The sequence below is a fragment of the Pseudomonas sp. Irchel s3b5 genome, assembly GCF_900187435.1.
Classification (GTDB): Bacteria; Pseudomonadota; Gammaproteobacteria; order Pseudomonadales; family Pseudomonadaceae; genus Aquipseudomonas.
Genome location: NZ_FYDY01000003.1, coordinates 57,672 through 114,011 on the forward strand (window position 1 = coordinate 57,672; position 56,340 = coordinate 114,011).

At 59.3% G+C, this 56,340-nt stretch carries 56 protein-coding genes, 1 tRNA gene and 1 pseudogene (2 of these 58 running past the window's edge); 34 read left to right on the forward strand and 24 right to left on the reverse strand.

The annotated features are described in order from the left end of the window. The 5 genes from CKW15_RS04140 to CKW15_RS04160 form a co-directional block, all read left to right on the forward strand. On the forward strand, window positions 1-411 hold the 3' end of the coding sequence (locus CKW15_RS04140) for an HlyD family type I secretion periplasmic adaptor subunit (protein ID WP_095057842.1). 957 nt of this gene lie to the left of the window's left edge; 411 of the gene's 1,368 nt are visible here — the last part of the coding sequence; its start codon lies beyond the left edge, outside the window; it ends in the stop codon at window positions 409-411. A gap of 325 nt (window positions 412-736) precedes the next feature. Continuing rightward, complete coding sequence (locus CKW15_RS04145) at window positions 737-1,624, forward strand: TauD/TfdA family dioxygenase (protein WP_095057841.1); 888 nt, start codon at window positions 737-739, stop codon at window positions 1,622-1,624. A gap of 18 nt (window positions 1,625-1,642) precedes the next feature. After that, window positions 1,643-2,668 (forward strand): ABC transporter substrate-binding protein, encoded by a 1,026-nt coding sequence (locus CKW15_RS04150; protein WP_095057840.1) that lies wholly within the window; start codon window positions 1,643-1,645, stop codon window positions 2,666-2,668. A 5-nt stretch (window positions 2,669-2,673) separates the two neighbouring features. Next, the gene (locus CKW15_RS04155) at window positions 2,674-3,534 is read left to right on the forward strand and encodes an ABC transporter ATP-binding protein (RefSeq protein ID WP_095151684.1); all 861 of its coding nucleotides are present in this window, start codon (window positions 2,674-2,676) and stop codon (window positions 3,532-3,534) included. A gap of 21 nt (window positions 3,535-3,555) precedes the next feature. Then, entirely contained in the window at window positions 3,556-4,422 is an 867-nt protein-coding gene (locus tag CKW15_RS04160; protein ID WP_095057838.1) for an ABC transporter permease, read from the forward strand. Window positions 4,423-4,496: 74 nt separating this feature from the next. Here the strand turns inward: CKW15_RS04160 and CKW15_RS04165 are convergent, their stop codons facing one another. Then, window positions 4,497-5,441 (reverse strand): RHS repeat-associated core domain-containing protein, encoded by a 945-nt coding sequence (locus tag CKW15_RS04165; RefSeq protein ID WP_095151685.1) that lies wholly within the window; start codon window positions 5,439-5,441, stop codon window positions 4,497-4,499. Window positions 5,442-5,649: 208 nt separating this feature from the next. Here CKW15_RS04165 and CKW15_RS04170 point away from each other — a divergent pair, with 208 nt between their 5' ends. From CKW15_RS04170 to CKW15_RS04185, 4 genes are all read left to right on the forward strand, one after another. Continuing rightward, window positions 5,650-6,570 carry a LysR family transcriptional regulator gene (locus CKW15_RS04170; RefSeq protein ID WP_053160658.1) on the forward strand — a complete coding sequence of 307 codons (921 nt, stop codon included), beginning with the start codon at window positions 5,650-5,652 and terminating at the stop codon, window positions 6,568-6,570. A 218-nt stretch (window positions 6,571-6,788) separates the two neighbouring features. Continuing rightward, on the forward strand, window positions 6,789-8,288 hold the full coding sequence (locus tag CKW15_RS04175; protein WP_095151686.1) for an MFS transporter: 1,500 nt from the start codon (window positions 6,789-6,791) through the stop codon (window positions 8,286-8,288). 27 nt (window positions 8,289-8,315) lie between these two features. Beyond that, a complete protein-coding gene (locus CKW15_RS04180; protein WP_095151687.1) occupies window positions 8,316-9,386 on the forward strand; it encodes an HlyD family secretion protein in 1,071 nt (356 codons plus the stop codon). Next, window positions 9,383-10,903 carry an efflux transporter outer membrane subunit gene (locus tag CKW15_RS04185; protein WP_095151688.1) on the forward strand — a complete coding sequence of 507 codons (1,521 nt, stop codon included), beginning with the start codon at window positions 9,383-9,385 and terminating at the stop codon, window positions 10,901-10,903. Before CKW15_RS04180 ends, CKW15_RS04185 begins: the two co-directional genes overlap by 4 nt. Window positions 10,904-10,910: 7 nt before the next feature. Here the strand turns inward: CKW15_RS04185 and CKW15_RS04190 are convergent, their stop codons facing one another. Both CKW15_RS04190 and CKW15_RS04195 read right to left on the reverse strand, forming a co-directional pair. Continuing rightward, window positions 10,911-11,669: a slipin family protein gene (locus tag CKW15_RS04190; protein ID WP_095060512.1), complete on the reverse strand. Its 759-nt coding sequence runs from the start codon at window positions 11,667-11,669 to the stop codon at window positions 10,911-10,913. A gap of 2 nt (window positions 11,670-11,671) precedes the next feature. After that, entirely contained in the window at window positions 11,672-12,202 is a 531-nt protein-coding gene (locus CKW15_RS04195; protein ID WP_095151689.1) for an NfeD family protein, read from the reverse strand. Window positions 12,203-12,400: 198 nt separating this feature from the next. Between CKW15_RS04195 and CKW15_RS04200 the strand changes: the two genes are divergently transcribed. From CKW15_RS04200 to pgaD, 15 genes are all read left to right on the forward strand, one after another. After that, window positions 12,401-12,862, forward strand: coding sequence for an aminoacyl-tRNA deacylase (locus tag CKW15_RS04200; RefSeq protein ID WP_095060516.1), 462 nt, complete (start codon window positions 12,401-12,403; stop codon window positions 12,860-12,862). A gap of 66 nt (window positions 12,863-12,928) precedes the next feature. After that, on the forward strand, window positions 12,929-13,174 hold the full coding sequence (locus CKW15_RS04205) for a DUF2789 domain-containing protein (protein WP_095060518.1): 246 nt from the start codon (window positions 12,929-12,931) through the stop codon (window positions 13,172-13,174). Window positions 13,175-13,255: 81 nt separating this feature from the next. After that, window positions 13,256-13,501, forward strand: a complete 246-nt coding sequence (locus CKW15_RS04210) for a type II toxin-antitoxin system Phd/YefM family antitoxin (protein ID WP_095060521.1) — start codon at window positions 13,256-13,258, stop codon at window positions 13,499-13,501. Further along, window positions 13,491-13,772 carry a type II toxin-antitoxin system RelE/ParE family toxin gene (locus CKW15_RS04215; RefSeq protein ID WP_095060523.1) on the forward strand — a complete coding sequence of 94 codons (282 nt, stop codon included), beginning with the start codon at window positions 13,491-13,493 and terminating at the stop codon, window positions 13,770-13,772. Before CKW15_RS04210 ends, CKW15_RS04215 begins: the two co-directional genes overlap by 11 nt. A gap of 128 nt (window positions 13,773-13,900) precedes the next feature. Continuing rightward, complete coding sequence (locus tag CKW15_RS04220) at window positions 13,901-14,329, forward strand: MarR family winged helix-turn-helix transcriptional regulator (RefSeq protein WP_095060525.1); 429 nt, start codon at window positions 13,901-13,903, stop codon at window positions 14,327-14,329. Continuing rightward, entirely contained in the window at window positions 14,326-16,398 is a 2,073-nt protein-coding gene (locus CKW15_RS04225) for an FUSC family protein (protein WP_095060527.1), read from the forward strand. The genes CKW15_RS04220 and CKW15_RS04225 overlap by 4 nt, the downstream gene beginning before the upstream one ends. Beyond that, window positions 16,395-16,604: a DUF1656 domain-containing protein gene (locus CKW15_RS04230; protein ID WP_053160669.1), complete on the forward strand. Its 210-nt coding sequence runs from the start codon at window positions 16,395-16,397 to the stop codon at window positions 16,602-16,604. The genes CKW15_RS04225 and CKW15_RS04230 overlap by 4 nt, the downstream gene beginning before the upstream one ends. Then, window positions 16,601-17,488, forward strand: coding sequence for an HlyD family secretion protein (locus tag CKW15_RS04235; protein WP_095060529.1), 888 nt, complete (start codon window positions 16,601-16,603; stop codon window positions 17,486-17,488). The genes CKW15_RS04230 and CKW15_RS04235 overlap by 4 nt, the downstream gene beginning before the upstream one ends. Beyond that, the gene (locus tag CKW15_RS04240) at window positions 17,485-18,933 is read left to right on the forward strand and encodes an efflux transporter outer membrane subunit (RefSeq protein WP_095060531.1); all 1,449 of its coding nucleotides are present in this window, start codon (window positions 17,485-17,487) and stop codon (window positions 18,931-18,933) included. Before CKW15_RS04235 ends, CKW15_RS04240 begins: the two co-directional genes overlap by 4 nt. Window positions 18,934-19,026: 93 nt before the next feature. Next, the gene (locus tag CKW15_RS04245; protein ID WP_095151690.1) at window positions 19,027-19,662 is read left to right on the forward strand and encodes an NADH:ubiquinone oxidoreductase subunit N; all 636 of its coding nucleotides are present in this window, start codon (window positions 19,027-19,029) and stop codon (window positions 19,660-19,662) included. Between the two features lie 250 nt (window positions 19,663-19,912). Next, window positions 19,913-21,418 carry a YdgA family protein gene (locus CKW15_RS04250; protein WP_095151691.1) on the forward strand — a complete coding sequence of 502 codons (1,506 nt, stop codon included), beginning with the start codon at window positions 19,913-19,915 and terminating at the stop codon, window positions 21,416-21,418. Window positions 21,419-21,677: 259 nt separating this feature from the next. Further along, the gene (gene pgaA / locus CKW15_RS04255) at window positions 21,678-24,161 is read left to right on the forward strand and encodes a poly-beta-1,6 N-acetyl-D-glucosamine export porin PgaA (protein WP_095151692.1); all 2,484 of its coding nucleotides are present in this window, start codon (window positions 21,678-21,680) and stop codon (window positions 24,159-24,161) included. A gap of 12 nt (window positions 24,162-24,173) precedes the next feature. Beyond that, window positions 24,174-26,171, forward strand: coding sequence for a poly-beta-1,6-N-acetyl-D-glucosamine N-deacetylase PgaB (gene pgaB / locus CKW15_RS04260; protein WP_095151693.1), 1,998 nt, complete (start codon window positions 24,174-24,176; stop codon window positions 26,169-26,171). Between the two features lies 1 nt (window position 26,172). Continuing rightward, complete coding sequence (pgaC, locus tag CKW15_RS04265; protein ID WP_095151694.1) at window positions 26,173-27,525, forward strand: poly-beta-1,6-N-acetyl-D-glucosamine synthase; 1,353 nt, start codon at window positions 26,173-26,175, stop codon at window positions 27,523-27,525. Beyond that, window positions 27,522-28,049, forward strand: coding sequence for a poly-beta-1,6-N-acetyl-D-glucosamine biosynthesis protein PgaD (gene pgaD / locus CKW15_RS04270; RefSeq protein WP_095151695.1), 528 nt, complete (start codon window positions 27,522-27,524; stop codon window positions 28,047-28,049). The genes pgaC and pgaD overlap by 4 nt, the downstream gene beginning before the upstream one ends. Before the next feature lie 96 nt (window positions 28,050-28,145). On the opposite strand, the pseudogene CKW15_RS28655 reads toward pgaD, so the two are convergent. Continuing rightward, window positions 28,146-28,271, reverse strand: a pseudogene (locus CKW15_RS28655) (Rieske (2Fe-2S) protein); the annotation flags it as partial. 139 nt (window positions 28,272-28,410) lie between these two features. Between CKW15_RS28655 and CKW15_RS04275 the strand changes: the two are divergent. The 5 genes from CKW15_RS04275 to CKW15_RS04295 all read left to right on the forward strand — a co-directional run bounded on the left by CKW15_RS04275 (window position 28,411) and on the right by CKW15_RS04295 (window position 31,303). Further along, the gene (locus CKW15_RS04275; protein WP_095151696.1) at window positions 28,411-28,974 is read left to right on the forward strand and encodes a YbhB/YbcL family Raf kinase inhibitor-like protein; all 564 of its coding nucleotides are present in this window, start codon (window positions 28,411-28,413) and stop codon (window positions 28,972-28,974) included. Window positions 28,975-29,010: 36 nt separating this feature from the next. Further along, a complete protein-coding gene (locus CKW15_RS04280; RefSeq protein ID WP_256583082.1) occupies window positions 29,011-29,286 on the forward strand; it encodes a hypothetical protein in 276 nt (91 codons plus the stop codon). Between the two features lie 117 nt (window positions 29,287-29,403). After that, the gene (locus CKW15_RS04285) at window positions 29,404-29,697 is read left to right on the forward strand and encodes a type II toxin-antitoxin system Phd/YefM family antitoxin (RefSeq protein WP_095060549.1); all 294 of its coding nucleotides are present in this window, start codon (window positions 29,404-29,406) and stop codon (window positions 29,695-29,697) included. Then, complete coding sequence (locus tag CKW15_RS04290) at window positions 29,694-29,876, forward strand: type II toxin-antitoxin system RelE/ParE family toxin (protein WP_256580377.1); 183 nt, start codon at window positions 29,694-29,696, stop codon at window positions 29,874-29,876. Before CKW15_RS04285 ends, CKW15_RS04290 begins: the two co-directional genes overlap by 4 nt. Before the next feature lie 1,001 nt (window positions 29,877-30,877). Next, a complete protein-coding gene (locus tag CKW15_RS04295; protein WP_060543898.1) occupies window positions 30,878-31,303 on the forward strand; it encodes a potassium channel family protein in 426 nt (141 codons plus the stop codon). Between the two features lie 138 nt (window positions 31,304-31,441). Here the strand turns inward: CKW15_RS04295 and CKW15_RS04300 are convergent, their stop codons facing one another. From CKW15_RS04300 to CKW15_RS04330, 7 genes are read right to left on the reverse strand one after another with little or no spacing between them, the layout of a single operon-like run. Then, window positions 31,442-32,815, reverse strand: coding sequence for an ATP-binding protein (locus CKW15_RS04300; RefSeq protein ID WP_095151698.1), 1,374 nt, complete (start codon window positions 32,813-32,815; stop codon window positions 31,442-31,444). Continuing rightward, window positions 32,812-33,474: a response regulator gene (locus tag CKW15_RS04305; protein ID WP_060543900.1), complete on the reverse strand. Its 663-nt coding sequence runs from the start codon at window positions 33,472-33,474 to the stop codon at window positions 32,812-32,814. Before CKW15_RS04305 ends, CKW15_RS04300 begins: the two co-directional genes overlap by 4 nt. An 11-nt stretch (window positions 33,475-33,485) precedes the next feature. Next, the gene (locus tag CKW15_RS04310) at window positions 33,486-34,130 is read right to left on the reverse strand and encodes a tetratricopeptide repeat protein (RefSeq protein WP_095151699.1); all 645 of its coding nucleotides are present in this window, start codon (window positions 34,128-34,130) and stop codon (window positions 33,486-33,488) included. Then, entirely contained in the window at window positions 34,127-34,936 is an 810-nt protein-coding gene (locus CKW15_RS04315; protein WP_095151700.1) for an SDR family oxidoreductase, read from the reverse strand. The genes CKW15_RS04310 and CKW15_RS04315 overlap by 4 nt, the downstream gene beginning before the upstream one ends. Further along, window positions 34,923-35,597, reverse strand: coding sequence for a TenA family transcriptional regulator (locus CKW15_RS04320; protein WP_095151701.1), 675 nt, complete (start codon window positions 35,595-35,597; stop codon window positions 34,923-34,925). Before CKW15_RS04320 ends, CKW15_RS04315 begins: the two co-directional genes overlap by 14 nt. Beyond that, complete coding sequence (locus CKW15_RS04325; protein WP_060543904.1) at window positions 35,594-37,075, reverse strand: AMP-binding protein; 1,482 nt, start codon at window positions 37,073-37,075, stop codon at window positions 35,594-35,596. Before CKW15_RS04325 ends, CKW15_RS04320 begins: the two co-directional genes overlap by 4 nt. Next, entirely contained in the window at window positions 37,065-37,742 is a 678-nt protein-coding gene (locus CKW15_RS04330; RefSeq protein ID WP_060543905.1) for a thermostable hemolysin, read from the reverse strand. The genes CKW15_RS04325 and CKW15_RS04330 overlap by 11 nt, the downstream gene beginning before the upstream one ends. A 199-nt stretch (window positions 37,743-37,941) precedes the next feature. On the opposite strand from CKW15_RS04330, the gene CKW15_RS04335 reads away from it, so the two are divergent. Then, window positions 37,942-38,484 carry a cytochrome b gene (locus CKW15_RS04335; protein ID WP_095151702.1) on the forward strand — a complete coding sequence of 181 codons (543 nt, stop codon included), beginning with the start codon at window positions 37,942-37,944 and terminating at the stop codon, window positions 38,482-38,484. 241 nt (window positions 38,485-38,725) lie between these two features. Here CKW15_RS04335 and CKW15_RS04340 read toward each other — a convergent pair whose 3' ends face one another. Then, window positions 38,726-39,535: an NYN domain-containing protein gene (locus tag CKW15_RS04340; RefSeq protein WP_095151703.1), complete on the reverse strand. Its 810-nt coding sequence runs from the start codon at window positions 39,533-39,535 to the stop codon at window positions 38,726-38,728. Window positions 39,536-39,780: 245 nt separating this feature from the next. Beyond that, window positions 39,781-41,862 (reverse strand): autotransporter domain-containing protein, encoded by a 2,082-nt coding sequence (locus tag CKW15_RS04345; protein WP_159953392.1) that lies wholly within the window; start codon window positions 41,860-41,862, stop codon window positions 39,781-39,783. Between the two features lie 1,907 nt (window positions 41,863-43,769). Here CKW15_RS04345 and CKW15_RS28335 point away from each other — a divergent pair. Then, window positions 43,770-43,934 (forward strand): hypothetical protein, encoded by a 165-nt coding sequence (locus CKW15_RS28335; protein ID WP_156465553.1) that lies wholly within the window; start codon window positions 43,770-43,772, stop codon window positions 43,932-43,934. A 26-nt stretch (window positions 43,935-43,960) separates the two neighbouring features. On the opposite strand, the gene CKW15_RS04355 is transcribed toward CKW15_RS28335, so the two are convergent. The 11 genes from CKW15_RS04355 to CKW15_RS04405 form a co-directional block, all read right to left on the reverse strand. Further along, a complete protein-coding gene (locus CKW15_RS04355; RefSeq protein WP_060543925.1) occupies window positions 43,961-44,605 on the reverse strand; it encodes a helix-turn-helix domain-containing protein in 645 nt (214 codons plus the stop codon). Then, window positions 44,602-44,916 (reverse strand): hypothetical protein, encoded by a 315-nt coding sequence (locus CKW15_RS04360; RefSeq protein WP_060543926.1) that lies wholly within the window; start codon window positions 44,914-44,916, stop codon window positions 44,602-44,604. Before CKW15_RS04360 ends, CKW15_RS04355 begins: the two co-directional genes overlap by 4 nt. A 330-nt stretch (window positions 44,917-45,246) precedes the next feature. Then, a complete protein-coding gene (locus CKW15_RS04365) occupies window positions 45,247-47,046 on the reverse strand; it encodes a DUF927 domain-containing protein (RefSeq protein ID WP_060543927.1) in 1,800 nt (599 codons plus the stop codon). Beyond that, a complete protein-coding gene (locus CKW15_RS04370; protein WP_095151705.1) occupies window positions 47,033-47,914 on the reverse strand; it encodes a toprim domain-containing protein in 882 nt (293 codons plus the stop codon). The genes CKW15_RS04365 and CKW15_RS04370 overlap by 14 nt, the downstream gene beginning before the upstream one ends. Further along, window positions 47,911-48,189: a hypothetical protein gene (locus CKW15_RS04375; protein ID WP_060543929.1), complete on the reverse strand. Its 279-nt coding sequence runs from the start codon at window positions 48,187-48,189 to the stop codon at window positions 47,911-47,913. Before CKW15_RS04375 ends, CKW15_RS04370 begins: the two co-directional genes overlap by 4 nt. 6 nt (window positions 48,190-48,195) lie before the next feature. Then, window positions 48,196-48,396 carry a DUF3102 domain-containing protein gene (locus CKW15_RS04380; RefSeq protein ID WP_060543930.1) on the reverse strand — a complete coding sequence of 67 codons (201 nt, stop codon included), beginning with the start codon at window positions 48,394-48,396 and terminating at the stop codon, window positions 48,196-48,198. Continuing rightward, a complete protein-coding gene (locus CKW15_RS28340) occupies window positions 48,393-48,560 on the reverse strand; it encodes a hypothetical protein (RefSeq protein ID WP_156465554.1) in 168 nt (55 codons plus the stop codon). The genes CKW15_RS04380 and CKW15_RS28340 overlap by 4 nt, the downstream gene beginning before the upstream one ends. Before the next feature lie 326 nt (window positions 48,561-48,886). Beyond that, window positions 48,887-49,417 carry a KilA-N domain-containing protein gene (locus CKW15_RS04385; protein WP_060543931.1) on the reverse strand — a complete coding sequence of 177 codons (531 nt, stop codon included), beginning with the start codon at window positions 49,415-49,417 and terminating at the stop codon, window positions 48,887-48,889. Beyond that, window positions 49,414-49,632, reverse strand: a complete 219-nt coding sequence (locus CKW15_RS04390; protein WP_060544070.1) for an AlpA family transcriptional regulator — start codon at window positions 49,630-49,632, stop codon at window positions 49,414-49,416. Before CKW15_RS04390 ends, CKW15_RS04385 begins: the two co-directional genes overlap by 4 nt. A 1,073-nt stretch (window positions 49,633-50,705) precedes the next feature. Further along, window positions 50,706-51,944: a tyrosine-type recombinase/integrase gene (locus tag CKW15_RS04400; protein WP_060544071.1), complete on the reverse strand. Its 1,239-nt coding sequence runs from the start codon at window positions 51,942-51,944 to the stop codon at window positions 50,706-50,708. A 165-nt stretch (window positions 51,945-52,109) separates the two neighbouring features. Continuing rightward, window positions 52,110-52,186 (reverse strand) — tRNA-Arg (locus CKW15_RS04405). Between the two features lie 349 nt (window positions 52,187-52,535). Here CKW15_RS04405 and gabD point away from each other — a divergent pair. From gabD to CKW15_RS04420, 3 genes are all read left to right on the forward strand, one after another. Then, window positions 52,536-53,978: an NADP-dependent succinate-semialdehyde dehydrogenase gene (gabD, locus tag CKW15_RS04410; protein ID WP_095060565.1), complete on the forward strand. Its 1,443-nt coding sequence runs from the start codon at window positions 52,536-52,538 to the stop codon at window positions 53,976-53,978. A gap of 184 nt (window positions 53,979-54,162) precedes the next feature. Continuing rightward, complete coding sequence (gabT, locus tag CKW15_RS04415; protein WP_095060567.1) at window positions 54,163-55,440, forward strand: 4-aminobutyrate--2-oxoglutarate transaminase; 1,278 nt, start codon at window positions 54,163-54,165, stop codon at window positions 55,438-55,440. 135 nt (window positions 55,441-55,575) lie between these two features. Beyond that, window positions 55,576-56,340, forward strand: partial view of a response regulator gene (locus tag CKW15_RS04420; RefSeq protein ID WP_095060569.1) — the 5' portion only. Its footprint extends 450 nt past the window's final position; 765 of the gene's 1,215 nt are visible here — the first part of the coding sequence; its start codon is at window positions 55,576-55,578; its stop codon lies beyond the right edge, outside the window.

Consider the following 56,340-nt stretch of genomic DNA (forward strand, 5'->3'; position numbering starts at 1 on the left):
AATACCATCGGCGGGGTTATCCAGCCAGGCAGCGACCTGGTGGAAATCGTGCCGCTGGACGACACCTTGCTGGTGGAGGCGAAGATCCGTCCGCAGGACATCGCGTTCCTGCACCCGGGGCAGGAAGCAACGGTGAAATTCACCGCCTATGACTACACCATTTACGGTGGTTTGAAGGCCAAGCTCGAACAGATCGGCGCCGACACCATCACCGACGAAGACAAGAAAACCACGTACTACATCATCAAAGTGCGCACCGAGCGCAGCCACCTCGGCAGCGATGACAAACCCTTGCTGATCATTCCGGGGATGGTCGCTTCGGTGGACATCATCACCGGCAAGAAAAGCGTGCTGAGTTATCTGCTCAAGCCGATCATCCGGGCGCGCGCCGAGGCGTTGCACGAGCGCTAGATCTCCATTGAGGCGACTGGCCTCATCGCGAGCAAGCCCGCTCCTACTGTAGGAGCGGGCTTGCCCGCGATGGCGTCCGCCAAAACACCACAACCCTGCCAAAAAGTGACAAATAGCGTCACACCTCAAGCGAACCAGTCCGTTAATAATCGCCATATCGTTATTCGCTAACGGTATTTAAATTTCAGTTCTTATATCTATAAAGTCAATCTCCTGCGTACCTGCCGACCAATCGGCGCGCCGCACGACACGAACCAACACGGGACCTCCGTGAGTTTCTGATCGACGCGCGCGCCTTTGAGCGTGCCGTGCGTGGGAGTGATTTATGTCTGCAGCTTCAGCATCGCCAAGCATCGCGCCACAATTTTTCGACATCCGCCCGTTCGACGGCGCGGTAGGCGCCGAGATCATCGGTCTCGATTTGTCCCGTCCGATCAATGATCAGGACTTCGCCCGCATCCACCGCGCGCATCTGGATCATCACGTGGTGGTGTTCCGCGACCAGCGCATTACCCCTGAGCAGCACATCGACTTCAGCCGCCGTTTCGGTGTGTTGCAGATCCACGTGCTCAAGCAGTTCCTGCTGGCGGGGCATCCGGAAATCCTCATCGTTTCCAATATCGTCGAGAACGGCCAGAACATCGGCCTGGGTGACGCCGGCAAGTTCTGGCATTCCGATCTCTCCTATAAGGAATTGCCGAGCCTGGGCTCGATGCTGCATGCCCAGGAGTTGCCCTCCGAGGGCGGCGACACGCTGTTCGCCGACATGCACAAAGCCTGGGACAACCTGCCGCTTGCGTTGCGCAAAGCGGTGGAAGGTCGCTCGGCGGCGCACTCCTACACGGCGCGTTACAGCGAGACCAAATTCGAAGGCAATTGGCGCCCGACCCTGACGCCTGAGCAACTCGCCCAGGTCGCTGAAGTGGTGCATCCGGTGGTGCGTACTCACCCGGAAAACGGACGCCAGGCGTTGTTCGTCAGCGAAGGGTTCACCACCCGCATCGTTGGCCTGCCGGAAGACGAGAGCCAGCAACTGCTGACCGAGCTCTACGCCCACAGCGTGTTGCCGCAAAACATCTACCGCCATCAATGGCAGCCCCATGACCTGGTGTTCTGGGACAACCGTTCGCTGATCCACCTCGCCGCCGGATGCCCCAGCCATCTGCGCCGCAAGCTGTTTCGCACCACCATCCAGGGCGACGCGCCTTTCTGATTTGTCGGAGATTTGATCATGACCAAACGTCTTCCATTTGCACCGCTGGCCGCCGCTATCGGCCTGGGTTTCAGCCTGATCGCCGGCAGCCTGGTGGCGCCGACCGTGGCCCACGCCGAAGGTGAAATCCGCATTGCCGAACAGTTCGGCATCGTTTATCTGCTGCTCAACGTGGTGCGCGATCAGAACCTGATCGAGAAGTACGGCAAGCAGGAAGGCATCGACATCAAGGTCGACTGGACCCAGCTCTCCGGCGGTGCAGCGGTCAACGATGCGTTGCTCGCAGGCTCGATCGACATTGCCGGTGCCGGCGTCGGCCCGCTGCTGACCATCTGGGACCGCACCCACGGCAAGCAGAACGTCAAAGCCGTCGCCTCCCTGGGCAACTTTCCGTACTACCTGGTGAGCAATAATCCCAAGGTCAAAACCATCGCCGACTTCACCGAGACCGACCGCATCGCGGTTCCGGCGGTGGGCGTGTCGGTGCAGTCGCGCTTCCTGCAATACGCGGCCGCCAAGCAGTGGGGCGACAAGGAGTTCAACCGCCTCGACAAGTACACCATTGCCGTTCCGCACCCCGACGCAACAGCCGCGCTGTTGGCCGGTGGCACCGAGCTGAACGGGCACTTCTCCAACCCGCCGTTCCAGGATCAGGAACTGGCCAATCCCAATGTGCACGTGGTGCTGAACACCTATGACCTGCTCGGTCCGAACTCGCCGACGGTGCTGTTCGCCACCGAGAAATTCCGCAATGAGAACCCGAAAACCTACAAGGCGTTTATCGACGCGCTGACCGAAGCCGCGCAATTTGCGCAGAACGACAAAGGCGCGGCAGCCGACACCTACATCCGCGTGACCAAGGCCAAAATCGACCGTGCGGCATTGCTGAAAATCATCGACAACCCGCAGTTCGAATTCAGCGTCACACCGAAAAACACTTACCCGCTGGCCGAGTTCCTGCACCGCGTCGGCGCGATCAAAAACAAACCGGATTCTTGGAAGGATTACTTCTTCCAGGACGCCAAACCGCTGCAAGGGAGCTGACCGCCATGAACGCCCCTTTGCAAGGCCACACGGTCAGCAAACCGACCACGGCAGCCCAAGCGCTGCTGTCGGTCGATAATGTCAGCCTGGAATACCGCACGCCGCAGCGTGTGGTGCGGGCGACCCATCAAGTCAGTTTCGAGATCGACCCGGCGGACCGTTTTGTCCTGCTCGGCCCGTCCGGTTGCGGCAAGTCAACGTTGCTCAAAGCCGTCGGCGGATTCATCCAGCCCGTGGAAGGCGAGATTCGCCTACAGGGGCAAACCGTCCACGCACCGGGACCGGACCGGATCGTGGTGTTCCAGGAGTTCGATCAACTGCCGCCGTGGAAAACCGTAAAGCAGAACGTGATGTTTCCGCTGCTGGCGTCAAAAACCCTCAAGCGCAAGGAAGCCGAAGAACGGGCGCTGCACTATCTGGAGAAGGTCGGCCTCGCCGCGTTTGCCGATGCCTACCCGCACACCTTGTCCGGCGGCATGAAAGCGCGGGTCGCCATTGCCCGGGCGCTGGCGATGCAGCCGAAAATCCTGCTGATGGATGAACCCTTCGCCGCCCTCGATGCCTTGACCCGACGCAAGATGCAGGAAGAACTGCTACTGCTCTGGGAAGAGGTGCGCTTCACGCTGTTGTTCGTCACGCACTCCATCGAAGAAGCATTGGTGGTGGGCAACCGCATCCTGTTGCTGTCGCCGCATCCGGGGCGGGTGAGGGCGGAAGTCCACAGCCATCAATACGATTTGCACAGCCTTGGCGGCGTGGCGTTTCAGGAATCGGCGCGGCGCATCCATCGGTTGTTGTTCGATGAAAATCAGTCACCGCAAGCCGAGCACGAGCTGGATTTCGCCGACATCCGCATCGCTTATTGAGCCAGTTGAGAGGAGGGTCCGATGAGCCATTTATCATCCCCGCGTGAAGAGTTCGAAACGCTGTTGCAGCCACTGACCAGCGTACCGCTGGAGCGTGAACTGCCGCTGGGCCAGCGCCTGTGGCAACAGGGTTGGCTGCGCAAAAGCCTGATCCTGATTCTGCTGGCCGTGTTGTGGGAGGCGGTGGCCCGCTATCAGAACAACGACTTGCTGCTGCCAAGTTTTGTGCAAACCGCCTATGCGCTGTATGACGGGCTGCTCAGCGGCGAGTTGCTGGGCAAGGTGTGGATCTCGCTGGTCGTGCTGCTCAAGGGTTACCTGATCGGCATTGTCCTGGCGTTTGCCCTGACCACGCTGGCGGTGTCGACCCAGTTCGGACGCGACCTGCTCAGTACCCTGACCTCGATGTTCAACCCGTTGCCGGCCATCGCGCTGCTGCCGTTGGCGCTGCTGTGGTTTGGACTGGGGCAGAACAGCCTGATTTTCGTGCTGGTGCATTCGGTGCTCTGGGCCTTGGCGCTGAACACCTACGCCGGATTCCTCGGCGTCTCGGAAACCCTGCGCATGGCTGGGCGCAACTACGGCCTCAAGGGCATGCGTTTCGTGCTGTTCATCCTGATCCCGGCGGCACTGCCGTCCATCCTCGCCGGCCTGAAAATCGGCTGGGCCTTCGCCTGGCGCACGTTGATCGCGGCTGAACTAGTGTTCGGCGCCACCAGCGGCAAGGGCGGGTTGGGGTGGTACATCTTTCAGAACCGTAATGAGCTGTACACCGACAAGGTGTTTGCCGGGTTGGCGGTGGTGATTCTGATCGGGTTGCTGGTGGAGAATCTGGTGTTTGATTCGTTGGAGCGGGTGACAGTGAAGCGGTGGGGGATGGTGCGGTGATGTTGGAAGGCCTTCTGTTCGTTTCCGGCTATCACTGCTGCGTTATCCGCATGTATCTGAATGGGCATCCTGTTTCAGGTTCGGCGTATACGCGAAGAGGGACCCGGTTTTGGGCTGCCGGATGAATCAGAGTCCCCCCAGTCACTGTAGCCGTCATCCCATCTTCTCTGCATCGTGTAACTGTCTTCTGACGATGTGGAGGAACGAGGGGTCAGGACTGGCGGGCGACTAGGTGGGTTGCCCCCCAGGAGAACTAATTCTTCTTTACGCGGTATGGATGGCGGTGGACCGCTGTACTGTGTTCTCGGTTGGTCAAAAGACCCGGAGCGCTGATTAGTTGGCGGTTTAGGGGGGGTTCGATTGGGATGGCTAGAAATGACCGATGCTTTTCGCTTCGATGATGATCCTAGTACTAGCACCCCACCAACACCTCCATACATATTCACCCTTTTTGGGGTTGTAGATTGCGGATCACCCTGTGGAGGACTGGGTACACGGGGAGGCCCGGAGTTCATGTTGTTTGCGAAGTTCTCACCAAAACCCATAGGCCTTTGTTTGATAACCGGCATTGATGAGGCCGTTCTACTGCCAACCCAATTACCTTCAAAAAAGTTGCCCATGCCCGCTATAAGTTTGGAAAGAATCGTATTAATAGACCAATGCCCCGTCGGATCTACCCGATTCACCGGATCGCCCACGCAGTACATATACACATTCAATCCACCGCCGCCAAACGGGCTCCAATTGTCCGGGCTATGAAAGCGCATCAATCGCGGGTTGTAGGCGCGGTAGCCGTTACCCAGCAAGTACCAGCCAATCGTTGTTTCACGCAACTGCCCATTGAAGCCCAACCGCGTCGCGACTGCTTGCTGAGCGGATTGTTCGCCATAGGCGGAGTAGCTGATGGTGTTGATGGCGCCGTCTGTGATTTCGGCAATGACCGAGTTGCTGCTATCCGGCGCCAACAGCACGGTTCGTTTGAGAGGAACGTTGGTTTGATCAGCGATCTTGTCAGGCATGTCGTGACCTTCATGAAAGGGCCGAAATAACTACTGACCTTTAGCTTTATGTATTTGAGGCGAATGGGGAACTAGCAGAACTGATAGGTTCGGTGGTTTTTCTTTAATCGGGCCGCGTTCTCGTTCATCGCGAGCACGCTTCGCTCCTACGGGAATGCACTGTTAGGATTGCGTTGAAATCAATCCATTCGATTATCGAGTGCTCAGAATGCAACTCCCAGACATGAACCTCCTAATCGCCCTCGACGCCTTGCTCGATGAGGGCAGTGTGGTGGGCGCGGCGCGGCGGATGAACCTCAGCCCGGCGGCGATGAGCCGGACGTTGACGCGTATTCGCGAGGCCATTGGCGATCCGATTCTGGTGCGTGCAGGGCGTGGGCTGGTGCCGACGCCCAAGGCGCTGGAGTTGCGCGAGCAGGTGCGCAGTGTGGTGGAGCAGGCGGCGTTGCTGTTTCGTTCGGCCGATGCGGTGGAATTGGGCTCGCTGCGGCGGCGGTTCAGCATTCGGGCCAATGACTTTTTTGTCGGCGTTTATGGCGGCAAGTTGTTCGACACCCTGGACCGGCAGGCGCCGCACTGTGAGCTGCGTTTCGTGCCGGAAGGCGATGGCGACGATGAGGCGCTGCGCGAAGGGCGCATTGATTTGAGCATCAGCAACACCCGCCCGCTGACGCCTGAAGTGAAAGTTCAGAACCTGTTTTCCACGCACTTTGTCGGCCTGGTACGTGAGGATCATCCGCTGTTTGATGAAGAGATCACTGCAGAGCGTTATGCCGGGTTTTCCCATATCAGCATGTCCCGTCGTGGCATTGCACGAGGGCCGATCGATACCGCCCTTAATGCGCTCGGGCTGGAGCGTCGGGTGGCGGTGATTGCGCCGAGTTTCCATGCGGCGATGTTCGCGTTGCCCGATTCCGACCTGATTCTGCCGGTGCCCAAGGAAGCGCTGTTGAGCGTGCGGCGGCTGGGGTTGAAGCTGCGTTCCTTTGACCTGCCGATCCCGTTACCGACCCTGATGTTGACCCAGGCCTGGCACCCGCGTTTCGACAAGGACCCGGCTCACCGCTGGATGCGCGAAACGGTCAAGGCGTGTTGCGATGAGACGTGGTTGGCCGCGCAACCCGTTTGAAGTCCTGCCCAAATCCCTGTAGGAGCGAGCCTGCTCGCGATGAGGGCTGCGCAGGCACATCTTCATCGACGGGCTTGGCGCCATCGCGAGCAAGCTTGCTCCTACAGGGTTTTGTATTGTTGCGTCTGGTGCATTTATAAGCTGCCGAGAAGTTGATTTTCGTCAGGCATCGCCCTTCCTAGAATGCTCCCAGTACTTTCCTTCCGGAGCTCGCAGTAATGACGTCCCTCACGGTCCCGGCGCAAGTCTTCGGCCCGCGCATCATCGTTGGCCTGGTGGGCGTGTTGCTGGCGGTGCTGGTGTCGGGTCTGAACGAGATGGTGACCAAAGTCGCCCTGGCCGATATTCGCGGCGCGCTATCCATCGGTTACGACGAAGGCACTTGGCTGGTTGCCAGTTACACCGCGACATCCGTGGCCGCCATGGCCTTTGCGCCGTGGTGCGCGGTGACGTTCTCGCTGCGTCGGTTCACCTTGTGCGCCATCAGCCTGTTCACCCTCTTGGGCGTGCTGTGTCCGTTCGCCCCGAATTACGAAAGTCTGCTGCTGATGCGCACCTTGCAAGGCCTGGCCGGCGGCGCTTTGCCGCCGATGTTGATGACCGTCGCCCTGCGCTTTCTACCGGCCAACGTGAAGTTGTATGGCTTGGCCGGTTATGCCCTGACCGCCACGTTCGGCCCGGGCCTTGGAACGCCATTGGCCGGGTTGTGGACCGAGCATGTCGGGTGGCAATGGACCTTCTGGCAAATCATCGCGCCGTGCCTGATTGCGATGGTCGCCGTGGCGTATGGGTTGCCGCAGGACCCGTTGCGGCTGGAGCGTTTCAAGCAGTTCAACTGGCGCGGATTGCTGCTGGGTTTTCCGGCGATTTGCATGTTGGTGATCGGCATCTTGCAGGGCAATCGACTGGACTGGTTCGAGTCCGATTTGATCTGCGGTTTGCTCAGCGGCGGCCTATTGCTGCTGGTGCTGTTTTTGATCAACGAGTGGTCGCAGCCGATTCCGTTTTTCAAGATGCAGATGCTCGGTATCCGTAACCTGTCGTTTGCCTTGCTGACCTTGGCCGGGGTGCTGGTGGTGCTGCTCGCGGTGATCATTATTCCGTCGAGCTACCTGGCGCAGGTCCAGGGTTATCGGCCGGTGCAGACCGCGCCGATCATGTTGCTGGCGGCGCTGCCGCAATTGATTGCGCTGCCGTTGGTGGCCGCGTTGTGCAATTTTCGCTGGGTCGATTGCCGCTGGGTTCTGGGCATCGGCCTGAGCATGCTGGCGCTGTCCTGCATCGGCGGCTCGCAACTGACATCGGAATGGATTCGCGACGATTTCTACGTACTGCAATGGCTGCAAATCTTCGGACAACCGATGGCGGTGCTGCCGCTGTTGATGCTGTCCACCGGCAGCATCAACCCGATGGAAGGGCCGTTCGCCTCGGCCTGGTTCAACACGGTCAAAGGCCTGTCGGCGGTGATCGCCACGGGCGTGATTGAGGCGCTGACCACGTCGAGGCTGCACTTTCATTCGACCATGCTCGTGGACCGCCTCGGCAATTCACCCCTGATCGACGACAACACCCCAGGCCTCGCCCATCGATTGCACGAACAGGCCGTGGTGCTGACGGCATCGGATCTCTATCTGTGCATGGCCGGCATTGCGGTGACGCTGATCCTGCTGATTTTCTGGCTGCCGACGCGGACTTATCCACCGCGCGCGCCGACCTGATTGCTCTACGCAAACTGAAGGTTTTTTATGACGACTCAAGCAAATCAAAAAATCGCCGTAGCAGTGGCCGCTGCGCTGGCCGTCGGCGTGCTGTTGTACCTGGCGGTGCCCGGTCTGTTCGGCAAACGCACGCAACAGAGCACCAATGACGCCTATGTCTCGGCCGATTACACGCTGGTGGTGCCGCGGGTGGCCGGGTTCATCAAGCAAGTGCTGGTCGAAGACAACGAGCAGGTCAAGGCTGGACAGTTGCTGGCGTTGATCGATGACCGGGATTTGCGTGCCGCTGCCCAGGCTGCCGACGCTGAAACTTTGGTTGCGCGGGCGCAACTGCAAAATGCCAAGGCGACCCTCGAGCGGCAGTCTTCGGTGATTGCTCAAGCGCAATCTTCGGTGGTTTCGGCCAAGGCCGAGATGGCGTTCGCCGACCATGAACTGAACCGCTACAACCACCTGGCCGGTGTGGGTGCCGGCACAGTGCAAAACGCTCAGCAGGCGCGTACACGCATCGACCAGGCCAGCGCCCGGTTGGCGAATGCCACGGCGGTGCTGGCGGCGGAACGCAAACAGGTCGAGATCCTGACCGCCCAACGGGATGCGGCCGAAGGCGGTTTGAAGCGGGCGCAAGCGGCACTGGAAATGGCCAGCTACGAGTTGTCTTACACGCGGATCGTCGCGCCTCAGGACGGCATGGTCGGCGAGCGTGCAGTGCGGGTCGGCGCTTATGTTGCGCCGGGCAGCAAGATCCTCGCGGTGGTGCCCTTGGCTCAGGCTTATGTGATGGCCAACTTTCAGGAGACTCAGCTGACCGACGTGCAACCGGGCCAGCAGGTGCAAGTGCGCGTCGACAGCCTGGGAGGCGCGGCGTTGAGCGGTCGGGTCGAGAGCATTGCACCGGCCACAGGTGTGACCTTCGCTGCGGTCAAACCGGACAACGCCACCGGCAATTTCACTAAAGTGGTGCAGCGCATTCCGGTGAAGATTGTGCTGGAGCCGGGACAGCCATTGGCTGAACGCTTGCGGGTGGGGATGTCGGTGGAGGCGAGTATCGATACCGTCAGTTCGGTGATGTCTGTGCGTGAGGTGACTCAGCGATGAGCTACGTTGATTGTGCTGACGCCATCGCGAGCAAGCTCGCTCCTACAGTTGACCGCATTCACCTGTGGGCGCGGGCTTGCTCGCGACTTATCCAGAGTGCCTTGCTCGCCATCAGTCTCAGCGCCTGCAGCGTCGGCCCGGATTTCCAAAAGCCCGAACCGCAACAAATGTCCGAATGGTCCAAACCCGCCAACACCGCCCCCAGCCAAGCCACCACCGAATCAATGGACGAACGCTGGTGGGAGGTGTTCAACGATCCAAAGCTCTCGGCCCTGAGCCGGCGCGCATTGACCGACAACCTCGACCTGAAACTGGCCAGCAGCCGCTTGCAGCAAAGCCGCGCGGTGCGCCAGGTGATCACCGCCGACCGTTATCCCAATACCGCCGCCACCGGCAGTTACGCACGCAAACGCAACAGTGGCGAAGGCTTGAACGATCCGTCCGGCCATGACGGCGATTCAGCGTTCAACCTGTGGGATGGCGGTTTTTCCGCCTCCTGGGAGCTGGATTTCTGGGGCCGTGTACGCCGCGAAACCGAAGCCGCCGATGCCACTCTGGAAGTCGCGGAAAACGACCAACGCGGCGTGTTGCTGTCGGTGCTGGCCGAGACCGCCCAGGACTATATTCAGCTGCGCGGTGTGCAAAACACCCGAGCCGTGACCGAGCAGAACCTCGACGTCGCCCGCCATAGCTTGAAACTTTCGCAGCTGCGCCTGGCGGATGGGGTCGCCACTGATCTGGACGTCGCCGAAGCCGCCGCGCAAGTGGCGGCCATCGAATCGCGCCTGCCAGCGTTGGAGCAGCGTCAATCGCAATTGATCAACGCCTTGAGCCTGTTGATGGGCGAGCCGCCCCAAGCGCTGGCAGCGGAGTTATCCACAGACGCCCCGGTGCCGCAAACGCCGCGTCAGGTTGCCATTGGCCTGCCGTCGCAACTGGCCGAGCGTCGCCCGGACATCCGTCAGGCCGAAGCGCGCCTGCATGCCGCCACCGCGAGCATCGGCGTGGCCAAGGGGGATTTTTATCCGCGCATCACCTTGTCGGGGAACATCGGCTCGCAAGCGATGCAACTGAGCGATTTCGGCTCCTGGGGTTCGCGCTCGTTCGGCATCGGCCCGCAATTCAGCTTGCCGCTGTTCGACGGCGGACGCCTGCGCGGCGTACTCAATCTGCGCGAAGCACAGCAACAGGAAGCTGCCATTGCCTACCAGCAAACGGTGTTGCGCGCCTGGCATGAAATCGACGATCAGCTGACCCGTTACAACGCCAGCCAATTGCGCCGCGACAGCCTGGCGGAAGCCGTGCGCCAGAACCGCATCGCCCTGCAAACCGCGCAGCAGCAATACGTGGAAGGTGTGGTGGACTTCGTCACGGTGCTCACCGTGCAAGGCGCCTTGCTGGCCACGCAGGAACAGTGGGTCGAGAGTTCGACCGGCGTATCATTGGCGGCCGTCGGCTTGTACAAGGCGTTGGGCGGCGGATGGCAATCGGTGTATCCGTTGACGGCGCAACGCTGAAGGCCATTCAAGGTTTCGACGACAAATCCGCCATGCCCTTGAGCAATTCAATCGGCAGCGGAAAGACGATGGTCGAACTCTTGTCGCCGGCAATCGAATTGAGGGTCTGCATGTAGCGCAACTGCATGGCCCCCGGCTGGCGTCCGAGCATTTCGGCGGCTTGCATGAGTTTTTCCGAGGCTTGCAGTTCGCCTTCGGCGTGGATCACCTTGGCCCGACGTTCCCGTTCGGCTTCGGCCTGTTTGGCGATGGCGCGGACCATCGATTCATTGAGGTCGACGTGCTTGATTTCGACGTTGGCGACTTTGATGCCCCACGCATCGGTCTGGGCGTCGAGCACTTGCTGGATATCCAGGTTCAGGCGCTCGCGTTCGGCGAGCAATTCGTCGAGTTCATGTTTGCCGAGCACCGCCCGCAGTGTGGTCTGCGCCAGTTGGCTGGTGGCGGCGAAGAAATCCTCGACCTGAATGATCGCTTTCTGCGGATCGAGCACGCGAAAGTACAGCACCGCATTGACCTTGACCGACACGTTGTCGCGGGTGATCACGTCCTGGGACGGTACGTCCAGCACCACCGTGCGCAGGTCGACACGGACCATTTGTTGCACCACCGGAATCAGCAGGATCAGGCCCGGCCCCTTGACCTGCCAGAAGCGTCCAAGCTGGAACACCACCCCGCGCTCGTATTCGCGCAGGATGCGGAACGTCGACCCCGCCAGTGCAATCAGCAATAACAGCAGCGCGACCATACCCAATTGCACGCCCATGACTATTCTCCACCCGGCGCCGCGTCAGCCGCGGCCACTTGCAGCAGCAAACCCTGGCGCGCCACCACCCGCACCCGCTGTCCGGGTTGCAGCGGCGTCGTGCAGAGCACTTGCCATTGTTCTCCTTGCAGATGCACCCAGCCGCCACAGGCGTTGCCGGTCTGTACTGACGTGACGGGCGTTTCGCTGCCGACCAGCCCGGCATCCCCGCTGACGGTGTGTCGCGGTCGGGTTTTGAGGGCGTGAATCACCAGGAAGATCAGCAGCAAGGCGCTGACCAGCGCCAAACCGATCATCAAGGGCACGGGTACATCGGTGTTGGTCAGAATCACCGCGCCGATCACGAACATCACGATCCCGCCCAAGCCAATCACGCCGTAATTGGGCAGGGCCGCTTCGGCGATCAGAAAGGCGATGCCAAACGTGATCAGCCAGATCCCGACAGGGTGGGGCAACAAGACAACCGTATCGGCGGCGAACGTCGACCCACTCAACGCCAGCAGCAACGCAACGGCACAACAACGCGTGTTCACTTGACCCTCCGGGAGAGTCATGGGGGGTTATGAATAGAGTTTAGTTGAGCCCGGGCTTGTATGAATTTTGCTCAAATGATGACGGTGCCCGATGAGCGGATTTCCCGCCGCCACCGGCCAGCGGGCCTAGACTTTCAGTATGGCAAAAGGTGTTAAACCATCGTCCGCCAAAGGTTGTAGCGGGCATCGAGGTGCATCATGCGTATGGCAAGAACCGTGCAGCGCAGCCTGGAAAAGGCACACTGCGAATATGACATCGTCAGCCACCCACACTCGGCCAGCAGCCTTGAAACGGCGCGGGTTGCAGGCATTCCTGCGGAACGGGTCGCCAAGTCGGTCATCCTCGATGACCATCACGGTCATTACCTGATGGCGGTGCTGCCCGCCAGCCGTCACCTGGACCTGAGCAAGGTCCGCAGCAGCGGAGAGTGGCAGGTCTCCCGGGAAAGCAATCTGCCGCATCTGTTTGACGATTGCGAACGCGGAGCCGTGCCAGCCCTGGGTGAAGCCTATGGGCTGGATGTGGTGATCGACCCACTGCTGACCCGGCAAAAAGACATCTATCTGGAAGCGGGCAACCACACCAATCTGCTGCGCATGAACATGCCGGACTTTCTGGCCATGGTGCCGCATGCCGAGGTGCGGGAGTTGAGTCAGTGAGTTTTGTTTCGTCAATGCCACTGCCATCGCGAGCAGTGACCCCAGAATCAATCCCAGGAGTCCACCATGGAAAACCCGACGCACAGCCTATCGTCGCTGTTCAAACAACTCGGCCTGGCCGACGACGCCGAGAGCATCGACAAATTCATCGCCACCCATTCGCCGCTCAAACCTGAACTGCATCTTGCGGATGCGTTTTTCTGGAGTCCGAGCCAGGCGGATCTGCTGCGGAATGAGGTGCTGGAAGATGCTGACTGGGCAGAGGTGGTGGACCAGCTGGATGTGCTGTTGAGGAAGGGGCGGGGGGTGTAGTTATCGGATGGGTGGCGATTTGCTCGATTGCTCAGTCGATAATAATGGACCAGAATTAAGACCTTATTTGAGGTCTTAATTATGCAAAGTGTATTGGCCGATATGGCCGTTAGTGTCTCCGAGTTAAAGAAAAACCCAACAGCTGTTTTGAATGGCGCCCATGGAGGACCGGTTGCGGTGCTCAATCACAATCGCGTCATGGGTTACATGGTCCCCGCCGATGTTTTCGAAGCCATGATGGAGCGTCTTGATGATTTGGAGTTGGCGGAAATCGTTCGTTCTCGCCGTGATGAGACGCCGATTCCGGTGACACTGGATGACCTATAAGCTCGAATTCCTGCCGTCTGCACGCAAGGAGTGGGACAAGCTGGGGCACACCCTCCGTGAGCAATTCAAAAAGAAGCTGGCAGAGCGGCTTGAGACTCCGCGAATCCAGGCTGACGCCCTGCACGGGATGCCTGACTGTTTCAAAATCAAACTGAAGTCATCGGGATATCGCCTGGTTTACGAGGTGATAGATGAGCGCGTCGTTGTTTCTGTCGTTGCGGTAGGGAAGCGCGAACGCAGTGCAGTCTATGAGCGGGCCAAGAAGCGTTGAGGATTCTTGTTTAGACGTGGCGCTCAAATTTGTTTCAAAACTTGACGATAAATCCTCTCCAATGCCATATTGATAGTTAGCAAGCTAACAGTGTGTCTTTCGTGCCCGATCCCCTCGACATTCTTCAGATGAACATCAGCAGTTCCATGGTGGTGGCCGCCAGGCATTGGCGCAAAATCTGCCAGACCACGCTGGCCAACTATGGAATCTCCGAAGCCTGCGCCGTGCCGTTGTTGATGATCGGCCGGCTGGGCGAGGGCGTGCGTCAGGTGACCGTGGCGCAGGCGGCGGGGATGGAGAGTCCGTCGCTGGTGCGCTTGCTTGATCAGCTGTGCCATGGCGGCTATGTCTGCCGCACCGAAGATACGCAGGATCGGCGCGCCAAATGCCTGAGCCTGACCGAAACCGGTCGCGAGCTGGTTCAAGCGGTCGAAGTCGAATTGGTGCGCTTGCGCCATGAAGTCCTGGACGGCATTGACCCGAGTGATCTGGAAGCTACGCTGCGGGTACTCAGAGCATTTGAAGCGGCCACGCCGCCATCGGTGGGCAACCCTTGAACGGATTTTTCTCTGGTATGCCCCCGGCGCGGGACTGGTTCTATGGCGTGCGTACCTTCGCCGCCTCGATGATTGCGCTGTATATCGCACTGCTCATGCAAATGCCCCGTCCTTACTGGGCGATGGCCACGGTGTACATCGTTTCCAACCCATTCCTCGGTCCCACCACGTCCAAAGCTTTGTACCGTGCGATTGGCACCTTTGTCGGAGCTGCGGCGGCGGTGCTGTTCGTGCCGATGTTTGTCCAGAGTCCGTATGTATTGGTGGTGGTGATTGCGCTCTGGACCGGCATCTTGCTGTTTCTGTCCCTGCATTTGCGCACCGCCAACAACTACGCCTTGATGCTGGCCGGCTACACCTTGCCGTTGATTGCCTTGCCGGTGGTGGATAACCCGTTGGCGGTGTGGGATGTGGCGGAAGCGCGGACCGAAGAAATCTTCCTCGGCATCGCCGTGGCGGCCGTGATGGGCGCGATGTTCTGGCCCCGTCGCCTGGCGCCGGTGTTCAACGATTCGGTGAGTAAATGGTTCGCCGATGCATCGAATTACAGCCTGCGATTTCTCAACCGCGACGTGAAGCCTGATGAAGTCAGTGCGCTGCGCATGTCGATGGTGGCGAATTTCAACAGCCTGGAACTGATGATCGGCCAGTTGCCGCACGAAGGCTCGCGTCCGCAAACCGTACGCAACACCAAGGAGTTGCGCGGGCGGATGATTCATCTGTTGCCGGTGATCGATGCCCTCGACGACGCGTTGTATGCGCTGGAACGGCGCACCCCCGAGCTTGTGGATAAGTTCTCGCCGTTGCTGGCGGCGGCCACTGAATGGCTCGATCACAACGATGCGGACCTCGAGCGCTGGCGTGCCCTGAAAGACCAGCTCGAAGCCCTGCAACCCGAGCCGCACGTGCTGGAGGATCGCAAGCAGTTGCTGTTCTCCAACGCCATTTACCGCCTCGGCGAGTGGGTCGACTTGTGGCAGGACTGCCGCAGCCTGCAATTCGCGATTCAGTGTGAGAGCCAGGACAACTGGCGGGCGGTGTATCGGCATTGGCGTCTCGGGCGACTGACGCCGTTTCTGGATCGTGGGCTGATGCTCTATTCCGCCGCGTCCACCGTCACGGCGATCATTGTCGCCTCGGTGCTGTGGATTCTGCTCGGCTGGACCGATGGTGGCAGCGCGGTGATTCTGGCTGCGGTGGCGTGCAGTTTCTTCGCCTCGATGGATGACCCGGCGCCGCAGATCTACCGGTTCTTTTTCTGGACGGCGTTGTCGGTGGTGTTCGCCAGTCTTTACCTGTTTCTGGTCCTGCCCAACCTGCATGATTTTCCGATGTTGGTGTTGGCGTTCGCCGTCCCCTTCATCTGCGTGGGGACACTGACGGTCAAGCCGCAGTTTTACCTGGGCATGCTGCTGACGTTGGTCAACACCTCGTCCTTCATCAGTATTCAGGGGGCTTACGACGCGGACTTTCTCAGTTTCGCCAACTCGAATCTTGCCGGCCCCATGGGCTTGTTGTTCGCGTTCATCTGGACCCTCATTTCCCGACCGTTTGGTGCGGAATACGCGGCCAAACGCCTGACCCGTTTCAGCTGGCGCGACATCGTCAGCCTTGCCGAGCCGGCCACCCTGGCCGAACACCGGCAGTTGGGTGTGCAGATGCTCGACCGATTGATGCAGCATTTGCCGCGTCTGGCCATGACCGGCCAGGACACCGGCATCGCACTGCGCGAAGTGCGGGTGGCGCTGAATCTGCTGGACTTGCTGGCCTATTCGCCACGTGTTTCCGGTGCGCCGCAGGTGTTGCTGCGTCAGGTGGTGGCCGAGGTCGGCGAATACTTCAAGGCGTGTCTCAAGGCCGGCGAGCGGTTGCAGGCGCCTAGCCCGTTGCTCATGACCCTCGACCGCACCCGCCGCGCGCTTGGCGGTGCCGGCGATGATGAAACCCGTCGGCACTTGCTGCACGCCTTGAGTGGTCTGCGTCTGGCATTGCTGCCCGGTGTTGAGTTTGTCGGCGCCGCCGAGCCCGAAGAACCGCTTCCCCATGGCATCGATGGAGCGCCTTTATGATCGGTGATCTGGATATCAGCGGGGTGTTCCTGCCCACGCTGCTGGTGCTGATGGGCATTACGTACGTGATTTACCTGTTGGTGCACGGGGTGCTGACGCGCCTGCACTTTTACCGTCTGGTCTGGCACCGGGCATTGTTCAACGTGGCTCTCTACGCCGTGCTGCTGGGCGCCGTGGATTCACTCAGTCGATACCTGATGACATGAAAAAACCGTTTCTGACCCTGGGTCGCGTGGTGCTGACCCTGTTGATCGTGAGCCTTGCCGTTGTCGTGGTCTGGCGCATGGTCATGTATTACATGTTCGCGCCCTGGACGCGCGACGGGCACATCCGTGCCGACGTCGTGCAGATCGCGCCGGATGTCTCCGGGCTGATCCAGCAAGTGGATGTGCGCGACAACCAAATGGTCAAGCGTGGCCAGGTGCTGTTCAGCATCGATCCGGACCGTTTCAAACTGGCCCTGCGTCAGGCGAAAGCGGCGGTCGCCGATCGTGAAGAAACCCTGGCCCAGGCTCAACGCGAAGCCAAGCGTAACAAGGGCCTGGGCAATCTGGTGCCGGGCGAGCAGCTTGAGGAAAGTCAGTCTAAGGTCGCTCGCGCACAGGTTGCATTGATGGAAGCCCAAGTGGCGGTGGACAGCGCCCAGCTCAACCTCGACCGCTCGGTGATCCGCAGCCCGGTGGACGGCTACGTCAACGACCGCGCACCGCGTACCCAGGAGTTTGTCAGCGCCGGGCGGCCGGTGTTGTCGGTGGTCGACAGCAATTCGTTCCACATCGACGGCTATTTCGAAGAAACCAAACTCAATGGCATTCATGTCGGCCAGAGCGTCGACATCCGGGTGGTCGGCGACAATGCGCGCCTGCGCGGGCATGTGGAAAGCATCGTCGCCGGTATCGAAGACCGCGACCGCACCAGCGGCAACAACCTGCTGCCCAACGTTAATCCGGCGTTCAGTTGGGTGCGCCTGGCGCAGCGAATTCCGGTGCGAATCGCCTTCGACGATGTGCCAGCGGATTTCCGCATGATCGCCGGACGTACCGCGACGGTATCGATCATCGACGACAAGAACCGGGAGCCTGCGCAATGAGCAAGGCCTCGGGTTTGGCGGTGGCCGGTTTAGGCCTGTTGCTGTCGGCGTGCCAGGTGGTCGGGCCGGATTATCACTTGCCCGAAGAGGCCTCCGTCCACCGCGATGACCTGCAGGGCAACCTGGCGCAAGATGCTAAAGCGGTGGTGTCGGCGCCTGTCCCGGGTGACTGGTGGCGCTTGTACCACGACCCGCGGCTCGACCAGTTGGTGCAGCAGGCCATGGCCTCCAACACCGATTTGCGCGTGGCGGCGGCCAGTCTGCTGCGGGCTCGCGCTCAGGTCGATCAGGCCGAGGCGGCGGGTGGCTGGAGTGGCGGCGTGAAGATGGGCGCCCAGCGTTTGCAGGAGTCAGGCGAAGCGTTCCTGCAGCCGGAAAAAGTGCCGGTGGCCAACATCGGCGATATCGGCATCAGCGCGTCATACCAGTTCGATCTGTTCGGTACCTTGCAACGCGGCATCGAAGCGGCCAAGGCCAACGCCGATGCGACCCAGGCCGCCGCCGATACGGCACGCATCACCCTGGTGGCCGACGTGGTCCGTGCCTACACCCAAGTGTGTGCGGCCAATGAGGAGCGGGAAATTGCCCAGCACTCCCTCGACCTGCAAGCCCAGAGCACCACGCTGATCCAGCGCCTGCGCGATGCCGGCCGTGGCGATGAAACCCAGGTCACTCGCTCGCAAACCCAATTCAAATCCTTGCGCGCCGACATGCCGCGCTATGAAGCGGCGCGTCAGGCGGGTCTGTACCGTTTGTCGATGTTGCTGGCCAAGCCGCTGGATCAACTGCCGGCCGGCACGGCGACCTGCGCCGAATTGCCAAAAATCGTGCAACTGGTGCCGGTGGGTGATGGCGCCGCGTTGCTCAAACGTCGACCGGACGTACGGCAAGCCGAGCGACGCCTGGCTGCCGCGACCGCCACCATCGGCGTCGCCACCGGCCAGTTGTACCCCGACATCAGCATCGGCGCGACCGTTGGCACCGTCGGTATCCTGGATAACCTCGGCGAACCGTCCACCAACCGCTGGGGCTTCGGGCCGTCGCTGACCTGGACCGTCCCGACCAACGGCGCCCGGGCGAAAATCCGCGAAGCCGAAGCGGTGACCCAGGCGACGCTGGCGCATTTCGATGGGGTGGTGCTCAACGCCATTCGCGAGACCCAGACCGGTCTGGCGCAGTACTCCGCGTTGCTGCAACGGCGCGATGCGCTGGCGGATGCCGAGCAATCGGCACAATTGGCCGCCGATCAGACGCACCGTTTCTTCCAGGCTGGCCGCGCGTCGTTCCTGGCCGACCTGCAAGCCACTCGCACCTACACCGATGTGCGGGCGCAACTGGCCGCCGCGAACACCCAGGTGGCCATGAGCCAGATCGATTTGTTCCTCGCCTTGGGCGGCGGTTGGGAAAGCGGACGAACGCAAGCGTCGAACTCCGGCAAACCCTGAGGCCGTTGCTATGCTTTGAAGTGATGGAGTGGCGCCCTGTGCAATGGGCTCTTGCTTCACACAAGGCTCGCGCAGGTCAGGGGAAAACCAATAATGAAAAACCCTTATGCTCTCGGCTTCTGGTGCGCTGTCGTGGCGCTGGTGCTGCTCACGGCCACCTATTTCTACGGCATCATGCTGGCCCATCAGATCGACAAGGCGCTGGTGTTTCTCGACAGTGCCGTCGCACTGATCGCCGTGATGTCCGTCGCGGTGGTGGCCTGGGCGTCCATCCAGACGCATCGCGTCAAAAAAAGACAACTCGAACAAGGCAAGACCCTGGTGCTGATCTGGGACACCAAGGTTGCGCTGCGCCGTGTCGAAACGGTGTTCGACCGCTATTTCTGGGGCAGCTACTGGCAACCGGGGCGCACGTTTCAGGAGGTCATGGGTGAACTGACCGGTACGCCGCTGGAGAAAAGCCTCGAAACTCTGAAAAAGCAGTGCCTTGAACTGGACAAACAAATCGCTGACGACGGCCGACACTGGCTCAGCAATGCCCGGGAACTGGCCGATGTCGCCACGGCCATGGCCCGTGAACGCTATCAACTGGATTTCTGCGACCCGCGTGGGGAAGTGACGGGCGGGGCGGTGATCAATCGGGATTTCGAGGTGCTGGTTTATACCTGGACCGCGAGGCTGAAAAGTTTTGATCATCAACTCGACGAGATCGAAGTCCAATATTCCTGAGCGCATCAAGATCGCAGCCTTCGGCAGCGCCTACGGAATTTTCGTCATTCCCTGTAGGCGCTGTCGAAGGCTGCGATCTTTCCTGACAAAACAGACCTCATACCCAAAGACACTCTTTCACCTTTAATCATTGGGCCGTCCGTCGTGCCTGATGCTAATCTCCATCGCACTTTCAGCACAGTCGCGACCGCTACCCGTCATGGGTTCAGGGAAGACGACACTTTCAACAACGGACATTGACGGGTCATACATGAATAAATCAGCAGGCGTGCTTCTGGGAATTGTTGTAGCCATTGGCGCCATCAGTGCAGGCGGCGCGTGGTTCACCGGCAGCAAGCTCGAAAGCGTACTGAACACCTCGATTACCGATGCCAATAAGGAACTGCAAGCGGCCATGGTCGGTTCCAACGGCACCGCGTCGCTGGAGCTGGTCTCGCTGGAACGTCATGTATTCAGCAGCACCGCGCACTACCGCCTCAAGGGCGAGGGGGAAATGTTCGGTGAAACACCGGTCGAGTTGCTGTTTGTCGATCGCATCGAACACGGTCCGCTGCCTTTCTCGCGCCTGGTATCGCTGAAGTGGTTGCCGGTCATGGCGACCAGTCATTACGAACTGGAAAAGACCCCGCTTACCGAGAAGTGGTTTGCCGCCGCCAAGGACAAATCGCCGATGACCGGCGTGGTCAACATCGGTTACGACAACTCCACCAACGGCACCCTCGAATTGAAGCCACTGGAAATGGCGCTGGATGACAAGTCGAGCATGAAGTTCTCCGGCTTGAACATTGATGTCTCTGCCAGTGCCCAGGCGAAGAAGGTCAAGGCCGACGGCTACATGGACAGTCTGAAGGTGACCACCGTTGCCGAAGATCAGTCGCCGGTGCAAATCGAATTGAACGGCCTGACCCTGGCCAGCAACCTGACCAAAAGCACCTACGGTTTTTACAGCGGCGAGAACGTTCTGGAGCTGGCCAGCGGCAAGTCGACCTTTGGCGTGAAACAGTCGGTGCTGGACTTCAAGAAATTCGAGATGAAAAACCACACCGCCGAGTCGGGCACCAGCGCTTCCGGGCGTGCCGATTACAAGGTGGGCGAAGTTTCCCTGAACGGTAAGCCCATCGGTTCTGGCGCCTTGGCCGTGAGCCTGAAAAACCTCGACATCCCGGCCACCATGACGTTGATGCAGATCTATCAAACCAAGGTGCAACCGTACGAAAGAGCCGCCGCCGAAGCAGAGGCGGTTGGCCTGCCGGTACCGGAAATGCAGCTGACCGAAGCGGAAGAAGCGCAGCTTAAATCCAGCCTGGAAAACCTTCTGGCGGCCGGTCCGCAGCTTGCCCTGGAAAACCTTTCGCTCAACACCGCCAACGGCGAAAGCCGCGCCAGCCTGGTGCTCGACCTGACCAAACCTAAGGCCATCGATCTGCCGACAGACCAGTTGGTCAGACAGCTGATCGCATTGCTGGACTTCAATCTGAAGGTGTCCAAGCCGATGCTGGTGGATGTACTCACCGTGCAATCGCAAATCGACGGCCAGACCGATGCCAAGCTGATTGCCGATCAGGCGACCGCCACGGCGGACATGTTCAGCAGCATGGCAGTGGGCTCGCAATTGGCGAAACTGGACGGTAATGACATCGTCACGAAGCTGCATTACGCCAACAATCAGGTGGATTTCAACGGCCAGAAAATGACCATTGAAGAGTTCGCCAACTTCCTGATGAGCAAGTTCGCGGGTGCTGGGCAAGTCCAGTAAAACCGCGTTTCACAAAGCCACGCCCGACCTTTGCGCGATGCGCAGGCCGGGCGTTTTGCTGTCTGGCATTTGACCTGGAACAAGCAGCGTTGAGTTGACACGTCATGAATCTGAACAATTATTGTGTTCTCAATTGTGACGTGCGTTTGTGTGCAAAATGCCCCTGCCTGAAGTGAGTCGGTCAGATAAAACCGACCATTTCGATACGAGTTGGCAAGGGACGCTGTGAGCCCGGCTGGCCATGTAAGGATACTGACGAATGCCGAGTTTTGATGGTCCCTTTTTGCGAAGCGGCTTGCGCCCTTTGCTTCGCGTTGTCGTTTGCGGTCAGTTGCTCTGGCCGGTGCTGGCGGTCGCCAACACACCCTACGACCAAAGCGTGCTCGACGCCCGGGCGGGGAACTACACGCCTGCATTGACTACATTGCGTCAGGTCCCGGCGAATCAGGCCACCACCGGCCAGATCAGCGATCACCTGCAGATTGCCAGTTGGGCTGGGCTCGACGTTGAAGTAGTGTCGGTCTATGAAACCCAGGGCCATAACCGGGTGCTGCCGGTTCAGGCACTGACCGCCACTGCGCGCGCCTATCGCAATCTCAAACGTTGGGACTCGGCGATCCAGGTGTACAACAAGGCGCTGGCCCTCGAGCCGCAAAACCCGGATCTGCAGTTGGGCCTCGCGTTGACCCAGGCCGATGCCGGCAAACCCGCGGAGGCCGTCATCCGTGCTCGCGCATTGGTCGCGGCCAAACCGGATGACGCGTCCCGCCGCCTCGCCCTGGGCTACGCCTTGGCCCGCGCCGGCAACCCGTACGACTCGCTGTTTGAATACGATCAGGCCTTCATGCGCGCCGGCAGCAAACCGGAAGTCGCCCGTGAATACGTGAATGCGCTGCAACGTGTACGGCTGCCGGAACCGGCCTTGCGCCTGGCCAATCAACGGCCGGGACTGATTGACCCGGTCACGCTGCGCCGCCTCGAAGGTGACCTGGCCGCCGAGCGCGTGCGATTAGCCGAACTGGCTACCCGCAGCGAAAAAGAACGCTACGTGATCGCTGACCGCGCGTTGGCCGACTACGACAAGTTGATTGCCACCTGGTCAGCCGATCCAGCCGCTCACGACGATGTCGTGCGTTGGCGCATTGACCGCATGGGTGCGCTCAAGGCCCGTGCGCGCACCGCCGATGTGATTTCCGAGTATCAGAAACTGCTCGCCGAAGGCGTGAAGATTCCGACCTATGCATTGCGCTGGGTGGCGTCGTCCTACCTGGACCAGCGTCAGCCGGAAACCTCGACCGAGTTGTATCGACAGGTGTTGACGGCGCCGGATGCTGATGCCGGTGACCGTCTTGAAGACAGCACCGCGCTCTACTACTCGCTGCTCGAAAGCGACAAGGCCGAAGAGGCACGCAAAGTCGCCGATGACCTGGCCAAATCCCAGAACCCGCGTATTGAACTCAAGGGTTTGCCGGTGGGCAACCCCAACGACGCATGGATGGACGCCCAGCAACTGGCGGCCCAGGCCGGCACTTACGGCTCCGATTTACCCCATGGCGAAGAACAGTTAAAGGCCTTGGTGGATCAGGCACCGGGCAACACCGGTTTACGCCTCGCCCAGGCCGATTTGTACCTGGCGCGGGACTGGCCACGGCGTGCCGAGAACCAGCTCAAGGAAACCGAGAGCATGGCCCCGCGGGATGTCGGGCTGGAAATCGGCCAGGCCCACACCGCCATGGATTTGCAGGAATGGCGGCAGATGGACGCGCTGACCGACGATGTGGTCGCACGCTTCCCGGACAACCGTCAGGTGCAGCGCCTGGCGCGTCAGCGTGAAGTCCACGACATGGCTGAACTGCGCGTAGAAACCTACAGCGGTAAAAGCTATGGCGGTGATAACGACAACGATGCCGGCGCAGTCAACGGCAGCCGTGATTTCGGCATCGAAACCACCCTCTACAGCCCGCCGATCAACGAAGACTGGCGCGTGTTTGCCGGTGCCGGTTACGCCACCGGTGAGTTCCAGGAAGGTACCGGTCATCATCGTTTCCAGCGGGTCGGCCTGGAGCGGCGCACCCGCGACATGACCCTCGAAGCGGAAGTCTCCAACCATTCCTACGGATTTGGCAGCAAGCAGGGTGCGCGCCTGGCCATTGCCCGGGATATCGACGATCACTGGCAGTACGGTGGCAGTCTTGAGTACTTCTCGGCCGCTACGCCGTTGCGAGCCTTGAACAGCGACATCACGGCCAACGGCGGCAGCGGTTTCATTCGCTGGCGGGCTAACGAAAGCCGCGAGTGGAAACTGGCGGTCAGCCCCTCGCACTTCAGTGATGGCAACAACCGGGTCGAAGCATTGGTCACCGGTCGTGAAGGTGTCTACAGCGCGCCGGGCCTGCAGGTCGATGTCGGGCTGGAGGTCGGCAGCAGCCACAACTCCATGTCCGACGACGTGCCGTACTTCAACCCGAAATCCGATTTCAGCGTGCTGCCGACCGTGAACGTCAATCACGTGCTGTACCACCGCTACGAAACGGCCTGGAGCCAGCAGTTCCAGGCGGGCGCGGGTACTTACAGCCAGCGTGATCACGGCACCGGCGGCATGGCGCTGCTCGGTTACGGCCAGCGTTATGCCTGGAACGACGTATTCGAAGTGGGCGGCCTGTTGAGCGTGATCAACCGGCCCTACGACGGAGATAGCGAAACCGATCTGCGCCTGCTCGTCGACCTCACTTACCGCTTCTAGAAGAGTTTGAAGATGCCTTTTTTCTCGCGTTTCATCCTCCTGCTGGGAGCGCTGTTGATCAGCGCCTGCGCCCAGCAGGCACCTGCTTTTGTGCCACCGTCCGAGCGCCCGGTTTCGGCCAGCGAAACCCCGTGGCCGAAAAGCCATGTGCTGGGCATTGCCTACCACGATGTCGAAGACCGCGACCCGGACCAGGCGGTGGTGGCAGTGCGCACCGAACGCCTGATCGAGCAACTGGCGTGGCTGCGGGAGAACAACTACAAACCGGTGACCGTCGACCAGATCATGGCCGCGCGCAGCGGTGGGCCGGCGTTGCCGCCCAAAGCGATCCTGCTGAGTTTCGACGACGGTTATTCAAGCTTCTATACCCGCGTGATGCCGGTGCTGCGCGCCTACAACTGGCATGCCTTGCTGGCGCCGGTCGGGTCCTGGGTCGACACACCGTTGAACCAACCGGTGGATTTCGCCGGGACGCCGCGCCAGCGTTCGGACTTCCTGACCTGGGATCAGGTCCGGGAAGTCTCCAAGTCGGGTCTGGTGGAAATCGCTGCGCACACCGACGCCAATCACAAAGGTGTGCTGGCCAACCCGCAGGGCAACCTGCAACCGGCCGCCGCCACGCGCCGGTACGACGCGACGACTGGCCGCTACGAAACCGAGGCTGAATTTCAGCAGCGAATTCGCACCGACGTTGCGGCCATCTCGGAGAAAATCCGCAAGGCCACCGGCTACAAGCCACGTGTTTGGGTCTGGCCATACGGAATGGCGGACGGCACCTCGCTGGCGGTGGTCGACGAACAGGGTTATCAGATGGCGTTGACCCTGGATGACGGTCTCGACGCGCTCGACAACCTGATGAGCAGCCCGCGGTTTCTGGTGGCATCGGACCCGGACGGCGAACACTTCGCCAACAGCATCGTGTCTGTGCAGGCCGAATCATCGATGCGCGTGGTGCATGTGGACCTCGACAACGTCTACGACCCTGACCCCGCGCAACAGGAAATCAACCTCGGCAAACTGATCCAGCGCATGGCCGACATGGGCGCCAACACGGTGTTCCTGCAAGCCTTCGCCGACCCGGCCGGCGATGGCCTGGTGCACAAGTTGTACTTCCCCAACCGTCACCTGCCGGTGGCCGCCGACATCTTCGATCGCGTGGCCTGGCAACTGCGCACCCGGGCCAACGTCAAAGTCTTTGCGTGGATGCCGGTGCTGAGTTTTGCCCTCGATTCGAAGCTGCCACGGGTGACCCGTTGGGACCCGAAAACCGGCACCACTTCGGTTGATCCGGACCAGTACAAGCGACTGTCGCCGTTCGATCCGAACGTGCGGCGCATCATCGGCGAAATCTACGAAGACGTGGCGCGCCTGACGTCGGTCGACGGCATCCTCTATCACGATGACGCGGTGCTGTCGGACTTCGAAGACGCCGGCCCGCAAGCGCTGAAGGTCTATGCCGCCAACGGCTTGCCGGGCTCGATGGCCGCCCTGCGTGCGGACCCGGCCACGATGCAACGCTGGACCCGTTTCAAGAGTCGGTACCTGATCGACTTCACCCAGGAACTCACGGCCAAGGTCCGGGCCATCCGTGGCCCGCAGGTGATGACCGCGCGCAACATCTTCGCCGAGCCGATGCTCAATCCCGAGAGCGAAGCGTGGTTTGCGCAGAACCTCGACGACTTCCTGCAGACCTACGACTGGACGGCGCCGATGGCCATGCCGTTCATGGAAAAACAGACCCGGGAGCAATCCGGGCCCTGGCTGGAATCGTTGGTCGCCACGGTCAAATCCCGTCCCGGCGCGCTCAATCGCACCGTGTTCGAACTGCAAGCCCGGGACTGGACCCAGCAGACCGACGCCGACATCGACGGCCAGCAGTTGGCCGAGTGGATGGGCGTTCTCAAGCGTCAGGGCGCTACCAGTTTCGGCTACTACCCGGACAACTTCCTCGACAACTTGCCGGACCTGAAAACCGTGCGGCCCGCACTCTCCAACAAGTGGAATCCATAACATGCTGGACAGACTTTTGGCCATGCTGGTGCTGGCGATCGTCCTTGGGGTTCCCCTCGGACTGATCTTCCTGCTGACCGGGCAATTCCTGATGGACTTCGTGTTCTTCTACCCATTGTTCATGTCCGGGTTGTGGATCGCCGGTGGCCTGTATTTCTGGCTGCACTGGGAGCGGCACTGGCCGTGGGAAGACGACACGCTGCCGCCGCCGCTTGAAGGCGAGCCGCTGATTTCGATCCTCATTCCTTGCTACAACGAAGGCGAAAACGCGGCCGACACCATTCAAGCGGCACTGGCGCAGCATTACCCGAATATCGAAGTCATTGCGATCAACGACGGCTCCAGTGACAACACCGCTGCCGTGCTCGATGCCTTGGCGCAGCAGGATCCGCGTCTGCGCGTGGTGCACCTGGCGGAGAACCAGGGCAAGGCAGTCGCTCTGCGCATGGGCGCCATTGCGGCGCGCAGCGAGTATCTGGTGTGTATCGATGGTGATGCACTGCTGGCGCCGAACACGGCGGCTTATCTGGTTGCGCCCATGCTCGACAACGCGCGCCTCGGCGCCGTGACCGGCAACCCGCGGATTCGCACGCGCTCGACGTTGGTGGGGCGTGTCCAGGTCGGCGAGTTCTCTTCCATCATCGGCTTGATCAAACGCACTCAACGGGTGTTCGGTCGGATCTTTACCGTCTCCGGGGTGATCGTCGCTTTCCGTCGTACGGCGCTGCACCGGGTTGGCTACTGGAGCCCGGACATGATCACCGAAGACATCGACATCAGCTGGAAACTGCAACTGGACCACTGGAGCATCTTTTACGAGCCCCGTGCACTGTGCTGGATCCTGATGCCGGAAACCCTGGCGGGCCTGTGGAAGCAGCGACTGCGCTGGGCCCAGGGTGGCGCCGAAGTGCTGTTCAAGAACATTCGCGGAATCTGGCAATACCGTCACCGCTACCTTTGGCCGCTGCTGTTCGAATACTGCCTGTCCACCGGTTGGGCGTTTACCTTCCTGCTATCGATCATCTTCTGGGCGATGGGCAAGTTTGTCGAAATGCCGTCCTCGATTGCCGTCGATCACCTGTTGCCGCCGGCCTTTACCGGGTTGCTGCTGGCGACCGTCTGCCTGTTCCAGTTCGCGGTCAGCATTCTGATCGACCGCCGATACGAAAAAGGCCTGTGGAAAACCATGTTCTGGGTGATCTGGTATCCGCTGGTGTTCTGGCTGATCAGTTTGCTCACCACGCTCGTCAGCTTCCCCAAGGTGCTGTTCAGTCAAAATCAGAAACGTGCACGCTGGGTGAGTCCTGACCGAGGCATCAAGCCGCTGAGCGATGAAAAGGAGGACGCCAAATGAAAATCATCCGAACTCAGCGGAATCTTGTTTGGGTCGTGATCGATGTTTTTTTCACGGTGCTGGCCTGGATCGGACTGCTCTATTTGCTGATACGCGGGCTCTGGCCATTGATCGACACCCACGCGGGGCCGCGCCTCGATGGTTCGGTGTTCAATGCGCTCGGTACGTTGCAGATTTATTTTTGGGTGGCGGCGTTGAACGCGGTGATCCTGATTTCCTGGGCGCGTTACCAGCACCGTAAAAGCAAGAGCTTTCTCCAGCGCCGTTTGCCGGCACCGGTGGTGGATGATCTTGATTTGAGCGAGACCTTCAATCTGACCCGTGAGCGGCTCAAAAAGCTGCGCACGTCCGGCTCCATGACCATCCACAACGATCAGGAAGGGGATGTCAGTCGCGTGGTCACGCACTTCTTCCCCGTCACGGCACAGCAGTTACCTGAGCGTCTGGCGCCACTGGCACATCCGCGAGTGATTCGCTTGCCGGCCGACAAAGACGATAAGCAAGCGCCCCTCACGTCCGCCTAGGGAAGGTCTCGAATCAGCCGCCACGCTTGATCCAGCGACAGCGGCTGTTTCATCCGTTCGACAAGCATCGCCATTGCCCGGTCTTGCTCACAGGCCATCGCCCTGATAGGCACGCAGTTGATCGCCGGCGCGTAGCAGGAGGATTTTGCTGTCTCCGGCCTGCACTTCCATGCCCCGGTCTTCGGGCACATCGGCGAAATTCGCAACGCGATGCAGAGTCATGATCGCTCTCCAGACATACCTTTCAATGATGAGTCTGGCGCAGATTACGAGGTTCATCCATAAGCCACTGCCACGGCGTGAACGCTCCGGCTATAGTCTGCACGCCGCCCACGGCCCCACATGCACAAGGTGCTCCGGTATGATCCGATTGACCTCTTTGAACCCTTGGCTCGCGGCCGTAGCAGTTGCCTTTTGCGTGCAGTTACCGGCACACGCCGCGCAAGAGCGTTTCACCCTGAGCATTCCGGGTGTCTCGGATGACCGCTTGTTCGCCTCGGCCGCCGCCAGCGATGCCCCGGGCTGCGGCGGACACAACGTTTCCCCGGCACTGAGCTGGAACCCCGGCCCGACAGGCACCCTCAGCTACGCCATCGTCATGCACGACCCGGACGGCCAGAAAGGCCAGGGCGTCGATCACTGGGTGCATTACGGCATCAAGGCCGGCACGCATCAGATTGCATCCGGCGTCGGCGCCAAATCTGCGCTGGAAGGCGTGGCCGGCACCAACAGCAAAGGCACCACCGGTTACATCGGCCCTTGCCCGCCCGTTGGCGACAGCGCTCACCACTACATCATCCAGCTCTACGCCCTGGACCTGGCGCCAGAGGCCTTGCCCGCCGGCCTGACCCGTGCGCAGTTTCTGGAAAAAATCAAAGGCCATGTGTTGAAAAACAGCAGCGTGGTGCGCCGTTACCACCGCTGACGAATATTCAGAACGATCTGACCCCAGCCCGGCGATTTGGCATTACGGCCCGAAAACGCGCACTATCGGGCCATAGCCGATGCGTTGGAGGATGCCGTGGCAAAAAAAATCGACCGCATCGCCCAAATGCTCAACTGCCCGCAAAAGGGCGAAGAACTACGGCGAGCCATTACCGAGAGCCGTAAGGACTTTCTGCTGAATCAGCCGGAAGAAGCCATTGTTGAAGACGACGACCTGGAAGAGGAAATTTTCGAGGACGACGAAGACGATGACGATGATGAATACGACGAGTTTGACTGGACGACAGAATGAAAAAACCGCTTAGGCGGTTTTTTTGTGGGTTGGCATCGCACTGGTCAGGTGTTCGTTGACCACCATGCCAGCAATCGAGCACTATAAAGTACTTTTTTTCGTACCATTGGAGCCGTCATGGAACAGCTACTCGCAAGCCGTTCGGTCAGCATTACCGAGCTCAAACGCAGCCCGAGTACGGTGATCGAGCAAGCGGGTTCGGAGCCTGTTGCCGTGCTCAACCACAACCGTCCTGCTGCGTATCTATTACCCCATGCTGCCTATCAACAGCTGCTGGATCGGCTGCATGCCGCAGAACTTCGGGAAGCCATTGCAGCAAGCCGCAATGATCCCCGTCCGGCCATCGCTGCCGAAACCGTGTTCGCCGAGCTTGATGCGCTGGCGAGTTGCGTTTGCAGTGCTCGCGATTGATCGATCAGCCGAACCTGGGTGTTCCAAAGGATGATTGTGCCAAGGGATTGCGAATGATTACCCATGGTCGTTATCTGATTTTCTACAGCGTGGAGGGCGTCGATATCATGGTCGAGCGCGTTCTGCATGGCGCGAGAGACATCGTCCGACTGTTTGAAAAAAACGGCATGGGTGATTAAGGCGCCCAGCTTTTGAGCACCAAAAAAAAGCCCCAGACCTAACGGCCTGAGGCTTTCTCATTACAACCAGGCGTCGTTTGAACTGGAGGCTGTGATGCCCGGGTTGTATGGGTTTTGTAGGGCGTGCCTCGTCAAGGCATACATGAGGGCATACACGGCGCTTGCTGCTGGCTTGCCGGTGCCGTGGATGCCAGCACCAGAACGTAATAGAACTAACATCGAATTGGCTACCGGCGATAACCGAATCCTTGGTGTTAGCGCTTGGCCAACGTGTCGGCACGTTAGCTATTGTTAGCATTGCGCGGCGCCTAGCCTTTTCCGACAGAGAACGGCCGTCCATGAGCGACTGTTTGGGCCGCTGGCACGGCCCAAACAGCAATTAGGAACACCTTTGTAGCTGACTAGGGTAATTCGCGCTTCCGACTGCTGGTTTCTCAGGCAAAGCCCGTAGCTCTTAGTTTTCGACGTATTCAGTGCGTTTTCACACAGCCTGGACCCAAAGCCGCCCTTCGTGAAGGGCAGAGATCGGCCAGGAGCGGCCACTCAAAAAAAATGATATCGCTGTGGGTTCGCGGGGAAAATCGCATCCAGTAAACAAACATATAGCTTCGCAGATCGAATTTCGGATATAGGTCTACGCTTCTCCATTTACACACACTTGGAGGCTCAGGGTCATTTCGCTGGGGGCTATTAATAGAATGCGTTTGAGTTTGAGCATCACATACCTCGCCCTGAAACCTGCCTGAGTGCAAACCCACCTGGACGAACAAGTACGTTTCCATAATCGTCCTGTCGACTTGTTGCGACTGGAAAGCAGCAATTCGATTATTTGGCGTTATGCCGTGGGAGACCTGACTTTTATCAACTAATCAGCAGCTATCGTTAACGGAACGACTGGCTTTCGATTACTTAAAACGTTGTTGATTCAGCTCAACGAGTTTCCGGTTTCTTGGTGTAGAAATACTCTGATTCACCATCGCCCCTATCGCTGGAGATTTGCCATGCTGGCAGTCACCCTGATCAATACGCTGGTGGTCATCATCGCCGTAGTAATCCACTACGAATGTCTGTTACGTCTGAATGATTGGCTGCCCCGGCTCAAGCTGTGGAGCCGCTTCAGAATCGTCGTTGGGGTATTCGGCGCCCTCCTGGCCCATGTGATAGAGGTCTGGTGCTTCGCCATGGTTTACTACCTGATGGTGCACTCCGGGAAATGGGGGAGCCTGACAGGTAATTTCGACGGTTCTCTCATGGACTGCGCTTACTTTTCCTTCACGACCTACACGACAATCGGCTTCGGCGATATATCACCGGTGGGCCACCTCAAGTACCTGACCGGCCTGCAAGCCCTGACCGGGCTGGTGCTCATCACTTGGACCGCCTCCTTTCTGTTTCTGGAAATGCAGAAATACTGGAAGCTCAAATAGTCCCGATTCCACTCGTATCCAATTCGATCTAAACCGCCAGAACGCAGCACGGCACCTGATACAGAATGTGCTCGGATGTGCTGCCCATATCGAAAGATGAACCGATTGCTGCTGTTAGCGATAGGCAGCAATCCGTTTCTAACGGTCTGAGCGACCAATTTCCAAAGTAGCGCGCAATCCTTTGGGGACGCGATTCTCGAGGCTGACCTGCCCACCATATCGATGGGCAATGGCCTGAACAATGGTCAGGCCCAACCCCGCGCCCTGATCATTTCCGCGACTGTAGAAACGCTCGAAGAGCCGATCGCGATCCCCCTCATCGATACCCGGTCCTTCATCCTCGACAGAAAGTTCGTAGCCAATTTCCTTTTTACTCAGCCTCACGGTGACAAGTCCGTGAAGCGGGGAAAAATTCGCCGCGTTGGTGACCAGATTGTTCAAGGCAATATCGATGGCTGCTGGGTCGACTCTTACAAGGCCAATGTCGTCGCTGACATCGAAAACCAGTTCCAGATCCTTGCTCAACAACCAGGGGGTCAACTGGACCAGGCTCTCGCGGACGGTGGCTGCCAGGTCAATCGGTGCAGGTGGCTGCGTTCTTCCTTGTGGCTCGATACGAGCCATCGTGAGTAATTGATTAACCAGCCGACTGGTACGGTCCACGCCGGCAATCAAGTGCTCAAGCGATGCACGACGCTCCTGCTCACTCCCCGCCTCCATCAGGTTCTGCGCATGCACCCTCAGCACGGCGAGTGGTGTGCGCATTTCGTGGGCGGCGTCAGCGATGAAACGTCGCTCACGCCCCATGACTTCCTGAATCTGCGCGAGCATTCGGTTGAGGGCTGCCTGCATCGGCTCAAGCTCGGTCGGTAGTGGTGTCAACTGCAAGGGCTCGAGTGAGCCGGGATGCCTCGCTCGCAGCGTTGCAGCCATGTTGACCAAAGGCTTCAATCCCCAGCCGATGGCCAACCAGATCATGGCGGCCAGCATCAAACTGCCCAAAATATTGGGCCACAACGTGTGGCGTACGATTCGGTCAACCAGATCTGACCGCACATCGTCTCGCTCGCCCACCCAGATGCGCAATTTGTTCTGTTTATCCTCGAGCAGGAAAGCGCGCCAGTGGCGGTTGTTCAAATCGACTATATCGCTGAAGCCCGGTTTTCGTGGCGGTGCGCTGAACGATGGTGCACTGGCCGTGTGTACCAGCACTTCGTCATTAATGTTCCAGACCTGAAAGGCAATCTTGGTTTCATAGGGATGCCCATCGACCCTCGGATCCGCCTCACTCAGGGCCTGGTTAAAGGCCTGATAGAGATCAGCGTGTTCTATGCTCGCCATGGGCATGCGCATGATGCCCTGTAACAGGCGAGCGTTTTGCGCCAACTGGGCATCATAGACTTCGGCAATTTCATGGTTGCTGTCGTGCAGGTTGAGCACGCTGATCACGGCAATACCCGCCAGCATCAGGCCAATGATCAGGGTCAGGGTGCGACGCCTGATCGAGGTCATTGACGCTCCTCCACCAAATAACCGACGCCACGGACCGTGCGAATCAAACCGCTGGAGAACTTCTTGCGCAGGTGATGAATGTGTACTTCCAGGGTGTTACTTTCGGCTTCCTCATTCCAGCCGTATAGCAGTTGCATCAGATGATCACGCGTCATCACCCGGCCCGCAGGAGAAAGCAATTCGTGTAGCAGCTGGTATTCCTTCGGTGTCAGGGCGACTGGCTGCCCCTTGTAGCTGACTTGCTGAGTACCCGGGTTCAGACTGATGCCGGCGTGTTCGATCAACGATTGTGCACGGCCGGCACTGCGCCGCAGAAGCGCTCGTAAACGGGCTTTCAACTCTGCCAGGTCAAATGGCTTGATCAGGTAGTCATCAGCGCCGGCATCCAGTCCGGCGATGCGGTCTTCGGTGGCATCTCTCGCGGTCAGGATCAGCACCGGCAGATTGGAGCCACTGTCACGCAGGCGTCTGAGTACTTCGAGACCATCAATACGTGGCAGGCCAAGGTCTAGTATCGCCAGATCGAAAGTTTCACTGAGCAGCGAGTGCAAGGCACTGCTGCCATCCTGCAACCAGTCAACGGTGTAACCTTCCCGGGTGAGGGCCTGATGGATACCCTCGCCGAGCGCCACGTCATCCTCGATCAGTAATAAACGCACAGGCACTCCTGTCAGCCGAGTTTTTTGTTTACGTCCACCAACAGCGCTTCAATTTCTTTGCGGCGCCCGGCATCAGCGCTTTCACGACCAGGCCGAGGCGCGGCCGTCAGTGCTTTTTGCAGCGCGGCTTTGGCTTCAGCGTAGCGCTTTTGACGGTAGAGGTGATCGCCCCAGAAGTACAGGCTATCGATACCATTCGGGTTCATTTGCAACGCCACTTTGAGCAATTGTTCGGCCTTGTCCGAGTCGCCAAAACCGATGGGCCAGCCCGGCACACGGTCGTACAGCGCACCGAGGCTGGTGTAGGCCGAGCCTTGCAGAGCCTTGGGGTCCAGGGCCAGGGCTTTTTCCAGATCGGTTTTCGCTTGCTTGACCTTGCTCAACGCACCGAGCCCTCCCTGGGCACCGGCCCAACTGCTGGTGACGATACCGGACCAGATCCAGGCCTCGGCGACGTTCTGACGCTCTTGCGTGAAACTCGAAGCCTGCGCAGCCAGTTTTTCAAAGGCATCGGTTCGTTGTCCCTCCGGCAACTCATATTGAATGTGCGCCCAGCTTTGCTGGATCCCGTTAAGGCGTTGCTGGTCGGCGGCATCCAGTGCCCAGACACTCGGGCTCAAGACGCCAAGCAGCAGGCAAGCGATGATCTTGTTCATGGTTTGAGATGCTCCTGATCGGGTTTCTGGCTCAAGCGGCGGATCAGCGGCAGTTGCTTGCGCAGCCCTCGATCCACCAGATGGGGCAACAAGCTATTGAGGCGGACAAAAAAACGTTCCGGCCAGCCCAGGTACAAGTCGCGACGGTCACCGGCAATGGCATGAATCACTGCGGCCGCCACGGTTTGCGGATCGTCGACGTTGGCCTTCAGCGCATCGTTCAGTGCCTGGGCTGCCGGACTGTTCATGCTGGTGCGGGTGGCGCGCGGAGCGACGTAAAGCATGTTGACCCGGGTGTCTGCCAGCTCCCGGCGCAGGGCTTCGGAGAAACCGCGCAACGCAAACTTGGTGGCGCAATAACTGGCGTAGCCGGGGTAGCCGATGGAGCCGTAGGTCGAGCCGACATTCACCACCATGGCCGTATCGGCCTGTTTCAGCAGTGGCAGCAGGAGTTTTGTCAGGCAGATCGGCGCAGTGATGTTCACTGCCAGCATCGCGCTGATCTCACTGTCATCCAACTGTTCGAGCATGGCGAAATGATTGACCCCGGCAGCATTGATCAGCAGGTTGATGCCGCCGATGCTTTCGGCCTCCGCCAGCACTTCGCGGCGGTCGGCGAGTGACGTCAGGTCGGCACCGATCCAGCACAGGTTGCGGGGATAAAGATCAAGCAGCGGCACCAAGGGTTCCCGATGCCGAGCCACGGCCAAAACCCGGGCACCACTGGCGCACAGGGCTGTGGCGATGGCCAGGCCGATGCCACCGCTAGCACCGGTCAATACGACGCGAGCTTCAGATAGGCGCATGCAGGCTCTCCCCGTTACACGGCAAGCCACGGAACATATCGGCGTAGAGTCGGTACACCACTTTGGAGGCGTGAATGACGGCAGCCTGATCGCCCGGGTCTTCGAGCTGATTCATCAGGAGGCGATAGGTCTGCATGTGTTCGATATCCAGCGAGCCATGGGAACTGAGGTAGGTGAAGGCGCTTTCTGGCAGCTCCAGGCGTTCGCGAATACTGCCGGCGGCGTGAGTGGCCAGAGCGATGCTGGTACCTTCAAGCACATTGACCATGCCGAACAATCCCACCGGGTTATCCCTGGCAATCAGGTCATAGAGAAAGCTGACCATCAGCTCGATCGGCAAGGACGGATGCCCGTCGCGTACGGCGTTTCTGTCACCACCACAGGCTTCAATGTCATTGAGGACCCATTGTTCATGGCCATACTCGTCATCAATGTATTCACACACCGCTTCGCGCAGCCATTCCAGCCGTAATGGCAAGCGTGCGCCGCAGGCCATCATCAATGGCACGGTATGACGCACGTGGTAATAGGCCTGTTCCAGAAAAGCCCGATAGCTTTCCAGGCTGACGTCGCCCTCCAGCGCGTTACGGATGATCGGTAAATTGAACAGCTCAGTGCGTTCCTGGTGAGTGGCTTCTTGCAATCGGTCAAAAAAACTCATGGTACGATTTCCTCGGAAAATACAGATCCAGCCAATTGCGCCCGATAGCGTTCAACGATGGCATCGCGGCGGGGCCGGCCATTGGCGGTGAGCAAGCCGTTGCCGGGGGTAAAGGGTTGATCGAGCCGGGTCCAGTGATGGATCCGGGCGTAATCCGGCAAGGCCTCGTTGGCCTGGGCCACAGCGGCGGCCAATTGTTCGTCGGGGCAGTCCGGTCGATGCGGCCAGAGCAGCGCGTGGTTGCCGGGCATGGCCTCGCCATAGACGAAGGCCTGAGCGACAGGCCCGCGCTGCGTCAGTTCGGCCTCCACCCAGTCGGGGTTGACGTTGCGGCCGAAACTGGTCACGAACTGATGTTTCTTGCGCCCCTTGAGGTAGAGAAAGCCGTCGGCATCGAACTCGCCGAGATCGCCACTGGGCCACCACTCAGCGGTATGCGGTGCTTCTCCCAGATAGCCCAGCAAGGATCCCCCCTTGATCAACACCTCGCCGTCATCGGCCAAGCGAATCTCTACATGGGGCAGCGGCTGGCCGACACTGCCGGGGCGTTGCGTTTGCGGACGATTGAGGCAGACCACCGAGGCGCACTCCGACAGTCCGTACCCCTCGAAAACCGGTATACCCACGCGTTGAGCACGATGCAGTAGATCTTCGCAAACCCGCGCACCGCCCACGGCGACAAAGCGCAAGCCCTGTGGATCGAAGGCTTTTTGTTCAGCAGTGCTGACCAGTACCAACAGCAACTGGGGCACCAGAATCAGGCTCTGGGGCGACCGGCTCGCCAGGCATCCCAGCAGCGATGGCACATCAACGCCACTGGCACCTCGAATACCCAGGGTTTTCTCGCTGGGCAGACTCAAGGTCGCGCCAGCGAACAAGGCCGCATAACATCCGATGTTCTCCAGCAGGATGGCCAATGGCAGCAGCGCAAGATGGTGACGCGGATGGGTGGGTTTGCTCGCCAGATCCAGCTCACGGGTGACACGCAAAATGCTGTCCGCGCTCAAACACACACCCTTGGGCGTCCCGGTGGTGCCGGAGGTGAAGGTCAACTTGGCGGTGCCTTCGGGCATAGGGCTCGGGTTGCTGAAGGTGCGATGCCAGAACTCACCGCTTTTCCGGTATCCGGCTGCTTGCAGTTCATCATGCATGGACGGTTCGGCAATCACCCGTTCGGCCTGGCTTTGTTCCAGGCAATGCTTACGTTGCGCCGGATTGAAAAAAGGCGGCAAGGTCACGCAGGTCAAACCTTCGAACAACACGGCCAAATCCCAGAGCATCGCATCGACACCGTTGTCCAGCGCCAGCGCAACAACCTTGACCTGTTCATCGCGCAGGCACTGCTGACGCTGCATCACTTCCGCGTACAGGTTGGCGTAGTTCAGCTTGCGGTTATCGCCCCACAACGCGGTGACATTGGATTTTTGCTCGGCATGGTTACGCAGCGCCTGTTTGAATCGTTCAAGTTCAGGCGACATGGCAGGCGCCTTCAATGGAGGTTGGCAAGCCCAGCCGACTGAACAGACCGATGTTTCGTAAATGTATGAATCCGGCGCGGATATTGCCAAAGTGGACCCAAGGCTTGCTCTCGTAGTAGCTACCCCAGGCGTACCGTTCCTCGCCAAGCCGCGCCGGGTCGGCCGCACACAGCGTCACGGGGTTCAAACCCAGGCGATGAAAGCTGTTCACCAATCCCACGCTGCCAGTGAAGGCCACCCATTCCAGCCCACCCATAGCGAGCAAATAGGTCATCGCAACGATGCTCATCCGCGCGCTTCCGGTATCGCTGGCCGCCAGATTACCGACCTCGACGACCGCCGATCGGTCCACGCTATTGTTGGCGCTGGCACTGATCAGCAACTCGATTGCCTCGTCCAGGTAACCCTCCAGAAATAGCGGTCCGGCGTTTGCGAGACGTATCCCCGCCACTGCACACAGCCCGCCGGACGCGTCGCTCATGCCGAACAGTTCCGGCATGAAATGGCGAATGTCGGCACCGTGGGCTTTACGAAAGCGTTGCTGGATAAAGCACTCGAAGGCACCGCGGTGCGAATCACCCGGCAATGCTCTGGCGAGCTGCATCGGCGCTGCTTCGGCCTGGCCAAGGTGCAGCGGCAACTGAATATTCCAGTTGAAATCGGACATTGGAAAATACCTCCCCCGGAGCAATTGAGGGGAAGTATCAATGGCATTTCTTAACGAAGTCTGAAGGTGAGAAAAATGGGCGGAAGCTGTCTTCAGATTGCCTTAAGACTCGGTGGGCAATGTGGCGAACATCAATTTGACGACAACCAACCAGGCTGCTCGAATGAGCTGGCGGCCAATGACTTGCATGAGGCCCAGGATGATTCGCAATACAACCCTAAATCGCTACGCAACACTCTCGATCATGATGCACTGGTTGATGCTGGCGCTGTTTGTCGGCGTGTACAGCTGCATTGAAATCAAAGGATTGTTGCCGAAAGGCGATCATTTGCGAAGTTTGTTTCTCGGGCTGCACGGTATGTTCGGACTGAGCATTTTTGCCCTGGTCTGGGTCCGCTTGATTGGGCGGCTGAAACCGCGCCCGCCTATTACACCGGCGCTGCCCACTTGGCAGACGGCGTTGTCCTACCTGATGCATCTGGCACTCTATGTGCTGATGATCGTTACTCCGTTACTGGCCTGGCTGATGCTGGCCGCAGGGGGGAAACCGGTGCCCTATTTCGGTTTTTTTCTGCCAGCGCCAATAGCGGTCGACCCTGACTTGGCAAAGCAGCTCAAGTATTGGCACGAGCTACTCGGCAGCACCGGTTACTGGTTGATCGGTCTGCACGCGTTGGCGGGGTTGTTCCATCACTACTATGTGGGCGATAACACCTTGACCCGGATGCTGCCAAAGCGTTGAAGGCTTTTCCCTTGTTGTTTGTCTGCATCAGCCCAATGACTTGCATTGGTCCGTTTGTCCCTTTGAGACTTGCAACACGCTGCCAATTTTGGTCAGGACAATGGACGCAATAGATCGGTTGCCGCCGTTCATGAAGGGTAGCAACCGACTTACTGCTCCCTTCCTCAGTGACCACAATTTTCCGATTTCTGCCTGTCGCGAAGGGCAGTAGTCGGCCAAGAGCGGTCGTTGGTGACGGGGGCTACAAGCTCGGCTGCCGGTGCCGGGCATAGAGTATTGAACCACCCACTCCCGACGTTCCTCTAGTTTGCAGTTCAAACGTATCCGGATACCCCTTGATCAACTCACTGAGCTTTTTATAACCATGGGTGCGAGGGTCGAACTCAGGTCTCAATTTGCTGATATTGGTGCCCAGCGCACCCAAGTGAGCCCAGCCGTCCTCATCGGCAATGTCATCCAAGATCTTTGCGATGAAACTTACTGGTGCCTTGGGTAGCTTTTTTACTTCGGGCGTACTGGCGACTTTGACGGCCTCGATTTCAGCAGGTGGCTCAGGTTCGGGTCGACCATGTCCATTGCTTGCAGCAACAAGCACTTCACCGCGCAGCAATTCGGTATAGATGAACTTGTCACAGGCCGACACGAACGGTCTCGGGGTTTTTTCTTCACCAAACCCGTAGACCGTCAAACCTTCTTCTCGTAACCGCGAAGCGAGGCGGGTGAAGTCACTGTCGCTCGAAACCAGGCAGAAACCGTCGAAGCGTCGGGTGTACAGCAAGTCCATTGCGTCGATGATCAAGGCACTGTCTGTTGCGTTCTTACCTTTGGTGTACGCGAACTGTTGGATAGGCTGAATCGAATGGTCGAGTAGCACCTTTTTCCATCCACCCAACTGAGGGCCAGTCCAGTCGCCATAGATCCGCTTGACGTTGGCGACGCCGTACTTGGCGATTTCTTCGAATAAACCTTCGACAATTGCTGCGGGAGCATTGTCGGCGTCGATTAACACTGCCAAGTGTTTTTGCGTGGGGGTGGGTGCGTGGATGGCCATGGGTCGTCCTTGAGTTGAGGACTTCAACATACCGTTAAATCACGGATGAACAAAGGGATCACCGCTTCGCGCTAAAGAGTGTGTTTTGCCAACGGCTACGGGTTTGCGGTGATGTACAAAGCGGAACCGATTAGCCAATGACTTTTAATCGACCGATAGCAGCCGATGGTCAGAGGCTGCTTAGGGTCGACTTCTGCCGGTCACGACAGGCAGAAATCGGCCAGAAGCTGACGTTCAAAACGCCATCAGAAATTTACCCGCAACAACCCCGTGAGACCGTTCTCATGGACGTCGCTGGCAAACTGGCCGTTGTAGGTCAGGCTCAGGTTGGTATTGGCTGTCAGGGCTGCCTCGTACCCGAAGTTGACGACCGTCACATCCTCGGCCAGCGGTACGCTGGGTATCCCGAATGTGTTTGTAGTGCGTGCGAATGACATGGTGTCGGAGGATTCAAGGTCGCCAAAAGTGTGTCGCCAGCCCAACCCGCCCTTCACCCGCATTGGCATGTCGTTGCTGAAAAATGTGTAACTGGGCCGTACCCCCAGGGTGCTGAACGTCGCGTCGTTGTCGCTGCTGTCCACTGTGAGTGCCGCCGGCCCACCTTGTTCGTCGAAGCCATCGACATTCACATAGACCCAGGCGATGTCAGCGTATGGCTCCAGCACCATCGGCCCGGCGTTGAACCTGTACCCGACATCGCCGAAGACCTGGGTGGTATTGGCCGAGTAATCTGCGCTGGGGGCGTCACTGAAATCGCCGAAGCTCACCGTCCGTTTGGTATCGATCTCGTTGAACGTATAACTCGTGCCCGCCTTGAGCGACCACGGTCCGATCAGCTCGCCGATATAAATGCCGAGGGTATAGTTATCGCCGTTGGCCGAGCTGTAGGGCGCGTCCACGTCCGACCGTGTGTAGCCGAACAGAACGCCCAGCGTTGTGGTATCGGTGATGTGCGAGTCAATCCCCAGGAACATCCCGCCGGTGTTCACCGATACGTCACCCTGCTCCCGGTCTGCGCCGACACCTTGCACCCACGCGGTCAGGTTTGGGGCCAGTTGCACCCTGTTGTCCGATTGCAGGATGGGAGTGATCGGCTCGTCCAGTGGCGCATCCAGGCGGTCGAAAATCGCGTCCCGCACGAAGTGGCTGTCTTCCAGCATGACAGTCATGTGTGACGGGTAGATCTGTCCGGACAATTGATCAAGGGCAACCCGGATTTCACCCACGGTGGGCAACAGGACGATTCCGCCGAAGATCGGGTTGGTCGGCGGCAACTCATCCACGCCTCCCCCTGTCGAGGTTTGTGGCGGGGTGATCGCGATAGGGGGTAGCGGTGAACTGACACCGGGAGGGATCACTATCGGGGGCTCAGGCGTACCGCCACCAGGAGGAATCACTATTGGGTGCTCTGGCGTACCGCCACCGGGCGGCAACACAACTACTGGCGGTAATGGTGTACCGCCGATGGGCACCTCATTGCGGGCGACAAGAAAGTAAGCGTTGTTCTGGTCGTAAACGAGGCTGACGGTCGACAGCGGCAGTTCTCGGGTCGGATAGGTGAATGTGCCGTTGACGCCGCCGTCGGCGGTGAGGATCGCGTACCGCTGATTCACTACCGGGATAAAGCCATTAAGCAGGGTGGTGGCATTGGCATTGTTCAACGTGGCGGTCCCGCTGGCATGAATCAGGTCCTGCGCGCCGCTTGGATTGAAGTCAACGATGTAATTGGCCGTGGGTGCAGTGGTCAGGTTTCCGGCGATGCTGAGGGTACCGGTTGTATCGCGGGCGGGACCTGGTGAAGTGACACCGCCGATAGTGCTGCTCGGTAGTGTGCCGGTGCCACCGAGGAATGTCCCCGGATGGGTTGTCAGCTGGCTGGAACTTGCGATTGAGCCATTGACGAACAGCAACCCGCTGTTCAGGTTGGTCGTACCGGTGTAGGTATTGCCGGCATTGAGGGTCACCAGTCCGCCAGGGCCGCCGTCACCGTCCATGGCCAGAGAGCCCGGGCCACTGATCACACCGTTCAGGGTGAAACCGGTGCCGACATTTTGCGTAAGTGAAGCGTTGCCGGTCAGGTTGACCGAGCGGCTTGTCGCGAAAGTCTGCTTGGTGTTCAGTCTGCCGTCGCCGATGGTCAATGACCCGGTGGGAGCCCCGAGGTTGTTGTCCGTACTGACGGAAAGAGTGCCAGCGTTGATGGTGGTGCCGCCGGTGTACGTGTTGTTGCCGTTCAGTACCAACGTCCCGCTGCCGTTCTGGGTAACACCACCGTTCCCGATGAGGTTATTGCCGATAGCGATCAAATCGGTGGAGTCGCTGACCACGCCGGGACCGTCGAAGGCAATTGGAAAGCCTACTATTACGTAATCTTGCCCGTTGGCTGCGAATACCCAGGATGATGGGCCTACCCCTGGCGAGAAGGTCATTTCGACCCTGTTTGCGCCGCTGCTGGTGAATAAAGCGTCTTCTCCCGGATTGTCAGGGACACCTTGAGGGGTCCAGGAGCCCGGGCATGTGTAACAACCAGAACCCGTCCAGACGAAAGTCTCGGCAAATACCGGCGCCACAGGCATCAGTCCGATCGAAAGCAACAAGATAATGGGGGGACGTGCCACGCTGCTCACCTCTAGAACAGGACGGCTGATCGCGTCATACACACGCAGCAAATCGCCAGTCAGTCGAGTTGTCACCCTTCGCGAAGAAGGTAGTGAACAGGGTAGTCAAGATTTCGGAGGCTCACCATGAGCTATATCCTTCGACTATTTTTTATTGTGGGTAAAGGTCGCTTAGCTGTTCGATGAACGTCCGATATGGGTCGATATGAGCCTCTCAGCTCTGCCTGGTCGGTCAAGTTCGCCGCAATTTCGCATCCAGATGCGTGACAAGCGAGAAGCGAACCCTCGGTGTTAGCGCTTGGAAAACGTGTCGGCATGCTAACAGTTCTTAACAATTGTGGCATTGCGCGGCGCCCTATGCGTCCCCGTAAGTGAGACACTTTTGAATGCGGATTCCACGCCATTTGGATACCCAGCCCTCGATCATTTGGACGCTCGTTCCACGCTCACTTGGACACCTGACCCGTATCCACATGGACAGGCAGTGGGAGCGCAGCGACGCAGGTTTACATAGTCAGTCTGAAGCCCCTGTTGTCGTCAATTTCGTTGCGCGCCTGCGCATCGATATGCACAGGTCTTCCCGCTTCAAGCGACGGTGGGCGGTAGCTTGTTGCTCGATCTAGGCGATGGTGTTGGCGGTGAATGGCATGGCAGGTGCGGGCGCAACTTGCGGGCTTTGCGCCGGACTTTGCTCCACCCGCACGCCGAAGATGAAAACATCTCAGCACAGGGGAGGCAGTCAAGCTCAAATTAGCTTGTGATCAAAATGATTGATGGTAAGTTTGGCCGTGACCAGTCCATCTATAGAAGTGAGGCCGCGCAAGTCACGGGTGGAATTCGCGGGGCGTTAGATTCCGTCGTATCCACGGAAAATGGCCAATCCGTCCTGCTGTCCAGCGGAGCGCCGCTGGGGCGCGACTTGCACAACCTCAATCAAATGATAGGCCAGGTAACTGATCGGTTTCTAGTAATTCACCCACCAATACCGAACCATCGGTGTTAGCGCTTTGCCAACGTCTCGGCACGTTAGCCATTGTTAGCATTACGCGGCGCCTATGCGTCCCCGTAACTGAGACCTCTGATTGCGGATTCCACGCCACTTGGACACCCAGCCCACGATCATTCGGACGCTCGTTCCACGCTCACCTGGACACCTGATCCGTATCCACTTGGACAGGCAGTCTGAGCGCAGCGACGCTGGTTTACATAGTCAGTTTGAAGTCCCTGTTGCCGTCAATTTCGTTGCGCGCCTGCGCATCTATGTGCACAGGTCTTCCCGCTTCAAGCGACGGTGGGCGGTGGCCTGTTGCTCGATCTAGGCGATGGTGTTTGGCGGTGAATGGCATGGCAGGTGCGGGCGCAACTTGTGGGCTTTGCGCTGGTCTTTGCTCCACCCGAACGCTGAAGATGAAAACATCTCAGCACAGAGGAGGCAGTCAAGATCAAATGAGCTTGTGAGTAAAATGGTCGATGGTAAGTTTGGCCGTGACCAGTCCATCAATAGAAGTGAGGCCGCGCAAGTCACGGGTGGAAGTAGCGGGGCTTTAGATTCCGTCGTATCCACGGTAAATCGCCGATCCGTCCTACTGTCCAGTGGGGCGCCGCTGGAGCGCGACTTGCACAACCTCGATCAAATGATAGGCGAGGGCGGCGAGGCCTGCAACGTGCTGGACCGTGCGACGCTGTTCAGGGAGTCTTCGGCTATTGACGCGGCTCATTCATGGGTTGATTTCGCGATTGAAGCCTGCCATCCCAGGAGTGCTGTTGTTAATTTCAGTTAATGTCATACCGAGCGGAAAACGGCTTTTTAGTCGGTGAAAGTCAGTTGAACAATGCCTTTGCGGGCCCTGCTGTTCATCTCATCCAGTGACAGCTCTTGGTCTACCGTATCGCGTAAGCGCCGCTCCCTTGCCAGGCGTTCACTGGCTCTGCTGGCGAGGTCGGTGAGGATATCAAGCCCCCTAACAAGGGTTGCCGTGCCGCGCCAGTCATTGTCGAACTCGGGACTTAGTTCCCGTACTCGTTTCAGCGCGGAGCGTGCCCGTACTGCGGCAGAGCATATGTTTTGCAGGTCGCGTCGATCTTGGTTGTAGCCGGCGATTGTGATGCTGGCTTGCTCCGCCACACTGCTTGCCAAGCGGCTGAATTGACCCCTTATGGCATCGGCCACAGCGTTCGCGATGACGCCCTGGTTTGTTTCGGCTGCATCGGCGATAGGATCGTCAATCAGCCCGCAGAGATAGTCCAGTGGCACCACGTAGAGCTTGGCATATTCAATGAGAGTACGTAGGGGCGGAATGCGCTCACCTTTCTCTGCTAGCGAAATCTGAGTGGCATTCGAGTATCCCAGGCGTTCGGCGGCGATGCTTGCCTTCATACCTGCACAAGTGCGGGCAGCGCGCAGGCGTTTGCCAATGGAGCGTGCCAAAGTATCGTTTTTAACAAAAGTCATGGGTGCAGCTCCATAGGCGTGTTTTCGTAGTCGGCGCGCAGGTCGGCGCCAGCCAGGCAGTGACGGGCTGTAGGCGCATAGCAGGCGCGGCAGGTCATAACGTGATTCAGGTATTGATCACGGGCGTGGCGCCACTCGGGTGCGGCATTGGCGGCGTTGGTGTAGGTGCTTGCCGGTAATTGGCCGGGGCGCTCGATGCGATCCACCAACAGCAGGCGCGGGCGATCCGGGGTGCGATTCGCCATGGTCGGTTTATCGGCGCCAGCAATGGTCGGGGGCATGTGATCGAGCAGGCCGGAAAGGAGGCTCATTGCGCCACCTCGCCCGGATTGCCATACATCCCAAATGTGTCTGTGAAAATAAATCGGGGGAACGGGGGTACGGGGGGAACACCCAGTGTTTCCGGGGCCTCCAGAGGGGGAACCTGTACCCCACCGTTTTTTTGGGGGAACAGTGATAACCAAATGTCAGAAAATACACAGACTCTTATATTTAAAAACATGTTTGTGTTCCCCCTGTTCCCCAACACTTCAATAAGGGGGAACGGCTATAGGCCACGGTTTTACTGGCCGTTCCCCCGTTCCCCCTGTTCCCCACGAAAATAGGTTCCTGTGAATCCGGGCAATGACGCTGGGTGGTGTTCATGGGCTGACCCCTTCGCCATCCATGGCTTCTTGGTCGATGGCATACAGGCGGGCAGACCCACCAGCGGGCAGGCGGTATTTCTTGGTTTTGCGGCTGTCTCGGTCGGTATCGTGCTTGGCGATAGCGCCAGCGCCTTCTAGCGCCTTCACTACTCGCGTCAGCCCGTGCCCATGTGCTGCTTCGGTCAGCGCCGACTTGTTGAACAGGTAGAGGCGCTTACCGGCCACCACTTCCCAGTAGCCGGCGCGGTTGAACACCTTGGCGTCTACCTCGGGCGCGTCCACGTCGGAAAAGCGGCTACTACCGTGCTTGTCGATAAAGTCCAGGATGCCGGCCAGGATCTGGCGGTCTTCGGCATTGCCACTGCCGACGCGGCTCAGCCATTCGCCATACAGCAACTGGCAGTCGGCTAGGGCACTCCCCGGCGTCCAGGGCAACAGGTCATAGGCGATGGCCATTTCCCCCGCTAATGCGATGACGGCGAAGCGGTCGGCCACACGTCCAGCCTGGGCGTTGTCCTCGATGAAGCTGGCGCGGATACCGGCGAAGTCTTCCAGCAGGCCGGGGCGGTCATCACTGGCGAGCAGCTTCTCCACGAACGCTGGCCCGAGATGCCCGTGGTGGGCGCCGACAGCAACGGTCAGCAGGCGGTGGAAGTCCGCTCCCGCAAGGCCGTGCAATTCATCGAAGGCCCGGTGGGTGCGAGTACCGGCGTTCACGTCCACCATGCGCAGCTCAGCGCCAGCATGGGCTGCATTACCGCCGATGGCCGCGTGTTCAGACAGGGAGCGTTCGCCACTCGACAGCGCCAGCAGACGCCACGACAGCTTGGCCCGACCTTCCCGCTCGCGGGTCATGGTGCCTTTGCCCTGGCCGTTGGCGAGCGAGTACGCCATCTCCTGTACACGCTTGGGGTCGGCGCGTTTGATTTCATCCAGAGGCAGCATGGTGTCATTGCGGCCTGATGCCTCGATTTCCAAACCGCCCTTGGTCATGTCCCACGACGCAGCAAAGATGCCGGGGTCGCCCCATACCGAGGAACCGATTAGTTGCGCAAGTGACTTGCCGCTGGAGCTGTCGCCCACCAGATGCACACCACCGCCCAGCACGCCGACCAGACTCAGCAGCGGGCCAGCGAGGGCGCAGCCAATCGCCAGCGTCAGTATCGGATTGCCCTCGCACTTGGCCGCGACCTCGGCTTTCCAGTGCTCCAGGTCGCCGCGCAGGCTGAACAGGTTCTGTCCCTTGCCGCTGGCCTGATACCGCACCTTGTCGCTGCCAAGGGTGCGCCCTGGCAACACGAATGCCCCCGACTCATGCCAGCCCGGTCGGCAGGTGGTGGCGAACACCTCGGCGGGCCGCTGCTCAAGCAAATACTCCATGAACTGGCCGCGCTTCTTGAGGGCGATAATCACGCCCATACCGAACAGCTGGCGCCTGGCGTCTTCCCCGCTGCCGCCGAACACCTCCATGGGAATAATCCATTCCTTGGTGCCGCTCTCCGTGACTAGGCGCAGGAAACGCCCCTCGCTGCCGTCATCGCTATTGGTGGTGCGAGCGGCGACGGTCACGGGGGTGGAGATCCATTCGTCAGTGATCGGGCGGTCTGTCTTGTCGTCGTCGGCATCATCGTCGGCGGCGCTGCGTTTGAAGCCGTGCCAGTACACGCCGGGGCGCAATCTGCGGCCTTTCTCATTCGTCACCCAGTGATCGTAAACGCCCCAGCATGGGCGCTCAGGCTCGACCATGGGCGCTTCGGGGCGCAAGTTGATCACGTTGTTTTCAGGCGTACCCATGGGCGCGTCTCCAGGTGGCGAGGTCGTTGTAGTCGGATAGGTGGGCGGGCGCATCGGCGGGCCACTCGGGGAATGTCACCAAGCCGCCACAGGCTGCGGCGGCGGCATTGGCGGCGGTGCGTCCGGGGTTGCCCTCGGTCATTCGGTCGTCATCGCCGGTAAGGATGATTTCCAGATTCGGGTAGCGAGCACGCAGCGCCAGCGCGGTCGGCTTGAGGTTGCCGGCGTTCATGGCAGCCGCCACGGTGTAGCTGCCATCCTGGTGAAGCGTGGCCCCCGTGGCCCAGCCTTCGCAGATACACAGCGGACGGCCGACGGCGACCTGGCCCAGCGCCGAATAGCAGCCCTTTACACGGCCACCAGCCATGAAACGCTTGCTGCCGTCCGGAGCGATGCGTTGCAGGTTGACCAGCATGCCATCGGCATACAGCGGCACCAGCAACTCGTCATTGCGCTGGCGCAGGCCGTGGGGGCGAACGCTCTTGGTGATCAAATAGGCGTGGCCAGGGTCGGCGCGTCGTGCGTCACGCCACCAGCGTTGAGCAAGGGTTGCCGCGCTCAGTTGGCGTTGGCGTTGCTCGGCCTCGCGTTGCTGGCGGGCCTGCTCGATGCGTTGACGCACCTGTTCGGTTTCACGGTGGTCGGCAGGTTCACGGCTGTTCCAGGTGTGGGTGCCGCCAGCCTTCCAACTGCCGAACGCACCCGAGGCGATGCCATCGAGATAGAGCACGTACCACCCATTGAGTGATCCGGACTTGTCGTCCGGAACGCGGAAACGATGAATCGCACCATCGGGCACGGGGAGCCAGTCGAGCGGCCCAAACACTGACTGGAGCGCGCCACGAAAAAGGATTGCTGTGTCTGTCATGCGGCACCTCGTGCAGCGCCAGCAAAGGCCCGCATGACCTGACCGTTATTCACTGCGTGCCATTGCGTGAAGTCGTCCACCGACTTGACCAAGGCAGACGTGACAACGGCGTCAGCGCTGCGCATGACTACGCGCCCGCACTCAGCGTCGGCTTCGGTCAAGAAGGGGCCTAGCAATGCCTTAGCGATCTTCGGATGGGTGACGTAAAAAAGCGTCGTTGTTTTCTTAGGGCAAGCCTTCGGCGTTCCCGCTTTTTTGCAGGTTTGGTTATTCATGGTGGGTTAAGCCTCTACGGGGTCAGGGCTGGCGCTGGTCGCCGCTGGCTCGCTCGATGTCAGCTTCATGTCTGCTTGAGCCGTGCGCGTTGCCGCCGTCACGCTTTCCGCCAGCCATGCGTTCCATTGACCGTGCGGAACCTGTTCCTGGACCAGATTGAGGCTGTGCCCACTGGCGATGGCGGTGACAGTTGATTGCTTGTTCATTGCTCATCCCCGACAGCTTCCAGGCTGCGGACGATTGCCATGTGGGCGTTGTAACGGGTGAGGCGGACAGATAGGGATGAGTCAGCACGAAGGGCGCTTAAGGCCATGCGGCGGTGAGCAAGTGCGCGGATTTTGGACGAATTGAGGCTGAGGATGTGTTGCATGGGTACAGCTCCTTTTGCTGGGGAGCCGCCACCTTCGTGACCAAACGAATGGAGGCGGACTGTATGCGGGTTGGTCAACCGGGGCAAAAGGAACCCGGCAGGCGCGAACGCCTCCCACACACAGCCGCCATAACTCGAAACGACAGGCACAAAAAAAGCGCCTGCGTTTTTATGGGGCGCTTGTGCGCCTTTTGCTTTATCGAGTGACCAAACCCGAGTCACTGAATTTGCAGCGACGGGCGAACGATACCGCCGCTGGGCGAACTTGGCAACACTCGGGGGAGATTGGGTGGGAGTGATGCAGTGACGCCAAGTAGTGCTAATTTTCATGACTCATCCAGTGCAAGGGGCAGCTGTAGTTGTTCTCTCCAGTAGGCAATGCTTTGTTCGAGACCGGGCCTGCTCCAGCGCCAATTAGCCAGAAGACTCCCCCCTTGGCTCGCCTCGTTCTTTCTATCATCCAGCAACTGGCAAGCTTGTCCGTAATTCTGACGAGTCGCTGGATCAGTGTTCAGTAATCCGTCGATACGCATGTCGCACCAGACGGAGAACTTGGCGTCGCACCAACGAGCAAAGGTAATTGCCAGCTTGGGATGAAGCCAAGTACCGCCACCGCGATCCGCCCGCGCCTTGCTTGTTTTTACATACCCCGAATTCCGGGTATGTAGAATTTCCGACTGTTCGCCCGTTAAAAACTCATCCAAAGCGCAGATGTATTCCAGTGCGTCGGTGTTCTCAAACCATCTATCTAGCCGCTTGCCGAACCTCTCGGCAATCTGCGTTGCATTAAGCCAGCCGTCAGCGTTAAACCGCACGGCTTGGCCCTGGTAGTCGAATGGAATGATTGGAGCGCTCATGCGGCATCTCGCGCTTCGATCTTGGCCAACAACCAAGCGTCCACCTCCGCCACAACGTAATAAGCCGCAGCTTGCCGGGAGTCACCATCCTTGATCGGTTTTGGGAACGTTGGATCTTTCTTTCGCAGCTTGTCCAGGCCGGAGCGGGACAAGTCGAGCCAGACGCAGAGCGCGGACTGGCGGATAAGGGCTTTTCTCTGGATTTCGTTGCTCATGGGTGTGTCCGTGTGGATATGGATGACTCCCACCATTTTCCACATGGATTAAGCCGTGTATCCCTCGTTAATTTGCTCCAAGACCGCTGTTGACTCGCAAGCTGCCGAACTGAACGCAGCGCAGCAGTTGGGGCTTGCTCAACGACTAGCCTTCCCTGATAGCCGCTCTATGCTTTTGGGGGAGAGTAGGATTCCTGCTGCCGTGAACGCTGCGGTGGTAAACGCTATTCGAGGAGATATTTGCGGGTCCTTGGTGGATGCCCCATTACGGTTTCTTTTCCTGCGTTCCTGCCTATAGCCTTTCCACATCCGTTGATATACGCGGGATAGTTGGACATCGACTTGATGCGATAAAACTCTGCGCCACTTGGAGCTCAGCTCCGCATCGACCCTAACGAAGCTATCCATCGTCACCTTCTTTATCGGCAACAATCCGAGAGTCGGCAGAGGACCAAATTGGTCGCGTTTCTGACAGTCATTCCAGATGTTCAGGCAGGCGAGTGCCAGGTCTGTCTGATGTGGCTTATGCTTTGGTCCTCGACGTCCCCTTTCGGCGGCAACCCTGCCCCAACTCTCGATTATCGCCTTCCTGATCGTCCTCGGCCCAACTGTTTCTCCCCCGCCTAGATCGTCACTAGGAATCCAGTGGAGCTCTCGGTATAACGATTCCGCTAGCTCCCGATTTCCGTTCTGCAAAGCTCTCGTCTGAGCCGCCCAGTTGCTATCGGTGATCCTGCTCAGGGATTCGTTGTAGATGTGATCTGTGAGGGAGGAGCATTTGCTCAAGGCGTCTAAGAGATGAGCATCATCCATGGCTGTCATGGCTTTCATTTCACGTCGGCTGCCTCTCAAGGTTGCAGCCTTTAGCTTGCGCTCCTCGTGGTGCCCTTTTGCTACTGCGACGTAGTTCAGCAGAGCGCGGAGGCGGCACTCGCAAATCCGGTACTCAGTCAGTACGAGTGCTTGGGATATAAGCTTTTCGTTCTCTGTCGCAGTGACTGCCGCTTCAAAGGGGAGTCTTGACCAATGCGGTTCGTCCCTCTCGGACAAGATTGTTCCGTCCATTTGTGTCGTCATGCTCGCTTGAACTCCACCACATTGCCCGCAGCCAGTCTATCCAGGTGGTCGGCATACCACTGCATCATGGTGCGTCGTTGTTCTAGATAGGTAGCTTTGTTGTAAACGCCGGCAATCCCGTCTTTGACGTGCGATAGCTGAGCCTCAATGTGGTTTTCGTCAAAGCTATTTTCATTGAGGATCGTGCTGGCGATGTGTCTGAACCCATGGCCGGTCTGCCGACCTTCATAGCCAAGTCGGCGCAGGGCCATCAGGAAGACGGTATTGGAGCGCGGCTTGGTGGTGTCGCTACGGCCAGGGAACAGCAGTAAATAAGCTCCGGTGAGGTTGTGCAGATCGCGCAGCAGTTCCACGGCTTGGCGGGGGAGGGGAAACATATGCTCGCGACGGCGCTTCATCCGTTCAGCGGGAATCGTCCAAAGGCCAGTGTCTAGATCGAACTCAGACCACCGGGCCTCTCGCAGCTCAGACGGCCGGCAGGCGAGCATAGACAGTAAGTGCAGACCAATACGAATGTCGGTAGCGCTCGGGTACGCTCTGATGGCTCGTAACAGGGGCGGCAGTTCGTCGATTGAAACATGGGCATAGTTCTCGGCTGGCTTGGTCAGCAGAAATTTATGCAGCCCTTCCAGCGGGTTGTGAGTGGCGCGGCCAGTGACGCGGGCCAGGTCGTAAATTTCCCGGCATATAGCACGTACCCGGCTAGTCTGTTCGACAATGCCGGTCTGTTCCATGCCGCGCAGGAACTCCATCCATTCCATCGGCAGAACGCCTTGATAGGGTCGCTTACCAAAGACTGGGAACACGTGAAGTTCCAGTGCACCTATGACCCTGGTCGCCGTCCCGGCACTCCACCCTTTGCGCTTGTTGGCGTACCACTCGCGAGCCAGATGCTCGAAAGTATTGTTGGCTGCCTCGCGCTCCGCTGCCTTTTGGGCGCGCTGGGTGGCGAGCATGCTGCCATCTTTCGTTGTGCTATCGCGTAGTTCTGCTGCTTTCTGGCGCGCCTGTTCGCCGGTCAACTGGTGGCTACCTTTACCATAGCCTCCAAGGCCTAGCCAGGACCATTTGCCATCGGCTTTTTTGTAGCGCAGCTCCCAGGACTTTTGGCCGGTTGGCTTCACTCGCAGATAGAGCCCAGCGCCATCTAGCTCCCGGTAGGTACTGGCCTCTGGCTCAAGGCTGGCCAGGGTAGTGTCTGCCATCGGACGACGCTTAATCTCCGAACGCTTCATGCGTGTATGCCCCAGTTTCAAAGTATTGGCGAGCATACAAGCAGGCATACACGGGGCGCAATGCTGTGTGGGTTCATTCGTAAACGTACAGACACAAGAAAGCCCGCACAGGGCGGGCTTCTTGGGGTGTTTCCAGTCATGTGGGAACATGTGGAAACTAATGGTTGGTGCACCAGGCGGGATTCGAACCCACGACCCCTGCCTTCGGAGGGCAGTACTCTATCCAGCTGAGCTACTGGTGCAATGCGGGCGCCATGATACTCATATGCATTGCGGGCGTCCATGCTGCTGAATCGTCTGCGTTTTTCGAAGCTGTTATAGGCGTTTGCTACGCTGATCAGAAAAATGAGGCAAAAACGACGTTTTCGTTCTTTTTTTCGAACAGCCTATTGTCCTTTACCCCCTTTGATCCTAGGATTCGTTTGAGATTTCAAACGCTCTTGTCTGGGTGCTGAACCGCACGAGTTCAATCAGTGCGCTATTTATGTGCTTCAGCCCGGTGAATGATTTCCCTGACGGCAGCCTATTGAGGCGCCTTTCTACAATCATAATTCGCTCCGTATTGTTACGGTGCTGTTAAGGAAAGCCGACATGCAGCTTAAAGACACCCAGTTGTTTCGCCAGCAAGCCTTCATCGATGGCGCGTGGGTCGATGCGGACAATGGTCAGACGATCAAGGTCAACAACCCGGCAACGGGCGAAATTCTGGGCACTGTGCCGAAAATGGGCGCTGCCGAAACCCGCCGTGCAATCGAAGCCGCTGATAAAGCGCTGCCGGCCTGGCGTGCACTGACCGCCAAGGACCGTGCGAACAAGCTGCGTCGCTGGTTCGAACTGATCATCGAGAACCAGGACGACCTGGCTCGCCTGATGACCATGGAACAAGGCAAGCCATTGGCCGAAGCCAAGGGCGAAATCGTTTACGCCGCTTCCTTCATCGAGTGGTTCGCCGAAGAAGCCAAGCGCATCTACGGTGATGTGATTCCGGGCCACCAGCCAGACAAGCGCCTGATCGTGATCAAGCAGCCAATCGGCGTGACCGCTGCAATCACCCCGTGGAACTTCCCGGCTGCAATGATCACCCGTAAAGCCGGCCCGGCCCTGGCCGCCGGTTGCACCATGGTGCTCAAGCCTGCTTCGCAAACTCCGTTCTCCGCGTTCGCCCTGGCTGAACTGGCCCAGCGTGCCGGCATCCCGGCTGGCGTGTTCAGCGTGGTGTCCGGCAGCGCCGGCGACATCGGCAGCGAGCTGACCAGCAACCCGATCGTGCGCAAACTGTCCTTCACCGGTTCGACCGAAATCGGTCGTCAACTGATGTCGGAATGCGCCAAGGACATCAAAAAAGTGTCCCTGGAACTGGGTGGCAATGCGCCGTTCATCGTGTTCGACGACGCGGACCTGGATAAGGCCGTCGAAGGCGCGATCATTTCCAAATACCGTAACAACGGCCAGACCTGCGTCTGCGCCAACCGCCTGTACATTCAGGATTCGGTGTACGACGCGTTCGCCGAAAAACTGAAAGTGGCTGTGGCCAAACTCAAGATCGGCAACGGTCTGGAAGACGGCACCACCACCGGCCCGCTGATCGACGAAAAAGCGGTCGCCAAGGTACAAGAGCACATCGCTGACGCCGTCTCCAAAGGCGCCACGGTGCTGTCCGGCGGCAAGCCGATGGAAGGCAACTTCTTCGAACCGACCATTTTGACCAACGTGCCGAACAACGCGGCCGTGGCCAAGGAAGAAACCTTCGGTCCATTGGCTCCACTGTTCCGCTTCAAAGACGAAGCCGATGTGATCGCGATGTCCAACGACACCGAATTCGGTCTGGCCTCGTACTTTTATGCTCGCGACCTGGGTCGTGTGTTCCGTGTGGCTGAAGCCCTGGAATACGGCATGGTTGGCGTCAACACCGGCCTGATCTCCAACGAAGTCGCGCCGTTCGGCGGCATCAAGGCCTCGGGCCTGGGCCGTGAAGGCTCCAAGTACGGCATCGAAGATTACCTGGAAATCAAATACCTCTGCCTGGGCATCTAAGCCCGGCAAGGCATTGCTTCAAGCGCAAAGGGCACGAGAGCGCTGACCCTTTGCGCCGCTTCAAACGGAATTTTATCTGCGGCCGGGAACGCTGTAGCAGTCGATCATCGCATGCTGCCACCGTTGACTCCCCGCCGCATTTTCCTTGAACCACGCCGCCCGATGAGCGGCGAATGAGGACTTTATGAGCAAGACTAACGCTTCTTTGATGGCCCGCCGTACCGCTGCTGTTCCACGTGGTGTTGGCCAGATTCACCCGATCTTCGCCGAGTCCGCGAAAAACGCGACCGTAATCGACGTTGAAGGTCGCGAGTTCATCGACTTCGCTGGCGGTATCGCTGTGCTGAACACCGGCCACGTGCACCCGAAAATCATCGCCGCCGTGACCGAGCAGTTGAACAAGCTGACCCACACTTGCTTCCAGGTACTGGCCTACGAGCCGTACGTGGAAGTGTGCGAAAAAATCAACGCCAAGGTCCCAGGTGATTTCGAGAAGAAAACCCTGCTGGTCACCACCGGTTCCGAAGCGGTAGAAAACGCCGTGAAAATCGCCCGTGCCGCCACTGGCCGTGCCGGCGTGATCGCGTTCACCGGCGCCTACCACGGTCGCACCATGATGACCTTGGGTCTGACCGGTAAAGTCGTGCCTTACTCGGCCGGCATGGGCCTGATGCCAGGCGGCGTGTTCCGCGCCCTGTACCCGAATGAGCTGCACGGTGTGAGCATCGACGATTCGATCGCCAGCATCGAACGCGTCTTCAAGAACGATGCAGAGCCGCGTGACATCGCTGCAATCATCATCGAGCCGGTTCAGGGCGAAGGCGGTTTCTACGTTGCGCCTAAAGAATTCATGAAGCGTCTGCGTGCACTGTGCGACCAGCACGGCATCCTGCTGATCGCCGACGAAGTACAGACGGGCGCTGGCCGTACCGGTACGTTCTTCGCCATGGAACAGATGGGCGTTGCTGCCGACCTGACCACCTTCGCCAAATCCATCGCTGGCGGCTTCCCGCTGGCCGGTGTGTGCGGCAAGGCCGAATACATGGATGCCATCGCTCCAGGCGGCCTGGGCGGCACCTACGCCGGTAGCCCGATCGCTTGCGCCGCGGCCCTGGCCGTGATGGAAGTGTTCGAAGAAGAACACCTGCTGGACCGCTGCAAGGCTGTCGGCGAGCGTCTGGTCACCGGCCTGAAAGCCATCCAGGCCAAGTACCCGGTAATCGGTGAAGTCCGCGCCCTGGGTGCGATGATCGCTGTCGAGCTGTTCGAAAACGGCGACAGCCACAAGCCAAACGCTGCCGCTGTGGCATCGGTTGTGGCCAAGGCTCGCGACAAGGGTCTGATCCTGCTGTCCTGCGGCACCTACGGCAACGTTCTGCGCGTCCTGGTACCGCTGACCTCGCCGGACGAGCAACTGGACAAAGGTCTGGCGATCATCGAAGAGTGCTTCTCCGAGCTCTGATCACCGAGTGTGACCTGATCCACAAAAAACCCGCTTCGGCGGGTTTTTTACGCCCCTTGAAACGCATCCAGCGCATTAGCGCTGTATCGAAGGGCCAGCATTGGCTAAGGTTTCTGCATTGCCAGGGAGCGTTGTATGCCAGCCGTCACTTTGCCCGCCGTTCCACGCGTACTGATCGCCGAGGCTGACCCTTGGTCCCGGGACCTGCTCAAGGAAGTGCTGTTGAACGTTCGCTGCGATGCGCGGCTGGACTTGTGCGCCGACGGTCAGCACGCACTGGAGTTGCTGGCGGCTAATCCTTACGACCTGGTGATCGCTGACTGGGAGTTGCCCGGCGTCGATGGCCTGAATGTCTTGCGCAGTGTTCGCCAGCGCAAACGCAACCCGCCGCTGCCCTACATGCTGATGAGCAGTCGCAACGACAGCGCCAGTGTGCGTGAAGCTCTGCCGCTCGCACCGACGGCGTATCTGACCAAGCCCCTGAACATGGAAAGCCTGACCCGCCGCTTGCAGGATTTGCTGCTGGACGCTGGCGAAGAGGTGTCGTGTGAAGTGCCGGCGCTGGCACCGGGGATGACATTGCCGGTGTTTCTGGAGCGTCGTCGCGAGCTGGCAGAGGGTGCGCCGCTGATGACGGACGTGCAGGTAGCAGTCAAGCGCAGCCTCAATCCCAACGGCCTCGATCTGACCGTGCTCGAAGACGAAATCCGCACCGATCCGCAGGTCACTGCTGTGCTCATCGCTGCGGCCAATAGCGCGGCCCAGCATCATGGCGCGGCGGTACAGACGTTGTCCCAGGCGCTGCACCGCCTGGGCACCGGGCAGAGCATGAACCTGATCCTCGGGCTGGCACTCAAGCGCAGTGCACGGCTCAGCGATCCTTGCCTGGCCGACTACGCC

Bases quoted from the DNA above. Each gene is read 5' to 3' on its own strand.
- CKW15_RS04145 (WP_095057841.1), top strand. From the start codon at position 737: ATGTCTGCAGCTTCAGCATCGCCAAGCATCGCGCCACAATTTTTCGAC.
- CKW15_RS04150 (WP_095057840.1), top strand. From the start codon at position 1,643: ATGACCAAACGTCTTCCATTTGCACCGCTGGCCGCCGCTATCGGCCTG.
- CKW15_RS04155 (WP_095151684.1), top strand. From the start codon at position 2,674: ATGAACGCCCCTTTGCAAGGCCACACGGTCAGCAAACCGACCACGGCA.
- CKW15_RS04160 (WP_095057838.1), top strand. From the start codon at position 3,556: ATGAGCCATTTATCATCCCCGCGTGAAGAGTTCGAAACGCTGTTGCAG.
- CKW15_RS04165 (WP_095151685.1), bottom strand. From the start codon at position 5,441: ATGCCTGACAAGATCGCTGATCAAACCAACGTTCCTCTCAAACGAACC.
- CKW15_RS04170 (WP_053160658.1), top strand. From the start codon at position 5,650: ATGCAACTCCCAGACATGAACCTCCTAATCGCCCTCGACGCCTTGCTC.
- CKW15_RS04175 (WP_095151686.1), top strand. From the start codon at position 6,789: ATGACGTCCCTCACGGTCCCGGCGCAAGTCTTCGGCCCGCGCATCATC.
- CKW15_RS04180 (WP_095151687.1), top strand. From the start codon at position 8,316: ATGACGACTCAAGCAAATCAAAAAATCGCCGTAGCAGTGGCCGCTGCG.
- CKW15_RS04185 (WP_095151688.1), top strand. From the start codon at position 9,383: ATGAGCTACGTTGATTGTGCTGACGCCATCGCGAGCAAGCTCGCTCCT.
- CKW15_RS04190 (WP_095060512.1), bottom strand. From the start codon at position 11,669: ATGGGCGTGCAATTGGGTATGGTCGCGCTGCTGTTATTGCTGATTGCA.
- CKW15_RS04200 (WP_095060516.1), top strand. From the start codon at position 12,401: ATGCGTATGGCAAGAACCGTGCAGCGCAGCCTGGAAAAGGCACACTGC.
- CKW15_RS04205 (WP_095060518.1), top strand. From the start codon at position 12,929: ATGGAAAACCCGACGCACAGCCTATCGTCGCTGTTCAAACAACTCGGC.
- CKW15_RS04210 (WP_095060521.1), top strand. From the start codon at position 13,256: ATGCAAAGTGTATTGGCCGATATGGCCGTTAGTGTCTCCGAGTTAAAG.
- CKW15_RS04215 (WP_095060523.1), top strand. From the start codon at position 13,491: ATGACCTATAAGCTCGAATTCCTGCCGTCTGCACGCAAGGAGTGGGAC.
- CKW15_RS04220 (WP_095060525.1), top strand. From the start codon at position 13,901: ATGAACATCAGCAGTTCCATGGTGGTGGCCGCCAGGCATTGGCGCAAA.
- CKW15_RS04230 (WP_053160669.1), top strand. From the start codon at position 16,395: ATGATCGGTGATCTGGATATCAGCGGGGTGTTCCTGCCCACGCTGCTG.
- CKW15_RS04235 (WP_095060529.1), top strand. From the start codon at position 16,601: ATGAAAAAACCGTTTCTGACCCTGGGTCGCGTGGTGCTGACCCTGTTG.
- CKW15_RS04240 (WP_095060531.1), top strand. From the start codon at position 17,485: ATGAGCAAGGCCTCGGGTTTGGCGGTGGCCGGTTTAGGCCTGTTGCTG.
- CKW15_RS04245 (WP_095151690.1), top strand. From the start codon at position 19,027: ATGAAAAACCCTTATGCTCTCGGCTTCTGGTGCGCTGTCGTGGCGCTG.
- CKW15_RS04250 (WP_095151691.1), top strand. From the start codon at position 19,913: ATGAATAAATCAGCAGGCGTGCTTCTGGGAATTGTTGTAGCCATTGGC.
- pgaA (WP_095151692.1), top strand. From the start codon at position 21,678: ATGCCGAGTTTTGATGGTCCCTTTTTGCGAAGCGGCTTGCGCCCTTTG.
- pgaB (WP_095151693.1), top strand. From the start codon at position 24,174: ATGCCTTTTTTCTCGCGTTTCATCCTCCTGCTGGGAGCGCTGTTGATC.
- pgaC (WP_095151694.1), top strand. From the start codon at position 26,173: ATGCTGGACAGACTTTTGGCCATGCTGGTGCTGGCGATCGTCCTTGGG.
- pgaD (WP_095151695.1), top strand. From the start codon at position 27,522: ATGAAAATCATCCGAACTCAGCGGAATCTTGTTTGGGTCGTGATCGAT.
- CKW15_RS04275 (WP_095151696.1), top strand. From the start codon at position 28,411: ATGATCCGATTGACCTCTTTGAACCCTTGGCTCGCGGCCGTAGCAGTT.
- CKW15_RS04285 (WP_095060549.1), top strand. From the start codon at position 29,404: ATGGAACAGCTACTCGCAAGCCGTTCGGTCAGCATTACCGAGCTCAAA.
- CKW15_RS04295 (WP_060543898.1), top strand. From the start codon at position 30,878: ATGCTGGCAGTCACCCTGATCAATACGCTGGTGGTCATCATCGCCGTA.
- CKW15_RS04300 (WP_095151698.1), bottom strand. From the start codon at position 32,815: ATGACCTCGATCAGGCGTCGCACCCTGACCCTGATCATTGGCCTGATG.
- CKW15_RS04310 (WP_095151699.1), bottom strand. From the start codon at position 34,130: ATGAACAAGATCATCGCTTGCCTGCTGCTTGGCGTCTTGAGCCCGAGT.
- CKW15_RS04315 (WP_095151700.1), bottom strand. From the start codon at position 34,936: ATGCGCCTATCTGAAGCTCGCGTCGTATTGACCGGTGCTAGCGGTGGC.
- CKW15_RS04320 (WP_095151701.1), bottom strand. From the start codon at position 35,597: ATGAGTTTTTTTGACCGATTGCAAGAAGCCACTCACCAGGAACGCACT.
- CKW15_RS04325 (WP_060543904.1), bottom strand. From the start codon at position 37,075: ATGTCGCCTGAACTTGAACGATTCAAACAGGCGCTGCGTAACCATGCC.
- CKW15_RS04330 (WP_060543905.1), bottom strand. From the start codon at position 37,742: ATGTCCGATTTCAACTGGAATATTCAGTTGCCGCTGCACCTTGGCCAG.
- CKW15_RS04335 (WP_095151702.1), top strand. From the start codon at position 37,942: ATGATTCGCAATACAACCCTAAATCGCTACGCAACACTCTCGATCATG.
- CKW15_RS04340 (WP_095151703.1), bottom strand. From the start codon at position 39,535: ATGGCCATCCACGCACCCACCCCCACGCAAAAACACTTGGCAGTGTTA.
- CKW15_RS04355 (WP_060543925.1), bottom strand. From the start codon at position 44,605: ATGACTTTTGTTAAAAACGATACTTTGGCACGCTCCATTGGCAAACGC.
- CKW15_RS04360 (WP_060543926.1), bottom strand. From the start codon at position 44,916: ATGAGCCTCCTTTCCGGCCTGCTCGATCACATGCCCCCGACCATTGCT.
- CKW15_RS04365 (WP_060543927.1), bottom strand. From the start codon at position 47,046: ATGGGTACGCCTGAAAACAACGTGATCAACTTGCGCCCCGAAGCGCCC.
- CKW15_RS04370 (WP_095151705.1), bottom strand. From the start codon at position 47,914: ATGACAGACACAGCAATCCTTTTTCGTGGCGCGCTCCAGTCAGTGTTT.
- CKW15_RS04375 (WP_060543929.1), bottom strand. From the start codon at position 48,189: ATGAATAACCAAACCTGCAAAAAAGCGGGAACGCCGAAGGCTTGCCCT.
- CKW15_RS04380 (WP_060543930.1), bottom strand. From the start codon at position 48,396: ATGAACAAGCAATCAACTGTCACCGCCATCGCCAGTGGGCACAGCCTC.
- CKW15_RS28340 (WP_156465554.1), bottom strand. From the start codon at position 48,560: ATGCAACACATCCTCAGCCTCAATTCGTCCAAAATCCGCGCACTTGCT.
- CKW15_RS04385 (WP_060543931.1), bottom strand. From the start codon at position 49,417: ATGAGCGCTCCAATCATTCCATTCGACTACCAGGGCCAAGCCGTGCGG.
- CKW15_RS04390 (WP_060544070.1), bottom strand. From the start codon at position 49,632: ATGAGCAACGAAATCCAGAGAAAAGCCCTTATCCGCCAGTCCGCGCTC.
- CKW15_RS04400 (WP_060544071.1), bottom strand. From the start codon at position 51,944: ATGAAGCGTTCGGAGATTAAGCGTCGTCCGATGGCAGACACTACCCTG.
- gabD (WP_095060565.1), top strand. From the start codon at position 52,536: ATGCAGCTTAAAGACACCCAGTTGTTTCGCCAGCAAGCCTTCATCGAT.
- gabT (WP_095060567.1), top strand. From the start codon at position 54,163: ATGAGCAAGACTAACGCTTCTTTGATGGCCCGCCGTACCGCTGCTGTT.